The sequence below is a fragment of the Pseudanabaena sp. lw0831 genome (genome assembly GCF_016584665.1).
Lineage (GTDB): Bacteria > Cyanobacteriota > Cyanobacteriia > Pseudanabaenales > Pseudanabaenaceae > Pseudanabaena.
In genome coordinates, this window is record NZ_BBJB01000067.1 from 1 (window position 1) to 57,671 (window position 57,671).

At 43.4% G+C, this 57,671-nt stretch carries 50 protein-coding genes; 19 read left to right on the forward strand and 31 right to left on the reverse strand.

The genetic code is table 11. The features are described from left to right. Positions 1-90: 90 nt before the first annotated feature. Positions 91-324: a hypothetical protein gene (locus APA_RS13690; protein WP_236579579.1), complete on the forward strand. Its 234-nt coding sequence runs from the start codon at positions 91-93 to the stop codon at positions 322-324. A 146-nt stretch (positions 325-470) separates the two neighbouring features. Here the strand turns inward: APA_RS13690 and APA_RS13700 are convergent, their stop codons facing one another. Together APA_RS13700 and APA_RS13705 are read right to left on the reverse strand one after the other, a co-directional pair. Then, entirely contained in the window at positions 471-1,238 is a 768-nt protein-coding gene (locus APA_RS13700) for an amino acid ABC transporter ATP-binding protein (RefSeq protein WP_305076305.1), read from the reverse strand. A gap of 75 nt (positions 1,239-1,313) precedes the next feature. Then, positions 1,314-3,110 carry a DUF1565 domain-containing protein gene (locus APA_RS13705; RefSeq protein WP_201322828.1) on the reverse strand — a complete coding sequence of 599 codons (1,797 nt, stop codon included), beginning with the start codon at positions 3,108-3,110 and terminating at the stop codon, positions 1,314-1,316. A 230-nt stretch (positions 3,111-3,340) separates the two neighbouring features. Here APA_RS13705 and APA_RS13710 point away from each other — a divergent pair, with 230 nt between their 5' ends. Continuing rightward, positions 3,341-4,183, forward strand: a complete 843-nt coding sequence (locus APA_RS13710; protein WP_201322829.1) for an Rpn family recombination-promoting nuclease/putative transposase — start codon at positions 3,341-3,343, stop codon at positions 4,181-4,183. Positions 4,184-4,203: 20 nt separating this feature from the next. Here APA_RS13710 and rsmA read toward each other — a convergent pair whose 3' ends face one another. Further along, positions 4,204-5,031 carry a 16S rRNA (adenine(1518)-N(6)/adenine(1519)-N(6))-dimethyltransferase RsmA gene (gene rsmA / locus APA_RS13715; protein ID WP_201322830.1) on the reverse strand — a complete coding sequence of 276 codons (828 nt, stop codon included), beginning with the start codon at positions 5,029-5,031 and terminating at the stop codon, positions 4,204-4,206. 132 nt (positions 5,032-5,163) lie between these two features. Between rsmA and APA_RS13720 the strand changes: the two genes are divergently transcribed. Beyond that, positions 5,164-5,754, forward strand: a complete 591-nt coding sequence (locus tag APA_RS13720) for a GNAT family N-acetyltransferase (RefSeq protein WP_201322831.1) — start codon at positions 5,164-5,166, stop codon at positions 5,752-5,754. 33 nt (positions 5,755-5,787) lie between these two features. Here the strand turns inward: APA_RS13720 and glcD are convergent, their stop codons facing one another. The 3 genes from glcD to APA_RS13735 all read right to left on the reverse strand — a co-directional run bounded on the left by glcD (position 5,788) and on the right by APA_RS13735 (position 10,816). Next, a complete protein-coding gene (glcD, locus tag APA_RS13725; RefSeq protein WP_201322832.1) occupies positions 5,788-7,290 on the reverse strand; it encodes a glycolate oxidase subunit GlcD in 1,503 nt (500 codons plus the stop codon). Between the two features lie 136 nt (positions 7,291-7,426). Further along, positions 7,427-7,984 carry a Uma2 family endonuclease gene (locus tag APA_RS13730; RefSeq protein ID WP_201322833.1) on the reverse strand — a complete coding sequence of 186 codons (558 nt, stop codon included), beginning with the start codon at positions 7,982-7,984 and terminating at the stop codon, positions 7,427-7,429. Positions 7,985-8,059: 75 nt separating this feature from the next. Next, positions 8,060-10,816 carry a tetratricopeptide repeat protein gene (locus tag APA_RS13735; RefSeq protein ID WP_201322834.1) on the reverse strand — a complete coding sequence of 919 codons (2,757 nt, stop codon included), beginning with the start codon at positions 10,814-10,816 and terminating at the stop codon, positions 8,060-8,062. Positions 10,817-11,081: 265 nt separating this feature from the next. On the opposite strand from APA_RS13735, the gene APA_RS13740 reads away from it, so the two are divergent. Further along, positions 11,082-11,270 (forward strand): hypothetical protein, encoded by a 189-nt coding sequence (locus APA_RS13740; RefSeq protein WP_201322835.1) that lies wholly within the window; start codon positions 11,082-11,084, stop codon positions 11,268-11,270. 59 nt (positions 11,271-11,329) lie between these two features. Here the strand turns inward: APA_RS13740 and APA_RS13745 are convergent, their stop codons facing one another. The 3 genes from APA_RS13745 to APA_RS13755 all read right to left on the reverse strand — a co-directional run bounded on the left by APA_RS13745 (position 11,330) and on the right by APA_RS13755 (position 14,510). Further along, positions 11,330-12,139 carry a Uma2 family endonuclease gene (locus tag APA_RS13745; RefSeq protein WP_201322836.1) on the reverse strand — a complete coding sequence of 270 codons (810 nt, stop codon included), beginning with the start codon at positions 12,137-12,139 and terminating at the stop codon, positions 11,330-11,332. A gap of 177 nt (positions 12,140-12,316) precedes the next feature. Continuing rightward, positions 12,317-13,807 carry a CHAT domain-containing protein gene (locus APA_RS13750; RefSeq protein ID WP_201322837.1) on the reverse strand — a complete coding sequence of 497 codons (1,491 nt, stop codon included), beginning with the start codon at positions 13,805-13,807 and terminating at the stop codon, positions 12,317-12,319. Positions 13,808-13,821: 14 nt separating this feature from the next. Then, positions 13,822-14,510, reverse strand: a protein-coding gene (locus APA_RS13755) for an IS1 family transposase (protein WP_201322838.1) whose coding sequence is annotated in 2 segments (ribosomal slippage) — positions 13,822-14,175 and positions 14,178-14,510 — 687 coding nt in all. Because the reading frame shifts where the segments join, the coding sequence is not laid out codon by codon here. Positions 14,511-14,632: 122 nt separating this feature from the next. Here APA_RS13755 and APA_RS13760 point away from each other — a divergent pair. Then, a complete protein-coding gene (locus APA_RS13760; protein ID WP_201322839.1) occupies positions 14,633-14,941 on the forward strand; it encodes a hypothetical protein in 309 nt (102 codons plus the stop codon). Between the two features lie 69 nt (positions 14,942-15,010). Here APA_RS13760 and APA_RS13765 read toward each other — a convergent pair whose 3' ends face one another. Next, positions 15,011-16,606, reverse strand: coding sequence for a ShlB/FhaC/HecB family hemolysin secretion/activation protein (locus APA_RS13765; RefSeq protein ID WP_236579580.1), 1,596 nt, complete (start codon positions 16,604-16,606; stop codon positions 15,011-15,013). A 344-nt stretch (positions 16,607-16,950) separates the two neighbouring features. Here APA_RS13765 and APA_RS13770 point away from each other — a divergent pair, with 344 nt between their 5' ends. Together APA_RS13770 and APA_RS13775 are read left to right on the forward strand one after the other, a co-directional pair. Further along, positions 16,951-19,446, forward strand: coding sequence for a filamentous hemagglutinin N-terminal domain-containing protein (locus APA_RS13770; protein WP_201322841.1), 2,496 nt, complete (start codon positions 16,951-16,953; stop codon positions 19,444-19,446). 65 nt (positions 19,447-19,511) lie between these two features. Then, the gene (locus APA_RS13775; protein ID WP_201322842.1) at positions 19,512-21,932 is read left to right on the forward strand and encodes a CHAT domain-containing protein; all 2,421 of its coding nucleotides are present in this window, start codon (positions 19,512-19,514) and stop codon (positions 21,930-21,932) included. 109 nt (positions 21,933-22,041) lie between these two features. On the opposite strand, the gene petN is transcribed toward APA_RS13775, so the two are convergent. Next, a complete protein-coding gene (gene petN, locus APA_RS13780; protein ID WP_071590200.1) occupies positions 22,042-22,131 on the reverse strand; it encodes a cytochrome b6-f complex subunit PetN in 90 nt (29 codons plus the stop codon). 263 nt (positions 22,132-22,394) lie between these two features. Between petN and APA_RS13785 the strand changes: the two genes are divergently transcribed. The 3 genes from APA_RS13785 (at position 22,395) to APA_RS13795 (ending at position 27,921) form a co-directional block, all read left to right on the forward strand. Beyond that, positions 22,395-23,219 carry a DUF928 domain-containing protein gene (locus APA_RS13785; RefSeq protein ID WP_201322843.1) on the forward strand — a complete coding sequence of 275 codons (825 nt, stop codon included), beginning with the start codon at positions 22,395-22,397 and terminating at the stop codon, positions 23,217-23,219. Between the two features lie 61 nt (positions 23,220-23,280). Continuing rightward, positions 23,281-25,554 (forward strand): CHASE2 domain-containing protein, encoded by a 2,274-nt coding sequence (locus APA_RS13790; protein WP_201322844.1) that lies wholly within the window; start codon positions 23,281-23,283, stop codon positions 25,552-25,554. A 318-nt stretch (positions 25,555-25,872) separates the two neighbouring features. After that, positions 25,873-27,921 carry a thioredoxin domain-containing protein gene (locus APA_RS13795; RefSeq protein ID WP_201322845.1) on the forward strand — a complete coding sequence of 683 codons (2,049 nt, stop codon included), beginning with the start codon at positions 25,873-25,875 and terminating at the stop codon, positions 27,919-27,921. A 31-nt stretch (positions 27,922-27,952) separates the two neighbouring features. Here APA_RS13795 and APA_RS13800 read toward each other — a convergent pair whose 3' ends face one another. The 12 genes from APA_RS13800 to APA_RS13850 form a co-directional block, all read right to left on the reverse strand. Further along, the gene (locus APA_RS13800) at positions 27,953-29,350 is read right to left on the reverse strand and encodes a cation:proton antiporter (protein ID WP_201322846.1); all 1,398 of its coding nucleotides are present in this window, start codon (positions 29,348-29,350) and stop codon (positions 27,953-27,955) included. Between the two features lie 139 nt (positions 29,351-29,489). Next, the gene (locus tag APA_RS13805; RefSeq protein WP_236579581.1) at positions 29,490-30,413 is read right to left on the reverse strand and encodes an ABC transporter substrate-binding protein; all 924 of its coding nucleotides are present in this window, start codon (positions 30,411-30,413) and stop codon (positions 29,490-29,492) included. 108 nt (positions 30,414-30,521) lie between these two features. Next, positions 30,522-31,025, reverse strand: coding sequence for a hypothetical protein (locus APA_RS13810; RefSeq protein ID WP_236579582.1), 504 nt, complete (start codon positions 31,023-31,025; stop codon positions 30,522-30,524). Positions 31,026-31,326: 301 nt separating this feature from the next. Then, the gene (locus APA_RS13815) at positions 31,327-31,680 is read right to left on the reverse strand and encodes a VOC family protein (RefSeq protein ID WP_201322847.1); all 354 of its coding nucleotides are present in this window, start codon (positions 31,678-31,680) and stop codon (positions 31,327-31,329) included. Between the two features lie 93 nt (positions 31,681-31,773). Continuing rightward, on the reverse strand, positions 31,774-34,440 hold the full coding sequence (locus APA_RS13820; protein ID WP_201322848.1) for a TonB-dependent hemoglobin/transferrin/lactoferrin family receptor: 2,667 nt from the start codon (positions 34,438-34,440) through the stop codon (positions 31,774-31,776). Positions 34,441-34,499: 59 nt separating this feature from the next. After that, positions 34,500-35,348, reverse strand: a complete 849-nt coding sequence (locus APA_RS13825; protein ID WP_201322849.1) for an ABC transporter ATP-binding protein — start codon at positions 35,346-35,348, stop codon at positions 34,500-34,502. Positions 35,349-35,350: 2 nt separating this feature from the next. Next, positions 35,351-36,292, reverse strand: coding sequence for a FecCD family ABC transporter permease (locus tag APA_RS13830; RefSeq protein WP_374101361.1), 942 nt, complete (start codon positions 36,290-36,292; stop codon positions 35,351-35,353). Positions 36,293-36,523: 231 nt separating this feature from the next. Beyond that, complete coding sequence (locus APA_RS13835) at positions 36,524-36,895, reverse strand: VOC family protein (protein ID WP_201322851.1); 372 nt, start codon at positions 36,893-36,895, stop codon at positions 36,524-36,526. Further along, positions 36,888-37,397, reverse strand: a complete 510-nt coding sequence (fldA, locus tag APA_RS13840) for a flavodoxin FldA (protein WP_201322852.1) — start codon at positions 37,395-37,397, stop codon at positions 36,888-36,890. The genes APA_RS13835 and fldA overlap by 8 nt, the downstream gene beginning before the upstream one ends. A gap of 45 nt (positions 37,398-37,442) precedes the next feature. After that, a complete protein-coding gene (locus APA_RS13845) occupies positions 37,443-38,096 on the reverse strand; it encodes a Crp/Fnr family transcriptional regulator (RefSeq protein WP_201322853.1) in 654 nt (217 codons plus the stop codon). 11 nt (positions 38,097-38,107) lie between these two features. Beyond that, positions 38,108-38,239, reverse strand: coding sequence for a hypothetical protein (locus APA_RS25510; RefSeq protein ID WP_268961924.1), 132 nt, complete (start codon positions 38,237-38,239; stop codon positions 38,108-38,110). 51 nt (positions 38,240-38,290) lie between these two features. Continuing rightward, on the reverse strand, positions 38,291-39,322 hold the full coding sequence (locus APA_RS13850; protein WP_201322854.1) for a chlorophyll a/b binding light-harvesting protein: 1,032 nt from the start codon (positions 39,320-39,322) through the stop codon (positions 38,291-38,293). 416 nt (positions 39,323-39,738) lie between these two features. Between APA_RS13850 and APA_RS13855 the strand changes: the two genes are divergently transcribed. The 3 genes from APA_RS13855 (at position 39,739) to APA_RS13865 (ending at position 42,456) form a co-directional block, all read left to right on the forward strand. After that, entirely contained in the window at positions 39,739-40,392 is a 654-nt protein-coding gene (locus APA_RS13855) for a class I SAM-dependent methyltransferase (RefSeq protein WP_201322855.1), read from the forward strand. A 139-nt stretch (positions 40,393-40,531) separates the two neighbouring features. Then, complete coding sequence (gene thiO / locus APA_RS13860) at positions 40,532-41,539, forward strand: glycine oxidase ThiO (protein WP_201322856.1); 1,008 nt, start codon at positions 40,532-40,534, stop codon at positions 41,537-41,539. Between the two features lie 266 nt (positions 41,540-41,805). Continuing rightward, positions 41,806-42,456 carry a phosphoribosyltransferase gene (locus APA_RS13865; protein WP_201322857.1) on the forward strand — a complete coding sequence of 217 codons (651 nt, stop codon included), beginning with the start codon at positions 41,806-41,808 and terminating at the stop codon, positions 42,454-42,456. Positions 42,457-42,531: 75 nt separating this feature from the next. Here APA_RS13865 and APA_RS13870 read toward each other — a convergent pair whose 3' ends face one another. The 5 genes from APA_RS13870 to cobA form a co-directional block, all read right to left on the reverse strand. Then, the gene (locus tag APA_RS13870; RefSeq protein ID WP_201322858.1) at positions 42,532-42,690 is read right to left on the reverse strand and encodes a hypothetical protein; all 159 of its coding nucleotides are present in this window, start codon (positions 42,688-42,690) and stop codon (positions 42,532-42,534) included. Between the two features lie 82 nt (positions 42,691-42,772). Next, complete coding sequence (locus tag APA_RS25800; RefSeq protein ID WP_201322859.1) at positions 42,773-42,910, reverse strand: DMT family protein; 138 nt, start codon at positions 42,908-42,910, stop codon at positions 42,773-42,775. Positions 42,911-43,011: 101 nt separating this feature from the next. Further along, complete coding sequence (locus tag APA_RS13880; protein ID WP_201322860.1) at positions 43,012-45,096, reverse strand: M3 family metallopeptidase; 2,085 nt, start codon at positions 45,094-45,096, stop codon at positions 43,012-43,014. Positions 45,097-45,268: 172 nt separating this feature from the next. After that, on the reverse strand, positions 45,269-45,649 hold the full coding sequence (locus APA_RS13885) for a DUF86 domain-containing protein (RefSeq protein WP_201322861.1): 381 nt from the start codon (positions 45,647-45,649) through the stop codon (positions 45,269-45,271). Between the two features lie 53 nt (positions 45,650-45,702). Beyond that, positions 45,703-46,491: a uroporphyrinogen-III C-methyltransferase gene (cobA, locus tag APA_RS13890; RefSeq protein WP_201322862.1), complete on the reverse strand. Its 789-nt coding sequence runs from the start codon at positions 46,489-46,491 to the stop codon at positions 45,703-45,705. Positions 46,492-46,802: 311 nt separating this feature from the next. Here cobA and APA_RS13895 point away from each other — a divergent pair, with 311 nt between their 5' ends. The 5 genes from APA_RS13895 to APA_RS13915 all read left to right on the forward strand — a co-directional run bounded on the left by APA_RS13895 (position 46,803) and on the right by APA_RS13915 (position 51,115). Next, positions 46,803-48,005 (forward strand): pentapeptide repeat-containing protein, encoded by a 1,203-nt coding sequence (locus APA_RS13895; protein WP_201322863.1) that lies wholly within the window; start codon positions 46,803-46,805, stop codon positions 48,003-48,005. A gap of 115 nt (positions 48,006-48,120) precedes the next feature. Then, positions 48,121-49,017, forward strand: a complete 897-nt coding sequence (locus APA_RS13900) for a pentapeptide repeat-containing protein (RefSeq protein ID WP_201322864.1) — start codon at positions 48,121-48,123, stop codon at positions 49,015-49,017. A 121-nt stretch (positions 49,018-49,138) separates the two neighbouring features. After that, a complete protein-coding gene (gene pyrH / locus APA_RS13905) occupies positions 49,139-49,921 on the forward strand; it encodes a UMP kinase (RefSeq protein WP_201322865.1) in 783 nt (260 codons plus the stop codon). Next, the gene (gene frr, locus APA_RS13910; RefSeq protein ID WP_201322866.1) at positions 49,908-50,456 is read left to right on the forward strand and encodes a ribosome recycling factor; all 549 of its coding nucleotides are present in this window, start codon (positions 49,908-49,910) and stop codon (positions 50,454-50,456) included. Before pyrH ends, frr begins: the two co-directional genes overlap by 14 nt. Positions 50,457-50,539: 83 nt before the next feature. Continuing rightward, positions 50,540-51,115 carry a Uma2 family endonuclease gene (locus APA_RS13915; RefSeq protein ID WP_201322867.1) on the forward strand — a complete coding sequence of 192 codons (576 nt, stop codon included), beginning with the start codon at positions 50,540-50,542 and terminating at the stop codon, positions 51,113-51,115. 93 nt (positions 51,116-51,208) lie between these two features. Here APA_RS13915 and APA_RS13920 read toward each other — a convergent pair whose 3' ends face one another. Beyond that, on the reverse strand, positions 51,209-52,192 hold the full coding sequence (locus APA_RS13920; protein ID WP_201322868.1) for an apocytochrome f: 984 nt from the start codon (positions 52,190-52,192) through the stop codon (positions 51,209-51,211). Between the two features lie 86 nt (positions 52,193-52,278). Beyond that, positions 52,279-52,818 (reverse strand): cytochrome b6-f complex iron-sulfur subunit, encoded by a 540-nt coding sequence (gene petC / locus APA_RS13925; RefSeq protein WP_201322869.1) that lies wholly within the window; start codon positions 52,816-52,818, stop codon positions 52,279-52,281. A 243-nt stretch (positions 52,819-53,061) separates the two neighbouring features. Here petC and APA_RS13930 point away from each other — a divergent pair, with 243 nt between their 5' ends. Further along, a complete protein-coding gene (locus APA_RS13930) occupies positions 53,062-54,801 on the forward strand; it encodes a serine/threonine-protein kinase (protein WP_201322870.1) in 1,740 nt (579 codons plus the stop codon). Positions 54,802-54,834: 33 nt separating this feature from the next. On the opposite strand, the gene APA_RS13935 is transcribed toward APA_RS13930, so the two are convergent. Continuing rightward, positions 54,835-57,108, reverse strand: coding sequence for an Rne/Rng family ribonuclease (locus APA_RS13935; RefSeq protein WP_201322871.1), 2,274 nt, complete (start codon positions 57,106-57,108; stop codon positions 54,835-54,837). Positions 57,109-57,671: the final 563 nt, after the last annotated feature.

Genomic DNA, 57,671 nt, shown 5'->3' on the forward strand with positions numbered 1-57,671 from the left:
GTACAGATTTTGGGGCTTTATATTTAATTGTGCCTAGCTACTTAATGCAATTGTGTTGAGGGCACTTCGCGCCATCAACACAATTGCGAAATGTCATTCTACATAGCTTGTCATATGCCCATAACCAGCGATATCTCTTCAATCATCAACCTAACAATCCAGATTAGTGCTGCGGCTATTTGGCTAGGTCTAGTATTTCTAGCTTCAGAGATCTTGCGCTGCCTCAAGCAAGTTCTAGAATTAGTTCGCAAAGTTGTGCATATTGTCACTGGTAATGTCTTGCCGATCGCGTGGTGGCTGCAATCCCGACTTGGCTATGTGTGACCGCAGGCGTGACATTTAGTGCGATCGCATAGGCACAAGCCGCCTGTACTGCATGGTTTTGCGATCTTGCGGTAGTCACAAGAATGAATATGTAGAAAGTCTTTGCAGGTAAGAACAAATCTAAGATACTTTGATAAACTAGTCTTCTACAAAATCTGTGACAAAAATTTCTTAGTGCGTTCTTCTTTAGGATTTTGGAAAAACTCTTCAGGAGTTGCTTCCTCGACAATTACACCACCATCCATAAACACAATGCGATCTGCGACTTCACGGGCAAAGCCCACTTCGTGCGTTACGACTACCATCGTCATTCCTGAATCCGCAAGCGATCTCATCACATCCAATACTTCTCGCACCATCTCAGGATCGAGAGAAGAAGTCGGTTCATCAAAGAGCATGATTTTTGGTTGCATCGCCAAAGCTCTCGCGATCGCCACCCGTTGCTGCTGTCCACCTGATAGCTGTAATGGATACTTGTGAGCCTGTTGCGAAATGCCAACTCGCTCTAATAATTGCGTAGCAACTTCTGAAGCCTTAGTCTTTGACCATTTGCGAACCCATGACGGCGCGAGGGTAATATTTTGGAAAACCGTGAGATGCGGGAAAAGATTGAACTGCTGAAATACCATGCCCACTTCTCGGCGGATGGCATCGATATTGCGATGGTTCTCTGGCGATAGCTCAATGCCATCGACAAATATTTTGCCCTGCTGATATTCTTCTAAAGCATTAAAGGTTCGCGCAAATGTGGATTTGCCAGAGCCAGATGGCCCCATAATTACTACCACTTCACCACGGTTTACCGTCAAATTCACGCCCTTAAGAACATGAAAGCTGCCATACCACTTATGCACGTCTTGGGCGACAATCATCGGCTCAGTCATGGATGGATTTGAGGCTAATGTTTCTTGCATGATGATAGGGTGCTTGTGCTAATTACTGAGCCGAAAACCAAGAATGAAATGCTTCGCAAAGCGAATTATTTCATTCTATAGGCTATTTTGATGAATTACACGCGCATCTAGACCAATTGCCGATCGCACAATTGTTTTTAAGACTTCGGCGCGATCGCGATCGGGGTAGCCTTGCACGAGAATAATACTTCCAAATCGTGAAGGAATGAGTTTGCCACTGGGGACAATGCTGCGGACTCGATTGAGAGCTTCAACATCTGCCGATGGAATCACGACTAAATAAGGGGCTGTATCCCTTGATGGTCGGGGCACTAGTGCCGCAATTTTAGAATTGTAGGGGATTGGCGTTGGCTGGACTGGTGGAGGTGTAATGGTTGGTGGAATGGAGGTCGTTGGAGTAGTTGGAGTAGTTGGAGTAGTTGGAGTAACTGGAGTTGTTGTTGGATTGCTAGGGACAAATATCGATCTCGGTGGAGTGACAGGCTTGGGTGGTACGACGGGAACAGGATCGCGATCGATGAGAACTTCGCTGGGACTTTGCGCAAGATTTGTGTCTAAAGCCGCTAGTTTAGTCGTAGTCACTGGAGCAGTAGTCCGAGGAACTAAAGGAGTAATCGGTTTAACTAGTGTGACTGGCTGCGGTACATCGGGCAATGGCTCAATGAAGATACTACTGCTAGATGGAGCTAGAGCTGTTGGCGGCTTAACGGGAGAAGTAAAACTGGGTTGAGGTTTTGTAATTTCGATAGGATCAACATTGATTGCATTGGTAGGTGTCTTAGGCACAGATGGCAATGTTGTTGTAGCCACAGGTAATGGAGTGCTGGTGATTTGTGGTGCAGGAGCCGTTGGAGATTCTCCGACAAAAGCGATATCCCCTGCAATCTTTTGGGGATCGAGTTGATTGCCAACGGCAACTTGGGTAACCCCAGAATTGTTGTTAAGATCTTTACCTAGATTGTTACGGAAGATATTACCCCCAGCATTTATGGAAGTCCCTAAATCAGGAGTGGGATAGCCTTTGCGGTCTTTGAGAATCACAATTCCATTGCGTTGATTATCAGAAATCAAATTATTTCGCAAAGTCGGAGCCGACAGATTGGAAATTACAATTCCATCATTATTATTGAGAATATTATTGCCACTTATATTCACTCTCGATTTTTGCCCGATCGCTAGCCCAAATCCTGTACTTTCAAAAGTGTTGTTACGGATTTCGCCCGTGCTGCTCCCCACTGCCGATAGACCATTTGCGCCATTTTTCTTAAAGACATTTTCACTAACGATCGCATCAGCAGTTCCTGTCAAAAATAAACCTTCGCGATCGCTATTGATAAAAGTATTATTTGCGATCGCTACGCGCTTACCCGACTCAACCCAAACCGCAGTTCCTCTAGTATTGGGATTGGTAACGGTAACTCCTTCAATCCGCGCATCATTGTCAGCAAGCATCGTAATATTTTGGCTAGCAAAGCTGGTACTAATGAATTTGCCTCCACCCCGAATCACCGTATTCAAGCCTCTAGCTGTCGGTGCGCCACGTAGCGTCACACCTGCAGGAAGTTTAATCGGAAAAGATTCGCCTGTCTCAGCACTGTAGATTCCTTCCTGTAGTTGGATTACTGTTCCCGCCACAGGTTTAGTCGCCAGCGCTGCCGAGATCGATGGATAGGGATTATTTGGCGAACCATCACCGTTGGGGTTAGCACGCGGAGCAACATAAATCTGTGATGCTGTCTGTGGTAATTGGCTAATTTTCCATGTTTGCGCCTGCGTCGGCGACAGGGCAGGACGCGCAAACAGCGGCGGGGCGATCGCTAAAACCGTGATACTTGTGGCGATCGCGCTGAAGAGACTAGGTTTGCAACGCATACAGGAAATCCTCTTAAACCAACGGACAAAAATTCACACAATTGATTATGTGTTTGTGCCAATCAAAATACACGAAAATTCTGCCACTTGCAAAAAATCCTTTGACTTTGGAAATGATATAGCTGTAGCCAGAAAGGTTAGGACAAAGACAAAGCCCAAAAGGGAGTTGCGGCGCAAAGCGCCGCAACTCCCTTTTGGGCTTAGAATAACTAAAGCTATACAATTCCTTGATGTATGACAACACCTGTAAGTTTCTAGCTGAGAACTTTCCCGAAGACTTTGCCTGTTGGCTCTTGGGGAAATCTATTCCGCTAACTAAGCTCGAACCATCTGAACTCTCCGCTGAGCCGATTCGTGCCGATTCTGTCATATTTCTAGAGTCATCGGAAATAGTTGTGCATTTAGAGTTTCAGACCAAAACCGATGAGACAATGGCATATCGGATGGCTAACTATTGGTTGAGACTTTACGGCAAATATCCCACTAAATCAATTCATCAAACTGTTATCTACCTAAAGCGTACAAACTCTCCTCTTGCACACCAGACCAGCTTTAAATCTAAGCAACTAAACCACGAATTTAATGTCATTCGTCTCTGGGAACAACCCACTGATATCTTTCAGCAATACCTAGGACTATTGCCTCTCGCCGTCTTAACCAAAACAAGCGATCCAGAAAAAACTTTAAGGGATGTGGCTAGACAAATTGATAATATTGCCGATAAACGAGTACAAAGTAACGTAGCAGCGTCTACCGCTATAATATCGGGTATAGCCTTAGACAAAGCAATCATCCAAAGACTACTAAGGAGTGAAATCATGAAAGAATCAGTGATTTATCAGGATATTTTAATGGAAGGCGAGGCGAAAGGCGAGGCGAAAGGCAAAGCTGAAGGCAAAGCTGAAACCGCCCGTCAAATAGCCCTAAACATGTTGAGTTCCAGCATGTCTACAGATTTAGTTGCCCAATTTACAGGACTGACTCTGAAACAAGTCCAAAAACTGCAAAAGCTTTCCACAAAACAGCCCAAGATACCAAAGTCTTCAAAGCCAAAGCGATCGCCTAAATCCTAACTTTCAAGTTGGCGATGTTGCTATAGTTTCGACTTGATTATCGCTTCACTCAAAGCAACCCACTGAGCAACATCTAGATCCTCGGCTCTCACTTGTCCATTAATTCCCATTGATTCCAAAATGAGAACCAATTGATCGCGATCGATTTCCGAAATTAAATTGTTTCGCAACATCTTGCGCTTGGTCGCAAAACCTAGTGTGAGCAATCGATCTAAAAACTTAGGATCGCTAGCAGCGGTAACTGGTGGACGCGGGATGATGCGAACAACAGCCGAGTTAACCTTGGGCGGTGGATAGAAAGCCGTAGCTGGAACATCGCAAATAAACTGACATTCTGCAAGATATTGAATCTTGACGCTGAGACCATTGTAGGCTTTATGTCCAGCTTTTGCCGCAAGGCGATCGCCTATTTCTTTTTGAACAAGCAGCACAATTTGCTCAAATTGTTGAATTGGCTCCGAGAGATTTCCCAATAGACGTTTTAGGATTTCGCCAGTGATGTTGTAGGGAATATTAGCGATTACTTTATTTGTCTGAGCAGGAAGAGGAATATCGAGAATGCTTCCTTCGATCAATTGAAAATTTTTCTGATGCATCGTTTTACGAAGCTTTTCGCAAAGATCGCGATCGATTTCCACGGCTGTGAGCGACTCAACAAAGGGTAGAAGTAACCGAGTGAGATTACCAGTCCCTGGTCCAATTTCTAAAATGCGATCGCTTGGTTGCAATTGCCCTGCACGCAAAATTTTATTTAGCACATCATCACTTCGTAACCAATGTTGCCCAAATTGTTTGCGAGGGCGAATAGTTTTGCTAGGGACATAGATGGGATTGTCGGAATTGGTCATTGCGATCGCACAAGTAGATCCAAATTTGTAAGGTTGCACCCCAAAGGGGTGCAACCTTACAAATTTTGGTAATTTATTAGTGATAATAACTGAGATCGTCAAATTATTTTCGCTAAGTCGTTAGCGCTGAATGTGCCAAGCCCCTCTTCTTCGTTTACTATTCGCCAAGCTAGCTCTAGAGATGTCGGTTATGTATCCGATATCTTGACTGAGAGCTTTTATCGAAGTACCGATCGCCAAGTCAACTTTTTGCAACGTTGCTTTACGGATTTGGTCTATCCGATTTTGCGCTACGGGATCATGCTCGATCTCAGTGGTCGGTTTGGTGACAAAACACCTTGCTATGCCTGCCTTGTCGCCACCCATCCTGCCAATAAATTTCAAGCGATCGCCTCTCTTGAAATTTGTATGCGCTACGTGCCTGTCAAGCCATATCGTGAATTTTGGCTAGGACGCGAAATGCAACAATATCCCTATGTATTTAACTTGGCAGTACATCCCCAATGGCGGCGGCGTGGCGTGGCTAAACAACTTTTGTTAGCAGCAGAGCAAACGGTGAAACAATGGGGGTTTTCGCGACTCTATATGCATGTACTTGAAGACAACCACCCTGCCCGTCATCTGTACGATCGCATTGGCTACCGACAGCATAGCCAAGAAGGTATTGTCAATTATTGGTTAATGGGGCGACCAAAAAAATTGTTATTACAAAAAAAATTCTAGGTAAAGACCGCAAAAAGTAAATGCGATTGCACTCTAAAAACGATCTACTAATTTAAACTTCGCATCGCTATGAGTAGGCTTTGCTCCTTCGCCACAAGTGCGCGGAGTCGGTAAAATCTTGGTCGGATTCGCAATCCCTTGCGGATCGAAAACATCGCGAATCCATCGCATTGTCTCCAAGTCTGATTCGCTAAACATCTCAGGCATATAGCACTTCTTATCCGCACCAATGCCATGCTCACCTGAAATGCTGCCACCAACTCTTACACAGAGCTTGAGTATTTCACCACCTAATTCCTCTACAACTTCCAAAGCGCCAGCCTCAGCATTGTTATACAGAATCAAAGGATGCAAATTACCATCACCAGCATGGAAAACATTGGCGACATCGTAGCCATACTTTTCGCTCAGCTTCTCAATCTCTTGCAACACATAAGTCAGCTTAGTACGCGGAATCACTCCATCCTGCACATAGTAATCAGGACTAAGGCGACCCATCGCCGCAAAAGCTGCCTTCCGACCCTTCCAGAGTCTGAGGCGTTGCTCAGGATCAGTTGCTGTGGTCACATTTCGCGCGCCATTTTTATAGCAAATTTCTTCAACTCGCTTGGCACTTTCGGCAACTTCTATTTCTAACCCATCAATTTCAATTAATAGAATTGAAGCAGCATCACGAGGATAGCAATTCGTAGCCACGGTATCTTCGACAGCGTTGATGCTCATATTATCCATGATTTCCATCCCCGCAGGGATAATGCCAGCACCGATCACGTCAGAAACCGTCGATCCTGCGGCTTCTACTGTCGTGAAATCAGCTAATAGCACATGTATGGATTCCGCAGATTTAAGAATCTTCAGTGTAACTTCGGTAGCAATACCGAGAGTCCCCTCAGAGCCAACAAAAATCCCTGTGAGGTCATACCCTGGGCTTTCTGGGATTTTGCCGCCGATATCTTTGATCGAGCCATCAGGTAGAACGATCTTTGCACCAAGAACGTGATTGGTGGTCACTCCATATTTCAGGCAATGGACTCCGCCTGAGTTTTCCGCAACATTGCCACCAATAGAGCAGATGATCTGACTGGAAGGATCGGGAGCGTAGTAGAATCCTGCGCCGCTTACGGCTTGGGTGACCCAGTTATTGATTACCCCCGGTTGGACAACGACACGCTGATTATCAAAATCAACTTCCAAAATCTTTTTCATGCGCGCTGTGACGATCAGCACCGAGTCTGGCAATGGCAAAGCGCCGCCCGATAAACCTGTCCCCGAACCACGCGCCACAAAAGCGACTTTGTATTGATCGCATACTTTCACTACTGCCGATACTTCCTCAGTGGTAAGGGGCAGTACGACGAGAGATGGTTGCTGTTTGTAGCTAGTTAGTCCATCGCATTCATAGGCGATTAATTCTTCACGAGTCCTTACTACAAACCGATCGCCCACAATAGCGATAAAGTCATTAGCGATCGCTTGCCAATCAAATTGCTGTGTATGTGTTAAAGAAGTTTTTGGGACGGGGGCGATCGCGGTCATACTGCATTTACAAGGTAATAACTAGATCGATTTTATCGTAAGTAGCTAAACTTAAAACCCAGAAGTGTGAGTCGCCCGCGTAGCGGGCGACTCACACTTCTGGGTTTCTGAGTTGTCGTTTAGCTTTGCGATCGCCTTAAAAATTTAACCAGTCGAAAATTTGAGCCACTGTCAGCTTTAAATCGATGCCACTAAGAACAGGGACAATTTGAGAACCTTCTAAAATCTGAATGCGACGCTCAGGTAGAGCCACTAAAATATTTTCATCTTCGGGATCGAGTAGCCAACCCAACTCTGTACCATCGTCCACACAATGCAACAAATTGGCTAACACCTTGTTTTGTCTCTGATCGGGAGAAAGAATTTCGATCGCCCAATCGGGATAAATTTCAAAACGGTTTGCAACTCGTCCTGATGATTCGCGGGGAATTCTATCCCAACGAAATACTGAAACATCAGGAACTATCGAAGCTCCTCCAAAAGTACAGCGCAATTCTGTAAAAGCATAGGCAACCTTTGGGATTTCAGCAACTTGGTTGATATTTGTACATAACTTAATTTGTAAGCGACTATGTTTTCCCAGTGGCATAGGTTTTTGGATAATTTGTCCGTTCATAAACTCAGAGGCGGGCTTTGTCTCAGGAAGTTTGAGAAACGTCTCTAGGTTGCTAGGTTTTGTTGCGGCGATTACCATAGTTTTACCTTTGCTTCATAGTACATCTAACATAACATGGCTGCAATTTGGCGATCGCCTTTATAAGAGACTGTTTCATAGCCCATTCCCGATCGCAAAAAATGCCGACCAATAATAGGGATGAGATAATTGCGAAGCATTTGGCACTGTTCCCACGATTCTAACACCAGCGCGATCGCTACCTATCCCCTGCTTGTCACTATTAATCATCGCGATCTGCGCCCTTCGCAAAGCTTCTACAATGGAAACATCGCCTTTTTTTAGTTCGCCATAAAAGGATTCCATTAGGGCTTGTGTACCAGCATCATCGACTTTCCAGAGCGATGCGATCGCAACTCTTGCTCCTGCGGCTTGCATTTGGTAGCCCAATCCTAAGATCTCGACTCCTGATCCTAACTTGGCTCCTATTCCTGACTGACAGGCACTCAAAACTACTAAATCGACATTAGTTAATACCCATTTACGAATATCAGAGATTGTCGCTTTTTCGCCATCGCCAAAGAGAATGAAGGAATTTTTGGGGTCGCCAGTGGAGAGTTGTCCGTGAGTAGCGAGATGGAGAATGGTGTAAGAATTGGAGTTGCTGGTGGTTAGTTCTTTGGTGAAGGCAGTTTCGACAAGGGTGGTGGTACTTGGGAAGCGATCGGCGATTTTTTTGACTTCGATCAGGGTGGCAGGTAGTGCGGAAAGTCCCTGTTTATTGACGTTGCCAAATGCTCCTGCAAATATCTTGGGTGTGGAAATAGGCGGTTTATTAAACTTGGTCAGCGAGGCGGCGGTGATGTTGTTGACTCGATATTTCTCGACTAGCCATTGTTTTCCATCATAGAGGGCGGCGAGGGGAATATAGCGTAACTGTCCATCAGGCGCATAAATGATCGTATCGATTTTTAGTTCTGCTAGTTCTGCTTCAAAAGGTTTGATTAGCCATGTATGCAGTTGCTTGGCAGGTTGTTTGACATCTTCTGAGCCTGAGTCTCTAAGTCCCGCGAGAAACTCAACAATTTCTGCATTCAGTTTTTCGCGTTTGACGTTGATGGTGCGGCGGATTGGTGTGGTTTTGGCAGTAATTAAGATAAGTTCAAGGCGGTCTTCGAGGATCAGGGGATAGAGGAGAACGGCGTTGGGATGTTTGCTGAGAATGTCGGTGCGGAGATTTTGAAAGTTGTTGGTAATATCGACGTTTTGTAGTTTTTCCTTGAGGCGCAGTTCTTCGACTAGGATTTGGACAGGATCGCTATCGAGAAAGGCGATGAATTGATTTTGTTGTTCTTGTTCGGATTTGACGAGTTTATTCAGTCTTTCTTGTTCGGCGGCGGTGATGCTATTGGCGAGTTTGCGTTTTTGCAGTTCGTCGAGTTCGATCGCAAGGGCGATGAAGTTTTGTTCGGGTGGTTGATATTCTATACCTTTTGCGGTTTGGCTGTTACCGCGCACTGTTTTGAGATATTCGCTGAGTTCTTCGACTTTGAGCAAGTCGAGAACTTGCTGGGCTTCCAGAATGCGGTCTTGTTTGAGGAGGAGATCGGCGAGGTTGCGATAGGTCGATTCGACGCTGGTGAGGTAGGATTTTTGTACATCTTGACTTAGTTCTCTAATATCTTTGCGAATTGATTCACGCACGTTGACAGATTGTTTGTAGAAAATTATTGCTAGTTCTGGTTGTTTTTGGATGTTGAATAATAGTCCCAGTTGGCTGAGCGACGTTCCTGCGTTTGCACGATCTCCAATCTGCTTATTGATTTCTACTGATTGTTGATAAAAATTAAATGCTTTTTGATACTCTCCTAAGCTTTGATAAGCTTCTCCAAGATTAGACAGTACTGAAGCCTCGCCAGTGCGATCGCCAATCTGTTTTTTTACAGCCAAAGCTTGCTGTATGAACTCAAGACCCTTTTTTTGCTCAGATAAAGAGCCAAAGCGAAAATAAATTGAGCCGAGTGCATTTAGCGAAACTCCTTCTACATATAGATCATCAATTTGCCTAGCAATAGTCAAAGCCTGTTGGTAGAAATCAATAGCTTCTTTATACATTCCCATCCCATCGTAAGCAATTCCCAAGCATTTAAACGTATCTGCTTCGCCATTCCGATCGTTTATTTGTTTAAAGATTGTTAAAGATCTTTCATGAAGAGGAATTGCTTTCTGTGGTTGAGATAGAAAAACATAAACTAAGCCAAGACTGTTATTTGCAATTGCTTCTACATAGAGATCATTGATTTGTTTTGCAATAGTTAAAGCCTGCTGATGGAACTTGATCGCTTTTGTATATTGATCTAGAAAAAAGTAAGTATGTCCAAGACCAACGAGAGCTTTTCCTTCTCCACTAAGATCGTTGATTTTTTGGTTAATAATTAATGCTTGTTGAAAAGAGTCAATTGAATTTTTATATTGCCCTATTTTCCTGAAAACCTCACCTATCCCAATGAGTGTATTCCCTTGCATGTTAAGATTCTGAGATCTTTGAAAAATAGCCAAAACTTGCCGATAGATCTCAAGAGCTTTTTGGTATTGTCCTAATTTCCTAGAAGCTTCAGCTAAGTTGTAAAGAGTGTTTCCTTCGTTCTCATTATCTTTGATATAGCGATAAATTTGTAATGCTTGATCCCATGTTTGTAATGCTTCTTTATATTTACTAGATCTAGATAGTTGGTTGCCTTTTTCTAAAAGCTGATCAGCTTCTTCTTTGCGGTCTTGAGTCGTTTGTGCCTGAGCCGTCATCAAAGCCAGATCGGGCGGTAACACCATGCCCAAAATCTCGGTCAGACCCACAAACATCAACGCATAAAAACTAGAAGCCTCAACAATACCTTTGCGAGAATGTAGATTCATAGCCATATCTCCGATCTGCGTGCTTACGATCTTACATACATTTCACCCCACCGAGCATATGCAGTTTTCAAGGAAAAAGGTAAAAGGTAAAATCATCGTAGGGGCGAAGCATTCCCGCCACCATTTACGCATATTACTGCAATCTCCAAACGGTAATGCTTCTCCCAAACCACACAACGCATGGACCACTTATCTGTGCATAGCCGAGATGGTAAAGCATTTGCGTACAGAGATTTTTGTGAGGAGTTGAGACATTGTGTCGCAAATGCATTACCCCTACAAAATATTTGTGTTGATGGTGATAGAAATTTTGACCATCCCATCAAAAATCATCGTAGGAGCGAAGCATTACCGCCACCATTTATGCATTTCACTGCGATCGCAAAACGGTAATGCGATCGCCCAAACCTCACAACGCAGGGACAATTTATCTGCGATCGCGAAGAGGGTTTAGCATTTGCGTACAGAGATTTCTGGTGAGAAGTTTAGATATTGTGGCGCAAATGAAAAAAACTACAAACTGTCAGGATCTTCACCCAACTCCCTGAGTCGAGCCGCTAACCTTTCAGCCCTGAGCCTTTCTGAGTCAGCGCGTTGAGCCTCAGATTCAGCCCTGAGCCTTTCTGACTCAGCGCGTTGAGTCTCAGATTCAGCCCTGAACCTTTCAGATTCAGCCCTTTGAGCCTCAGCCTCTTCTGGTAATAACACCAATACTCCAGTGGAGTCATAAAAACGCAACCAAGTTAAAGTTTCTCGGTCAATCGTCCCCACCCAAGTACCTAACCATAAGCCTAATGATTCGCACCATAACCAACCTCGATCATCTGGCGCGATCGCCTGATAAGAATTATGGTGATGCCAACCCTGTAACGAATCAGGTTCAAAGGGATTATAAACAAAATAATCTTGAGTCTTAAACACGCGATCGTACAACTGTTTTTTTAGTCCTAAATCGACATTGGCAGTACTAGGAGACATCAGTTCGATAATCGTATCAGGATAGCGCCCTTCTTCTTCCCATACCACCCAACCAAGACGATCGCGCTGCCCATCGACATCCAATACCACAAAAAAATCTGGCCCTCGGAAGTCACGATTTTTGACTTGAGCGCTGCTGTAGTAGATGAACATATTGCCACCCGTATAAAAGTCAGTCGCCTCACCACGATATTGCTGGTATGAGCGAATCAGAACATTCATCGCCACACGATGTTGATTAGTTTCCAAAGGCTGTCCATCATCAAATATTAAGTCTGTGGGCGGCATGGGTGGAGTCCAGTCGTCCAGTTCGTTAGTCGTCTGTTGGAGAAGAGTATTAACCATATCCGAGAACCAACAAGAAGAATCTGTACCAATATTTTATACTATAGCAACGCAAGAGATAGCTAGGACAAATCAAAACCCAAAAGATGAGTGGCGGCGCGAAGCGCCGCCACTCATCTTTTGGGTTTTGATTTGTCCTAAGCAAAACTTACATTGCTATACAGCGTAAAGACTTTTCTACAAGCCATTACCGATCGCAAAAAATGCTGACCAGTATTTAGGATGATTGAACTTCGATGATTTGATTAGAGAAATTTGCGCTCTATTTAATGCCTCAGTGGGTGAGATATCACCTTTTTTGAGTTCTTTGTAAAAAACTTCCATTAGTGCTTGAGTGCCAGCATCATCGACAGACCAAAGAGAAGCGATCGCATTTTTTGCGCCTACCTTCTGAACTTGATAGCCAAATCCCAAAATCTCTACACCAGTGCCAAGTTTGCCCACACCAGTCTGACAAGCACTGAGTACGATCAGTTCCACATTGGGAATCTGCCAATCGGTAAGCTCACTTAGGCGGATTTTGTCGCCATTGCCAAAAATGATAAAAGAGTTGTCTGGCGCACCAGTATTAAACTCAGCATGGGTGGCAAAGTGCAGCACATTATGATTTTTGAATTTGTCTTCGGCGGCTTGGCGAGTGAAGGCATTCTCTAGCAGCGTCACTGAATTGGGAAAATAACTTGCGATCGCTTCCACTTCCTTGAGGGTCGCTGGTAAAGCTTGCTGTCCAAATTTTTTCTCACCAGTTTTACCCCCAAAGGCTCCTGCGAGGATGTTCGGCGACAGTTTAGGCTTAGGTGAGAAGTCGGAGAGCGTATAAGCAATGAGGTTGCTAACCCGATACTTTTCACTGAGCCATTGTTTGCCATCGTAGAGAGCGGCGAGAGGTATATAGCGCAGGATGCCATCGGGAGCATAGAGAATGGTTTTTGCTTGAGCTTGAACTAAGTCCGCTTCAATGGGTTTAATCAACAAGTTATAAAGAGCAGCAGCAGGTTCTCGATAATCTTCGGAGCCTTCATCAATGAGAGCAGATCTAAATTCTGTAACCAATTTTTCTAGGTTGTCTTTGGAAATGTTGACATTGCGACTAATGGGGAGGCTGTTGGGTGAGAAGAGGATGATTTCGAGGCGATCGCCTAAAATTAGCGGATAAATTAGAACTGTGCCTTGGGGAATCTTTTGGAGGTAGTCGGGAACCTTGTTGATTTCTGATTTGGGAAGTTGCTGGATCTGACTCGCAAGTTGACGATTGAGTTCTGGGGCTTTTTCGTTGCTAATCGCTAGTAGCTGTGAGTTAGTTGCTTTTTCTGGATCCAAAAGCTTAACTCCCTGTGCAGTGCGATCGCTACCTTTAATATTTTTGAGATAGTCTTCGAGTTCTTGGACTTTGAGTAAATCGAGAACCTGCAAGGCTTCCATAATTCGTTCTTGTTTGAGCAGTAAGCCAGCAAGGGTTTTATATGTGGACGCAACAGTTTCTAGATAGGAGGCTTGCTCTTCTTTACTTAGTCCTTTAATATCTTTGCGAATCGATTCGCGAATATTGATCGATTGTTTGTAATAGAGAATGGCAAGTTCAGTTTGATTGAGATTAGAAAAAGCATAGCCTAGATTATTATAGGATTTTGATTCACTATTGCGATCGCCATTTTGTTGGCGTTGCACAAATGAAAGATGAATCAAGAAAATGAAGGAATCGATTTGTACTTAAGATAGTGAATTAACAGACGAATTGAATACCTCAACATTTCTTCCGATTTTGAATAGCATAAAGTTTTTCTGTGCAATCTGGCTAAATAATGTCTCAGTCTAGTATTTTCACCCTCAACTCTAGTCATATAGGTTTTGCTGATAATTTGATCCTCCGAGTTGATAAACATTTTGTAGACACAGTAGCCATCAGTAACCCAGAAATAGCATTGCCACACCTTAATCAATGTCCACAAGTTTTCAAAGGTTTGGCTACTCCTATCTCCTAATACCCAAGCCAATATGCCTTGACTAAAATGATTCACCGCAGTCCATAGCCAAATCAAGTTTTTTTTGACCCAACAAAAGTCTGGAGTTCATCTAATTCACCAACTTCAGGAATAGTTTCAATGGGGGGATGTTCTGGTAATTGCTTTGCTGCCTCCTTAACCCAGTTGATGACTGAGTTGTGACTAACATCGGTACATCTCTCAATTTGTCTAAATCCCATGCCGTTGCAGTACATTTTTAGGCATATTCTTTTGACATCTTGCGAATATCCAATCACTGAGTAGTTATCAATGAACTGACGACCGCAATCAGCACAAATATGATTTTGTTTGTCTCCTCGTTTCCCATTTTTACGAATATGTGTTGAACCACACTTTGGACATTTCATTGTTTTTCATTGCTTAAACTCGTTATCTTTATATTTACTCATTCATCCTTCATTTGTGCAATGCCGATAAATGGTTGTATTTTCTCAAACATGCTAGAGAGTTGGAGATTGTGCCTGAGAGTATGAATCTAGTTCCAGAAATCAAGCAAGCGTTTGAATTTGCCAAGCAAGGTAATCTCACTCGTGAGGAGTTAGATGAGTTTGAACATCAAGCAATCTTCATTCATGATCAGCGAAATATAGCGATCAAGTCGCTGAAGCAAGGTTTGAAGCAAGGTTTGGAGCAAGGTTTGGAGCAAGGTTTGGAGCAGGGGCGAAGGGAGGCAAAGCTAGAAATGGCTAAGCAATTGCTAGCTTTGCTGGATGATGATGCTATTAGTCGTGCGACTGGGCTTAGCTTACAAGAAGTTGCTAACCTGAGAAGCCAGTAGGAAGTAGTAGCCCTGCACTCAAGTGCGATGCTCAGAGTTCATTGAGCTTTTGTCGGCACATCGCGTAGACTAGAACTGATAGCCCAAGCTGAAATAAAAGGCAGACTCTTGTAAATTAGAGCCGCGATCGCTAAGGTTGACAAAGGGAATTGCATAATCTAAGCGCACATTTAATTTTTCTAATGGCGTAAATAGCAATCCAAGTCCACCACCAGCCAAAAAGTTTTGACTAGGTAAAGTATTGGGATTATTGGGATGATTCCAAATTGCTCCAGCATCTAGAAATGGAATGACTTGCAGTAAGGCAGCATTTTGCTCATTGCGCAGTGCCACAAACCGATTTTCTAAGGAGAAGCGAATTCCATTATCACCAGTACGGGCATTTTGGCGAAATCCTCGCAAAGACTGACCACCGCCAATTGTAAATTGTTGCGAAGATAACAGCGGATCGGCAGATAGTTGCAGATCTAAAGCACCAATCAGTAATGAATCTGTCCCCAAGGACTGTACTCGTTGGATCTGTCCTAGCCAGCTAAAAAATGAGCCACTGGGTGTCGCCACGTTGGTGGAGCCAAATAAACCTGTACCGAGATTAAACTGCGATCGCAATGACCAAGCTCCAGCCAGATCGCGCAAGGTATAGTCCTGCCCAAACTTGATTACACTAGTGCGAGTTGTGCCATCTGGCTCTGGGCCAATCCCAAAGGGTGTAGCAAGATCGTTAAATGCAAATGTCTGTCCTTTTTGGTAGCTGTAGCCAAGGGATAGAGCAAATTCTTCTACACTTGATCTGATTAATGGCTGACGAAAATTTAGGTCAAAGAGATTACTATTGCCGCGAATATTTAGTACGTCAAATGGAGCTTGAGTGATTCGATAGTTGCTGGGAGAATATCGCAATGACAAGGTTCCATTCATGGGATTGAGTGGAATACTATAAGAAAGATCGTATTGATTAGAGCCTCCTGTCGTTGTTCCGTAATAGGAAGCAGCGATTGTGTCGCCATTGCCAGTGAGATTCCGAAAGAATATTCCGCCACCATAGCGTTCTGAACCGACTGCGGGAGGTGAGAAGTTATCGATACTGGCAAATCCACCAAACTGATTTGATTCTTTAAGTGTAACGACAAGAATACTGCTATCGGGCTGACTACCTGATTTTAAACTTGCTTCAATATCGCTAAATATGGGATCTGCGCGTAACAATCGCAACTGATCTTCAAGTTTGGCAGTATTAAGAGGAGTGCCAGATCCTAATTCCAAGCGCGATCGCACATAATCAGGATTAGTAGTTTTTAAGCCAACAATTTCAATTTTCTCGACTCGACCTTCAATAACTTTAATAGTGACTATGCCATTAGCAGATTTCTGTGCATCGACTACTGCTTGTGAAGTTATGTATCCGCGATCTGCATAGATTTGCGTAACTGATTGAGCTGCTTTTTCGATCTGCTCAGGAGTTACTTGTTGTCCTTCTAGGGTTTTAGAGATCGCGGCTATCTCAGCATTAGTTAAGATTGTGCTACCAATAATTTCAACTTTTTTGACTGCGATCGCTTGAGCAATTGGGGACGAAACTACAGGCGATGGAGTTGGTAAGGAAACGCCCGAATTAATCGTCTCTGCTGTTGCCATTCCTACGGAGCCAAGTAGAATATAGCTCACAGCTAAGAAATTTGAGCGATGATGACTAATTAGTTTGAATAAGCTCATGCTAATAATATCAATATTGGATAGCGACAGTTCATCAAAGAATAGCTTGAGATTGGAGATTTAGGGCATAATTTTTTACATCTTAGTATTCAATATACAAAAGTTAATACGATTTACAACATTTCTCAGATGTTTCAATGTTATAAAAGTTTTTGTCATGCACTCTCAGTTCTATAGTTTGAAAGGTTAAGATCTGGTGCAAGCATCCTCTCAATTAAAATAATTAAAAGCGGTTAAAATAGTTAAGAGCAGTTACAAATAATATTTATTTCAACTTATAACAAAGGAGAAGCTCAATGTCTGTAGTTGTCAAGAGTAATTTTACGCAAATTAGACGAGCAGCGATCGCATTGCTATTGATGCAACCCTTTGTTATGGGAAGTGCAGCATTTGCTCAGTCAATTGTGCCAACTCAAGGTGTCGGTAATCTAGGAACACAAGTAGCTCCCGATGTTACTAACGCGCAACAATTAAATATTACAGGTGGCACGCAAGCCGCCGCCAACCTCTATCACAGTTTTCAGCAATTTGGCTTAACTCAGGGAGAGATTGCCAACTTTATGTCCAACCCTAGCATTCAGAATATTCTGGCGCGGGTGTCTGGTGGTAATGCTTCTGTGATTAATGGACTAGTTCAGGTTACGGGTGGTAATTCTAATCTCTATTTATTAAATCCTGCGGGAATTATTTTCGGTGCTAATTCTAGTTTGAATGTTCCTGCGGCGTTTACGGCGACTACGGCGAGTGGAATTCAGGTCGGCAATGGTTGGTTTGGGATGAATACAGGGGTTGATGCTGTCAAGCAACTCACTGGAACTCCTCAAGCTTTTGGCTTTGCTAGTTCTACTTCGATGAACGCGAGTGAACAACCAGTTGCGGCGATCGCAAATGCGGGTAATCTCACAGTTAAAGAAGGTCAAAGCATTACTCTCGTGGGTGGCTTGGTAATTAATACTGGCACGATCACCACTCCATCAGGCAAAATCACGATCGCGGCTGTACCAAATGGGAAGTATGTCAAAATTACGCCTGCGGGAAGTCTACTAAGTTTACAACTACCGATCGCTGATCAAAATCAGTTAGCACAGTCAAATGTTCAGGCTAAGGATCTCCCAAATCTACTGACTGGCTCGGCAAACCTTCGCAATATGACGGGTTTAAATGTTGATGCTTCAGGTAATGTGCTTGTCGCTGGTACGGCAATTCCCAATACTGCGGGAACGGTGATCGCTTCAGGAAATATCGATGTGTCGAGCAATACGAACAAAGGTGGTGAGATTAATGTTTTAGGCTATCGCGTTGGTCTGGTTTCCGCAAATCTCAATGCATCGGGTGCGATCGGTGGCGGTACAGTTTTGATTGGTGGAGATTTACAAGGAAAAGGTATAGTTCCTAATGCTCAATATACTTTTGTGAGTAAAGACTCAATAATTCTTGCAGATGCGCTCCAAAATGGAACTGGTGGCAAAGTGATTGCTTGGGCAGATCTAGCAACCACATTTTTAGGAAGCATCTCTGCAAAAGGTGGTTCAGTTATTGGTAATGGAGGTTTTGTCGAAGTATCAGGCAAAGAGAATTTACTATTTCAAGGGAAAGTGAATACAACAGCCTTGAATGGGTTAGCTGGAACACTCTTACTTGATCCAGCTAACATTACTATTAGCAGTGCGGCAAGTAGTGGAGGCGTTGCTGCGCAACTTTTATTAGGAGCAAACCCAACAATCCCGTCTTCTTTTTTAGCTGGAACTGATATCAATATTCAAGATTCAGATCTTCGTGGTGTAGCAGGCAATGTTGTCCTGCAAGCAACTAACAACATCACCCTTGATAGCACTACAACTTTCAACAATACTCAAGCTACTTCTATCACTTTTCAAGCTGGAAATGACATTAATATCAATGTCCCCAATTTTGGTTTTGATTTTGGTGGCGGAAATACTCAGTCTTTGAGCTTTATTGCTGGTCGAGATATTAATGTCGATACTAGTTTAATCGACACTGATGGGTTTAGTTCTTCGTTTCTCTTTGATACAACAGCCAGTCCGACAATCACACTTACCGCCCAGAATCGCAATGTTAATATCACTGGAAATTTCTTGATTCGCAACAGCCCAGCGGAAGCAGGTGTCACCCTGAATTTGAATGCACCCAATGGTGCTGTGCTAGTTAACAATGGTTTCTTACGAGCTGGACAAGTTTCGATGACAACTGATAGCATCATTAGCATTACTGCGGGACAGTTTCGTGTAACTGGAACTCCTGTAAATGGCGCTCCCACTTTTAATGGAGCAGTCCAAAATACGAGGTACAGTATTTACACTTTTTCTGCAAATGCAAACTTAGCTTCTCAAGGGAATGTTTCCCTGCAATTTGGTAATGCAGCTCCTATTATTTCTGGTAATGGAGGTAATAATTTGATCAATATCCGCCTTCTCAATGACAGCAATTTTGTAGTTGGCAAAACTCCGACAACCAGTGGTGTCGATGGTCAAATTGGCATTGGCATTGCTAGTATTCCGCCTCAGGTGTTGACTCTACTATCAGATCAGTCATTTAGCTCTAATCCTTTGACTGCTAATACTTTGACTGCTAATGCCAATACTTTGAGTGTCGAAGCAATCGCAACGGCGCGAACGGCTGACTTGCAAGCAAATGCTGGTGAAATTAAGGACTGCGAACCTACTGGGACAAAGAAACCAATTTTGAATCTCACTGCATCTGTGCCTTCTGCAACGGTAACTCGCACTGCCCAAAATCCAAACCGCTCTAATCTGCCACCATGCAAAGAATAGTTTAAACAGTTTGTGAGATTGCGTCCCAAAGGGACGCAATCTCACAAACTATTTAGGATTGCTATATGAAAAATAAAATCTATCTAACCGCGATCGCTAGTGCGATTTTGCTGATAACGCCGATCGCAGTATTGGCAGCAGGGATTCAGAATCCTACGATCACATCTCCAGATGTGCGATCGCCCGCAGACGAGCTTGTCCAGACAGGCTTGCAACAATTTCGAGCGCAAAAATTTGATCTAGCGATCGCCAGTTGGCAGCAAGCGCTAAACCTCTATCAGCAGCAAAAAAATAGTAAAGGCGCAATAAATGTCCTTGAGACCTTAGCCGAAGCATCAAAAATGCTTGGTAAATATGAAAAAGCGATCGCTTACTCACAGCAATTATTAGCTTTAGCGCAAAGTCTCGGAGATCGCCGCACTGAAGCTAATGCTCTCGGAAATCTAGGTAACAACTATCGCATCGTCGGTAACTATGCCAAAGCTCTGGAAGTACAAAACCAAGGGTTAGTAATTAGAAAAGAACTAAACGATCAGCAAGGAGAAGGACAGGTTCTGGCTAGTCTTGGTAATATTCACTATGACCTTGGCAACTACAACATAGCCGCGAATTTTTTTCAACGTAGTCTTGAAATTGCCAAGGCGGTCGGGAATGGAAATGGAATTATTTTTTTACTCAATAGCTTAGGTGCGATCGCAGGTACACAAGAAGAATATCCTCAAGCAATTAAGTATTATCAGGAAAGTCTTGATGATGCGAGAAAAATCGGTTTTCGGGAAGCAGAAGGAAACGCGCTGAATAATATCGGCTCTAGCTACCATGTTCAGCGTAAATATAAAGAAGCGATCGCCTATTACTCACAAGCCTTAACTGTTGCTAAGGAACTTACAAATCCTCGGATGGAAGGAGCCGCAGTCGGGGGGATGGGATTAGCTTATGTATTTTTGGAAGAATACGACAAAGCTCTATCTTTGCAAGAGCAAAGCTGGCAATTAGCTAAAAAAATTGGTGATCGCCGCTTAGAAGCGATGACTTTGAGCAATTGGGGCTATACACTTTGGCGATCGCAAAAATATGCAGAAGCAGAGCAAAAGTTTCTTACCAGCTTGAACTTATTGGAGTCTCTGCGTTCTAACTTAAGTGATGGGGATAAGGTTTCGATTTTTGATACGCAGCTTCATGCTTTTAATTTGTTGCAACAGATTATGGTTGCTCAAGGCAAACCTGAAGAAGCTTTAGAGATTGCTGAACGTGGTCGCGCCCGTGCTTTTGCCGAGCTTCTCTCCCGTCGTGTCAGCTCAAGTTCTGCACCGAAAGCCGATCAGAAAAATGATTCCATTATTCCATCTTTAGCATCTGTCAGTATTGCTGATATTCGCCGTATTGCTAAGCAACAGAATGCGGTCATGGTGGAATATTCTCTGATTGCCGATCCTAGCTTTATCGGACAGGGAAAGCTTAAGGGTGAATTTATCAAGCTCTATATTTGGGTAGTACAGCCTTCGGGTGCGATCGCATTTCGCGAGGTCGATCTCAAGAAAATCAATCTTTCCATAATGGATCTGGTTGCCGATATTCGCAGCTTATTTAATGATGCGAATGGAATTGTTCGAGATCCTAAGGATGTATTAGATAAGTATGCGGATCTAAAGCAATTACATACAATCCTGATTCAGCCAATCCAAGACTTACTGCCTAAAGAGGCAAATACTAGAGTAATTTTCTTGCCCCAAGGATTACTTTTTCTAGTTCCATTTGCGGCTCTGATTAATCCCAAAAATGAATTCTTAATTGAGAAACATACAGTTCAAATTGCGCCTGCAATTCAAGTTCTCGATTTCACTCACCAACTCAGTCAACAACTACAAAAAGTTAATTTGCAGGAAGTTCTAATTGTTGGCAATCCCACTATGCCTAGTTTAGGAAATCCGCTGACCCAGTTACCAACTTTATTAGGAGCCGAAAAAGAGGCAAAAGCGATCGCATCTTTGATGAATACTACTTTTTTGACAGGTGACAATGCAACGAAAGTGGAAGTTGTTAATAAAATGAAATCTGCGCGTTTTGTCCATCTCGCTACCCATGGGTTATTAGAGGAATATCGCAAAGGCGATATCCCAGGTGCGATCGCCCTTGCGCCTAGCTCAACAGATGATGGATTTTTGACGGCTAGCGAAATAGTGACGATGCGACTGAATGCGGAGATGGTAGTACTAAGTGCTTGTAAAACTGGACAAGGCTTATTAACTGGTGATGGTGTGATTGGACTATCGCGATCGCTAATTACCGCAGGAGTACCTAGTGTTGTCGTGTCGTTATGGGCTGTGCCTGATGATCCGACAGCATTGCTAATGACCGAGTTTTATAAAAAACTTCAGACTGAACCAAACAAAGCGCAAGCCATCCGTCATGCCATGCTTGCCACCAAAGCTAAGTATCCCGATCCTCTCAATTGGGCAGCCTTTACATTAATCGGTGAGAATTAAAAAAGGGGCGCAAAGCGCCTCTCTTTTTAGAAGCGATATGTTAAAAGGTGTTGCAACACAACACCTTTTAACATATCGCTTCGAGTTTCAGCGCAAAGCGCTGTAGTTCTTATAGACCGTTACGACCCCAAACAACAAAAGCGATCGAAAGTGTAAACATGCCAAGTACACTAAACCAACCCAATGACAAGATATCCATAGTTTCGTAACAGTGTTAATAAATTTTTCTAACTACAATAATAATACGCTTTATCGCTAAAAACAATTTTATTGAAAGTCCCCCGACGGGGGACTTTCAATAAAATTGTTTTTAATCAAAAAGTTAAGTCGAATGTCTATAGCAACTTTTTGATACGAGATGCATTCTTAATTAGTATCTAACTATCTCATGGGTATTATTAGGTGATGAGTTAAACTGCACACCATACCCATAAAGATCACTTTTCTAGAGGCGATCGCATCATGTTTTTACCCAAATTTGCATCAAAAAAGATTTTAATAGCATCGGCTTGCTCTTGCTTAGCTGTTGTAAGTACAGTAGCTTTGCCATTGTCTTTGAGTCTTTTTACCCCCTCAGCTCAAGCCCAGTCACGAAGGGTGCGCTATGTCCCACCTAGCAATCTTGGTACTCCCATAGTCTCAACCCCAGGAATTCTACGTAGTTCTGGTTGTACTGAATTAGTTTGTCTAATTGGTCTAGTGCCAGATTTAGTAGCAGAAACAGCTCCAGTCCCTCAGACAATTGCAGAACGTCCAACATTTTATTTTTTGATCCCTGCAACTGACGGTCAAGGTTATTTTCGTCTCTATGAATCTGATAGCTTACTGAAGCAGGGGAAACGAATTTACCGCACATCCTTCAAGATCAAAAATAAGGCGGGTATTCTTGCGTTTAAAATGCCCGATAATGCTCCAAGCTTAAAGACCAATAAAAACTACATATGGGAGTTTGTGGTTGGCAATTTAACGGATACTGAACGAGTGAGCGGATCGATACGACGGGTTGTGCCAACTCAGAAGTTAACCGAGCAACTCAAACAAGTCATGCTGCCTATAGATCGCGCTGCTTTATTTGCTCAGGAAGGAATTTGGTTTGAAACTATGCAAACTTTAGCTGAAGCACAGCAAGGTACTCCTAAAAAGCCTGAGATTGTCAGTGAATGGAATGCTCTGCTGAAGTCTGCTAAATTGGATCGGGTTCTTCCATATTCGTTTTTGAATGGCGCAGTGGCGAGTGTGACAAGTTCTGAGCGCACTTCACCGCCTCAACAGAACTCTGGCTATTAGTCATGCTAAGAGTGGGAGGCGCTTCGCGCCTCCCACTCTGACTACAAATATTTACTTAAAAATGGCGATTAGATCTCGATTAAAAAACAGCTTATGGAAATGGCGCGGGATTGCGATCGCAGCGCCGACAATTTCTATATTGGTGATCGGCTTACGGCTAATTGGGGCGCTTGAATCGCTCGAATTAGCGATGCTCGATCAGTTTTTTCGATGGCGATCGCCTGAACCCGCAGATCAGCGGATTGTGATTATTGGTATTGATGAAGCCGATATCCGCCAATATCAATGGCCGATCGATGATGCTTTATTGACTAAGCTGTTAGATAAAGTCCGACAACAAAAACCTCGTGCGATCGGCTTAGATCTTGCCCGTGACAAGACAGATAATGCTGGCTATCCACAATTAGAGAAGCTATTTAAGACCACTCCTAATTTGATAGGAGCGTACAAAACATCTGATTTAGTTACATCAAATTTCTCGGTTTCAGACATTAAACCACCGCCTGCGCTTGCCCAACTCGATCAAATTGGTGCAGTCAATCTTGTCCATGATGGAGATGGTCGTCTTCGCCGAGGATTACTATCCTTGAGTTTACCTGACGGCAAAGTGGGGCTTAGTTTTGGCTTGCAGCTAGCCTTACTCTATCTTGATGGCGAAAAAAATGTTCCCATAGAGAAAATTGAACAGGCTCTAAATCCACCAAAGTTAAGAGCTAATGATGGTAATTATCATCAAATTGACGTGGGTGGACATCAATTTATAATTAACTATCGTCGATCGCTTCAAGGTTTTCAGACTGTGCGAATGGCAGATGTATTGGACGGGAAAATAGCGCCAGATTTATTCCGCGATCGCATCGTGATGATAGGTGTCACCGCCGTAAGTCTTCGTGATTGGTTCTTCACGCCTCTGGATGGTGGACTAGGCAGTACGCGAATTTTGACATCAGGAGTAGAAGTTCATGCTCAGATTGTGAGTCATATCCTGAGCAACACTCTTGACGGTAGATCCACTATCCAATCGTGGGAAGAGTATTGGGAATGGCTATGGATTTTTGGTTGGGCGCTAGCTGGCTCGACCTTGATTTGGCAATGGCGTAATGTTAACTCCAAGAATCAAAAAATTCAGTTACTAGTAATGCGATCGCAGAGCATATTGGTATTAGCGGGAAGTCTATTTGCATCTTGCTTTATCGCTTTAACCTATGGCTGGTGGATACCATTTGTCCCTGCGGCGATCGCCTTTTTGGGTAGCGGTATAATCGTCACTAGCTATCTAGCGATCACAGCGGCGCAAATCCGTACCTACTTTAGTCGCTATTTGACCGATGCGGTGGTCAAGAGTTTATTGGAAACTCCTGAAGGTCTAAAGCTAGGTGGAGATCGCCGCAAAGTCACAATCCTGATGTGTGACCTGCGCGGCTTTTCCACAATTTCCGAAAAGATGCCGCCCGAAAAAGTTGTGGAAATTCTCAATATTTTTCTTGGCACAATGACCGAGGCGATCGCGACTTATCAAGGCACGATTGATGAATTTATTGGCGATGCCATTTTGGTGCTATTTGGTGCGCCGATCTATCGTGAAGATGATGCGGCGAGGGCGGTGGCTAGTGCGATCGCCATGCAATTAGCCATGCGATCGGTGAATGAGAAACTCACTCAACAGCAACTGCCTGAAATCGCAATGGGAATCGGTATTAATACAGGTGAAGTCGTGGCTGGTAATATCGGTTCTCAATCTCGCGCTAAATATGCTGTAGTTGGTAATCATGTGAATCTCACAGCGCGGATTGAATCTTATACTGTGGGCGGACAGATTTTAATTTCGGAAGCCACTTATAAGGAAATCGAGGACATCGCCAAGACCAATGGCTCTATGGAAGTAGAGCCTAAAGGCGTATCACATCCAATTTCTATCTACGATATTTGTGGTCTCGGTGGAATATATAATTTAGAACTTCCATCTCTCAGTGATTCGTTGCAATTGTTAGCGACTCCGATTCCAATCACATATCGCATTTTAGAAGAAAAGCATCTAGGCACAGAAATATTTGAGAGCAAATTACGACAGCTATCTCCCTATGGGGCAGAGATATTATCCGATCAGGATGTGCCTGTGTTAACTAATCTCAAACTCCATCTCCAAATTTATGGTCAAGACCAACAGCTAGAGATTGAAGGTGAAATCTATGCCAAGGTTCTAAGGCATCAGCAACCTAGTCAAATGGTTTTAGAACAAGTATCGCGATCGCGACATACTAAACCAATTTATGTGCATTTTACCACTGTACCAAATAATCTCAAAGATTGGATTAGTCAGAAAACAACTGTGTAGCATAAGACATACAGTGCTTTGCGCTCAAGCTCAAATCAATAAATTTTTAATTTTTTAAAAGTGTTGCTTTTCAACACTTTTAAAAAATTTATTGTGGTTCGTTTGATCGAAAATTTCTGTAAACGGTAATCGCGACAATTGTGATGTCCATACAAACTATAGAAACTATAGTTTATTCGATCAAAAGTGAGTGGCGGTGCGAAGCACCGCCACTCACTTTTTGGGGTTTACGTTGTTTTGCGTGGAAATAATTGTGAAACAAAGAGTTAGACTGTTTACAGTACCTTTACCCATTTTCGCAAAGTCAAATTTTGCCCTATGCCCAATCGTCTCGCGCAATCGCAAAGTCTCTATCTCCGTAAACACGCTGATAACCCGATTGATTGGTATCCTTGGGGCGATGAAGCTTTAGAAAAAGCGAGAACTGAAAACAAGCCAATCTTTTTGTCAATTGGTTACTCTAGCTGCCATTGGTGTACGGTGATGGAGCATGAGGCTTTTTCGGACACCGTAATTGCAGACTACATGAACGATCGCTTTGTGGCGATTAAGGTTGATCGCGAGGAGCGTCCTGACCTTGATAGCATCTATATGCAAGCCGTGCAGATCATGGGGGAAAGTGGCGGCTGGCCCCTAAATTTGTTTCTAGCTCCCGATGATTTGGTCCCATTTTATGGCGGGACATACTTCCCTATCGAGCCACGCTATGGACGACCAGGATTTTTGCGAGTACTGCAATCGATTCTAGAAATCTATCACGATCGCAATCCAGATATCCAAGATTATAAAGAGCAAATAGTTCGTAATCTGCACCAAGTTAATAAACATACGCCCGTGCCGATTATTAGCGACGAAGTATTGGCAAATGGAATTGCTAAATGCGCTGAAGTTGTCACCAATCGCGATTATGGAACTTGTTTCCCAATGATTCCCTATGCCGACTTTTTGTTAAGGGCAAGTCGCTTTGAATCTCTAAATCCTGAATCTAGTGAAACTCTTCTCAAAGATAAAGTACAACAGCGTGGTTTGTCTTTGGCTCTTGGCGGCATCTTTGACCATGTGGCGGGAGGATGGCACCGCTACACAGTTGATCCCACTTGGACAGTGCCGCACTTTGAGAAGATGCTCTACGACAATGGTTTGATCATGGAGTATATGGCGAATCTCTGGATGTCGGGATTACAAGAACCTGCGATCGCTCGTAGTTGTGAGCTAACTGCCATATGGCTCCAACGCGAAATGCTTGCCGAAGAAGGATGCTTCTATGCTTCGCAAGATGCGGATAGTGAAGGAAGAGAAGGAAAGTTTTGGGTATGGAGCTACACGGAACTCAAAAAGAATTTTAGTGCGGCAGAACTTGACTTATTAGTTCAAGAATTTACGATTTCCGAAATTGGTAATTTTGAAGAAACTAATGTTTTGCAACGTAAAAAACGCGGTGAACTATCACCAGAAGTTGAAGCTTGTTTAACTAAATTATTTCGCATCCGTTATGGTGAATATTCACGCCCGACCGATGCGTTTCCTGTTGCTCGTAGCCAAGCGGATATTCGCGAAATTGATTGGGAAGGGCGCGTACCGCCTGTGACCGATACCAAGGCAATAACGGCTTGGAATGCTCTGACGATCTCAGGTTTGGCGAATGCCTATCGTGCTTTCCAAAAGCCCATTTATAAACAACTCGCGGTCAATGCGACTAAGTTCATTCTCGAAAACCAATGGATCGAAGGGCATTTACAAAGGATTAATTATGAAGGTCAAGCGGCAGTGGCGGCGCAATCAGAAGACTATGCGTTCTTAATTAAAGCTCTTCTCGATTTGCATCAAGCCATTCCTGAGGAGGCAAATTTTTATTTGCAACAAGCGATCGCCATCCAAGCTGAATTTGATCGTGATTTCTGGGATGCTTTATCGGGTGGCTATTTCAACACTACTAGCGAATCCAGCCAGCATTTGCTGTTGCGTGAGCGTAACTATCAAGACAATGCTACGCCTTCACCCAATGGAATCGCGATCGCGAATCTGGTCCGCATTGCTAGCCTGACGGAAAAATTAGAGTATCTTGATCGCGCAGAATTAGCTCTCAAACGCTTTGGTCATGTGATTACGAATAGTCCCGTGGCTTGTCCTAGCCTATTAGTTGCCTTTGACTGGTTCCGCAATCACACCCTTGTCCGTACTCTTCCTACTCAATATGAATGTCTCAACCGCCAATATCTGCCTGCGGTGATGTTACGCATTGATAAACATTTACCGAATCCTGATGCGATCGCGATCGTTTGTCAGGGGTTTGCTTGTCTGGAGCCTGCCATGAGTATAGAAATATGCGATCGGCAGCTATTGCGAAGTACAACTAGAGTTAAATAAAAAAGAAGCGACTCAATGAGTCGCTTCTTTTTTATGCTTGTTTGTTGAACAATTCTTCACTGGTTGGTGGCTCGTCAGTCGTGCCAAAGGCTATCCGCAGAAAAGGCGGTGCAAGAAATGTGGTCATAATCACCATGATGATGATTGCGACTTCTAGCGGCTTGTCGATCGCGCCACTAGCCGTGCCAATACCCGCAAATACAAGACCAACTTCACCACGAGGAATCATGCCCACACCGATCGCTAAGCGATTGATATTTGGGATACCAAATACGACCCAACCTGTGATTACTTTGCCTGCGATCGCTACTGCAAGCATAAATACAGCGATTAATAAGCCGCTACGATTTTCAGGAATCATCGGATTCAGTACCGTCAAATCGGCTCTAGCCCCAACGGTCACAAAGAAAACTGGGACTAATAAATCTGCAACAGGTTTAATCAATTCATCTAACTCTTTGCGAGCGTCAGTTTCATCAAGTACTAATCCTGCGGCGAATGCTCCTAAGATTGCTTCTAAATGGATCGCATTGCCGATAAATGCCATCACATAGGCAAAGATAAAAGCGGGAATGACAATATTGCCGCGAGTTTGGATCTTATCTACTAATGCAACGAAAGTTTTGTTAAAGAATCCACCTAAGAGAATTGAACCAAACAGGAAGGCGATCGCGCTAACTAATAGAATTGCGACGTTGGTAATATCAACTTCACCTGTTTTCGCCAAACTCGCTACCACAGCCAAAACGATGATTCCTAATACATCATCAATGACGGCTGCACCAACGATGATTTGTCCTTCCTTGGATTTGAGCTGACCAATTTCTGCCAAGACCTTAGAGGTAATACCGATACTGGTGGCGGTGAGAGCGGCTCCTGCAAAAATTGCAGGAATCGCGGCTACATGGAAAAAGTACATTAATCCGAGTGTACCAACCGCAAAGGGAGCAGTTACACCGATAAAGGCAACTACAAAAGCTTGGATGCCGACTTCTTTGAGTTGACGCAAGTCTGACTCTAATCCAATCTCAAAGAGAAGGACAATTACACCCAACTCAGCTATTACCGAAATCACTTCACTTTGGGTTGCAAATATGCTGTTAACGCCTTCGGGTGATAGGTTATTGAGCAACTGCAAGCCCGACATGATCAAAGAGTCCGATGCCGCAAAACCACCTTCTGGAAAAATGACTAAGCGCAATGCGGATACACCGATAATCACACCAGCAACTAATTCTCCTAAAACAGGCGGTAGGTCTAGTCGTTTAGCAATTTCACTACCGACTTTACTGGCGATGTAAATAATAATGAGGGTGAGCAATACCCCTGACAGAATAACTGGCGCATTTTCTGACTCAGCGGTAGCAAGTAGAGGTTGCGGTATCTGAAATCCAGATAGGTAATTGGCGATCGCATTGGTCGAAAACATCGGCTGGTTCTTAATATGGGGATATTCAAAGTTATAACGCAAAGCGCTATAACACAAACGTTATGAGCGAATAAAAACCAAAAAAGCAAATTGCTCGCTACGCGAGCAATTTGCTTTTTTGGTTTTTTGGTTTTTAATACTAAACTTTGGCGCTAACGATCGCTTGCAGTTGCGTACAAGCTTTAGCGATCGCATCAAGACTGCCAGGGTTAACTAAACCGTAGTAACCAAGTGTATAGACGCGATCTCCCTTGACAGCATCGAGCTTATTCCAGAAGGGGGCTTCCTTGAGCTTATTGATTGCACCATCCCCAAAATCAACCAAAATCAACACTTTGGGATTTGTCTCCAAGACTTTCTCTGCAGAAAGGGTGATATAGCCTTTTTGAGGGCTTTGACCCTGAAGTTCAGCCGCCGCATTTTCAATTTGGAACTTAGTCAGCAAATCTCCTGCCCAACTATTTTTATTCGGCGCAAGGATTGGTTGAGAACTTACTAAAACGAGCGTTGATTCTGGTTTAGTGGCTTTAGTCGAGATGAGAGTTTCATAGGACTTAATTAGGGCTGTGGGATCGGCTTGGATTTCGGTAGCGATCGCAGTGGTTAATTCCTCTAATGATTGCCAACTGGTAATGCTAGAGGTCATCGTCCGAATGCCTAGCTCCTTCAATTTGGCGAGAACCTGATCATGAAAACCCGTTGCGCCGATTACCAAATCAGGCTTGAGGGCAATGATTTTCTCTAAATTCGGCGGCGTTTGTCCTTCGCTAACTTGGGGCAGTTTAGACATTTCGGTATTCTCTCTCAGCAAGCGACTGCCTGGGATACCCACTAATTTAGTTTTATCTAAGCGATAGATAATGTCTGCTGAAAGTGAAGTCAAAGCGACTACCTTAGAAGTATTGGCTGGTTTAACTTCGGTAGCCTTAGCCTGTAAAGTATTTACAACGAGAGGAGATTGAGAAGGAACTGTGGGAGTACAGGAAACAGTAAATATAGCGACTATAAGGATAATCACCCAATTTCTTAGCGATCGCATGAATTGAAATACTTGATAAATCATCTTTGCTTAATATAAGGGTTATTACAGCGCTTTGCGCTTAAGTGCGAACCAATAATTTTTTAAAAGTGTTGCAAAGCAACACTTTTAAAAAATTATTGGTTCGTTTAATCAGCAATTGCTACAACTTAGGACATTTGAGATCGCTTGTTTTTGTTCTGCATCATAGCCCCACTTTTGAAAGAAATCGGCGTATTCGCCGTCGTTTGAGATGGCTGAGTTCAACATTTGGGCAGAAATTGTACGAACTTCAGGCAGATCGACTTTTTTAATTAACATCGCGGTGCGTTTAGCCACGAGTTCGGAATCATGGGCTTGTTCGGTTTTGCCATTGCGTTGATGAGTGAGTGCCATGGCAGTTGACATGGCAAGATTTTTCACCAGCAATTCCGCGATCGCAATGGGTTCAGCTTGCAAGGCTTGAATAATTGCAGGACTAGGGTTATCGGCTAATTCCCATGTACCCGTCAAAAAGCTTACAAAAAATCCTCTCGCTCCATTTGAGGTTTTAACAAGTGCTTCAACTTCTGATTTTAGTTGTGAGGCTTCTAAATCTTTTTGTACTCGTAAAGTCTCGGTGTAGGCGATCGCGGCTTCAAAGGTCATATTTTCCATAGGTTTATCACTTTCAATTTTCTCTATAAATTACCTAACTCACCTTACGCAGATAGAAAATCTGCCCTCATCCCCCAACCCCTTCTCCCAATGTGGGAGAAGGGGAGCAAGAGGCGGTTTTCAGTTTTTCTTTCCCCCTCTCCCAAAAAGGGAGAAGGGCTAGGGGTGAGGGTCTTTGAAAATTCTGCGTAACATGAGTTACTTAATTAAGTACCTCGGCATAATTAAAACCCCAGAGCTAAAAACTGTACCGCCCGCGCAGCGGGCGGTACAGTTTTTAGGATTTTATATTTAATTGTGCTTAGCTACTTATCGTTGGTTGCAATAAGCTGAGCAAATGTCCTTCGGGGCTGCGAACAGCGGCAACCTTCCCAAAGAAAGGTTCGCGAATGCGCCCTTCTAGCTTGCCACCGAGAGCTTCTAAAGTTGCGATCGCTTCTGGCAGATCATCGACATGAAAACTGAGGATAGGCGATCCACCAGTTTGAGGATCTGTTTCTACACCATGGATAATGAGCTTTGTGCCATTTGCATCAAGTTCTGCCATGTTGGGACTCAATTTAGTGATTTCCAAACCTAACCCTGAACTGTAGAACTGTGCGGCGGCAGGAACGTCTCTTACCATCAGCATGATATGTCGAAATTGTACGGTCATTTTGAGATTCTCCTAATTGATATAAAAAGTGGTGTTTGCGCCGTTTATTCCAATCCTCAAAATGGCATTGCCATTTTGAGGATTGGAATACTTTTAAAAAACAAAGGTCAATCCAGCCCTAAGACTAATTCCTGTTTGAGCAAATCTAGCAAGATCTGTTGGGGCAGGAGCCGTAATCAGAGGGCGCACATCGGAATAAAGGAAATATTGGCTATTAAATAGATTGAAAATTCCCATATTCAGAGTTAGCTGCGGAGTGATTTTGTAGAATCCAGTCAAGTCAACGACCGTATAGCCTTGCGGTGTGTAGGCATTGGCTGGTCGGTTGCTGGCAAGTCTGGGTTGACCTGCAAAAGTGGCGATCAGGTCGGCTCCCCAAATACTCTGAGGAGCACGATAGCGTAAGCCTGTCACCAACTTAATTGGATCGACGGTTTCCAAAGGTTGATTGGTAGTTTGATTTTCACCAACCGTTAGCCCTAGAGCTGCAATCAGGCTGAATCCGTCATTGGCAGGATCAAAGCGATACTCACTACCCAATTCAATCCCATAAGTACTTGCCTTCGCTACATTCTGAGTTTGGAATAGATTTACGTTGGGAATACCGTTAACTGTAGCAAATCCTACACTTGCAAAGGATTCAATGAAGTTACTATAACTGTTGTAAAAACCTGTGAGATTGAAGTTGAACTGAGGATAATTAGCTCTAACTCCAATCTCAAAAGTATCACTGGTTTCAGGTTTCAGGTTTGGATTCGACAGGGTTTGGTAACGGAAAGTGGGGCTGGTGAGGTTGGTGAAGCCAGAATTGATTTCACTATATAAGGGTGTGCGAAACCCCTTGGCATATCTCCCTGTCAATGTCCATTCGGGCGAGGTTTGCCAGACAAAACCAAGGCTGGGTGAAATTGCCGAGTCATTAAAGTCCGCTGCCGAAGCACTAGGGGAATTTCGCAGATAGATTTCGTCGATTTTAGTCTTGAGTTGATAGGAATCGAATCTTAGCCCTGCAATCAATGTGAAGGTGTCACTAAAATCAATTGCATTTTGGACATAGACACCTAAACGGAAGGTGTCAGAATCGGGAAAGTCCTTGACAGGAAAATTATCCGCGCCAACCACATTAGTAGTGAGAATATTTGCTCCTGTTGCATTAAAGCGGTTTTCAGTACCGTTACGAACGCGCTCATTACGAGTACTAGAAATGTCAATCCCATAGGTCAGAGTATTGAGGATCTCATCAATTTTAAAACGACTTTGAAATTCTAATTCGCCGCCAAGAAGGCGATCGCTAAAGGTATTGGTGAGATTACGAAGGCGACGGCGATCGACACCTGCACCAGTTCTTACAAAATCTTGAGTGCGAATTTCTTCAACATTGGAGTTTTGATAGTAGATCTGAGCTTTGGCGGCAGTCAAAAAGCTGGTGCTATTGGGATCGTTGAAATCATAGGAGATACTAAAGCGATCGCGGGAAACATTATTATCTAAAGCCTCGTCCTGCCCCCGAAATCCTGTTGGTGATTGCAATCCTGCCACAGTAATTGGCGCAACTTTAAAGTTATCGCGATTACGGAAGATTTCCGCAGCGAAACCAATTTTGCTAGTTGCATCGATGCGATAAACTAATTTACCGAGCCAGTTGTTACGAGCATTACTGCGGCTATCAACAAACTCGTTGCCTGTAGGAACCCTTACTTCGGCTCCATCTCGGCGAGTGTAACCGAGTAAGCCTTCAAAATTACCGTCACGGAATGCGATCGCAGCGGTATTTGTAAAACTGCGATCGCTAGTTTCCACATTAGTGGAGAGACTAGTTACCACTGATTGATCTGGACGCTTTTTGAGTAAATCTTCGGGATCTATAGTACGAAAGCTGACCACGCCGCCCAAAGCGTCACTTCCATAAAGAGCAGAGGCTGGTCCCCGAACTACTTCAACCCGTTGCAAGCTTTCAATATCGACGTAATCGCGCCCAAGGGAAGATGTTCCAAAAGAGAACTGGGTGGGAAGTCGAATCCCGTCATTGAGAATCAAAACACGGTTGCCGCCTAAACCGCGAATATTGATATCTTGCAATCCATAGCGGCGATTATTCCCAACCGAAATATTTGGCTCGTAACGGAAGACATCGCGCAAATCCTGAGATAGGTTTTGATCGATTTTGTCGGCATCAATTACCGCGATCGAACCAGGGGTTAGTCTTGTTGGTCTAGCAGTTCTTGTACCTGTGACCGTAATTTCTTCTTCAGGTTCATCATCGCGATTAAGGCTAAAAGGCTGTCCTTGAGTTTTCAACGAAACTTCTTGGGTGGGTGGCTTGCCATTACCAAACACATTGACCCGCAAGGTACTCACATCAAGTTGAGTAATGTTGATTTTGCTGATTTCAGCAGTTGGATTGGCGGTACTAAATTCCTGCATATCAGGGATCGCTAGTACCGCATTGGGAATATCAGCAACAAGATTATTGCCTTCAATCCGAAACTTGGAAGTGTCAATTTGTAGCGATCGCCCCTCTAAGGCTTCCAAAATAATCTCTAGCTTTGAATTACTAGAATTGATTTGAACCCTAGTAACTTGAACAGGAGATGCTTGGGCGATTTTTAGGTCAAGGGGCTTCAGCCCCTTGACTTTAGTAGGACGTTCTAAATTATGAGGAATATTTTCAGCGATCGCTAATTCTGCAAATAATAGCGATATGGAAATGCTAAGCAATAAAAATGCAGCATTCTTGAACAGAATGGGATGAAATTTCATATGATGTTGATGTCGATTTGATGTCGATAATTTGAGGGCAAGTTGGCGCTTGCCTTTTTTTAGAGTTCTGCTCCGCTAGCCGTAGGATCTCGACTCCTAACTAAAGTATGTGACGGTGACAGCAAGCAAATCTGTAACCCCACAGGGGTAATGATTGTCATTGCTTCCACATCAAAAACTTGACGTAGATTTTCAGGCGTGATCGCTTGATCGGGAGTACCGATCGCGACAATTTCTCCGTTCTTCAGCATGGCAATGCGATCGCTATAACGCACCGCCAAATTAATATCATGCAGCACCGTAATAATCGACAATTGACGCTCGTGATTGAGCGTTTTCAAAAGTTCCAATAGCTCTAACTGATGATGCAAATCCAAAAATGTAGTCGGTTCATCGAGCAATAGAACTTGTGGATCTTGAGCTAAGGTCAAAGCTAAAAAAGCCCTTTGCCTCTCACCACCCGAAAGCTGCTCTACAGGGCGATCGCTAAATTCAGTTAACTGGGTTTGCGCGATCGCAATGTCTACCTTTTCGCGATCTTCTAAACTCAGATCCCATTGCCACCAAGGTTGATGAGGAGTGCGTCCGAGGCTCACCAGTTGTCGCACAGTTAACCCCGCAGGAACAACTTGCTGCTGGGGCAAAATCGCCAACTGCCGCGCTACCGCCTGTGCAGATTGTTGATGAATCGCTTTGCCATCAAGTAGAACTGTGCCAGTTTGAGGCGTAAGGATACGGCTAAATAATCGTAATAAAGTTGATTTGCCTGAACCGTTCGCACCGACTAGGCTTAGCCATTCTCCTTTATGCAAAGATAGCGACACATCCTTGACGATCGCCTGTTTGCTATAGCCACCAAAGAGATGTTTTGATTCTAACAATGCATCAGAAAGATCATAATTATCCATTTCTAACCTCTCTTGCCGCGCCGATAGAGCAACCAAATAAATAGCGGCGAACCCAGCAACGCAGTAACTGCGCCCACAGGTAATTCCACCGTTCCTAATCGCGACAGTAAATCCGCAAGAGTCAGCACCCACGCACCACCGATCGCCGAACATGGCAAAATCCATCGATAATCAGAACCGACCAACAACCGCACACCATGCGGCACAACCAAGCCGACAAAGCCAATTAGCCCCGCCATACTGACGGCACTTGCTGCTAGTAAACTCGCCACTGCACCGATCGCTAAACGCGATCGCACAAGAGAAGTTCCTAAACCCGAAGCCATATCGTCGCCAAGATTGAGCAAATTGAGTGGGCGTGCCAACAAGCACCCAGCAATTAGCGCCATGCCCACATATGGCCCAACATTATTCACTTCAGCCCATCCGCGACCATTGAGACTGCCGATCAGCCAATTTAGCGCCGCCTGAATCCTGCCATCGTCAGCAAGTAATAGCAAAGTAGTTTGGATAGCCCCAAACATCGAGCTAATCGCCACACCCGCCAAAATCAAGCGCTCGACTGAAAGTCCACCGCCCAAGTAGCCAAGGGAATAAACGATTATTGCAGTTGCGATCGCACCTATCCATGCACCTACAGGAACCAAAGTCTGCACGACACCGAGGGTAATCATTGCGATCGCAACGAGTCCCGCACCTGCGGAAATGCCCAACACAAAAGGATCGGCAAGTCCATTTCGCAACATTCCTTGCAGCAATGCACCCGACATTCCTAGCGCCGCACCGACCACCATCGCCGCAATAATGCGCGGTAATCGCAGTTCCCAAATAATCGTTTGATTAATTGATTCGCCTTGATGCCAGAGCGCTTGCCAGAGATCATTCCAGCTAAGCGGGACGGCTCCTTGGCATAGAGAAATTGCCATCGTTAGCAGCAGTCCCATCGTTAATAAAACTAAAGTTGGAAGAAAGCGATCGCGTAAAAGCAAATGATTAAATTTAAATTTCTGAACTGTCATCAACCCAAATTAACCTGAATAACTCTAATCCTAACTTTTGCCAAGCAAGTTGTTGAAATTAAGCGTAGGATGGATTAGCGATAGCGTAACCCATCATTTTTACTATTGATGCGTTACGTTGCACTAACGCATCCTACATTAGACTCAATCTCTGTATTATGAATTCTCGGCAATCCTCCATAAAACACCTGACGGATCGATTACTACAAAGTCGCGCATTTTCCATTCCTGCTGTTTTGGGGGAATAACTCTCACATTATACCTTTCAGCAATTTCGCGGTTCTGGACTTCAGCCCACCAACTATCCACATCTTCAACCAACAGATGCATCATTAGGGTTTCGGCAAGTTCCTTTACATAAAAATTCTGTAAGAAAAAGCCTACACCTGTATTACCAACATTAAAGACAGCTAGTTCCGCATCTTCATAAAATATTTCAAATCCAAGGTCTAGATAAAATGACTTGGAGAGATTGAAATCTTTGGCAGGAACAAAGGCTCTCAAGTTTATAGCATTCAAGTTAGACACCAAACTCAGACCTCAACAGCGCTACCCACTTTTTCAATCTTTGCTCAGTCAACTCCGATTGATTAGTATCATCTAGAGCCAATCCGACAAATTTACCATTGCGTACTGCTTTGGATTGATCAAATTCATAGCCTTCCATTGACCAATAACCAACAGTCTTGCCACCACGCTCTGCAATCTTCTCTTCGAGAATACCGATCGCATCCAAGAAGTTATCTGAATAGCCAATCTGATCGCCACACCCGAAATAAGCAACTTTCTTACCAGAAAAATCGACATCATCAAGTTCAGGCAACAAACCTTCCCAGTCCGATTGCAGCTCACCAATATTCCACGTCGGACAACCGACAATCACACAATCATAGTCCGCAAAATCACTAGCATCAGCTTTTGCGACATCATGTAAATCCACAAGCCCAGAACCAAATGCTTTCTGAATTTCCTCAGCCGCACTCTCAGTATTTCCAGTCTGAGTGCCAAAAAACAAGCCAATCTTAGCCATAATTATATTCTTCCTTGTTTAGAATAATTAGTAAATGTTGAGAAATTAGATTAGTGATTCTTGCAAAGATGGAAATGATCTTTCGGGGAAATTTTGATGCAATGTCAAATAATGATTTTTCCAACTGAGTAAACCTTGTAGTCGCAATTGGTTAAGCGATCGCGTCATGGTTACTCTGGTCGAGCCAATCGTATCGGCAATATCTTGATGGGTAAGCTTGATACCGATAGTCATTCCGCGATCGCAAGGTTTCCCAAACTTTCTAGACAACCAAATGAGAAACTTCTTGAGTTTGACATCAATAGTGCGGCAATGAGCAATATTCAATAACTGTTGCGTTTGCTGACAATGGTCAATAATTGCGCTAGAAGCCTGTTCCCATAAAATCGATGGTAAGATTTCCACCTCAACATCATTCAAACATTGAATCTGATAAGGATCGAGAGTTGACATGAGACTACCGACAATATCGCCTTCATTCCATAGTCCCAAGATAATCTGGTTGCCCTCCTCATCCCAAGTCATCGTCCGCACAATTCCAGTTTTAATGCGCCACAACACATCACTGCGAAGTGGAATATACTCGTAACGCTTGAAGTAATAGCTTTTGAGTCCATGATTGAGAAGGTGTAAAACCCTTGGCGGTGCAAGCGGAATCGATAAATGGTTATCTGCTAATTTAACTAATGTAGAATTCATTGCTTGAACCTCTATGTATTTATCTTTGTATCAGAGCCATCAGCAGCCAAAAGTTTGTCAGATAAGTTAATGATGCGATCGTTAATAAACTGCCAAGAAACATCGCCATGATTTTGTTCTCTAATATTTTTTGAGAAAGCCATATTTCTACTAAGAGTTTGGCTTTGCCAAACTCTTAGTAGAAATATGGGCTGTTATTCCGCAGTCGCCATATTTAGGGCGCGACTAACACGACCAAAATCAAAGCCGATCGCCTTGAGCGCATGATACAAATGTCCTTGCAAGAAGAAGAACGCCAAGATGAAGTGAGCATTTGCTAGCCAGCAACGGGGAGTGTGCGCTCCGAAGGGCAATGTCACGGTATCAGCATAGAAAGGCATGACGCTTAGTTTCACTTGCAAAATCTCACCATAAAACTCCACAGGATAGGCAAGAGTATTCACTGCACAGAAATAAGAAGCAACAAAACCAGCCAGTGCAATACCGCCTAATGAATAAGAGAGAATTGCTTCACTAGAGAAGATCAAGACTTTCTTCGCCCAAGCCAAAGGTGGAACGACGATATGCCAAACCCCACCAGCCAAAAGCATAATCCCTACATATATATGACCGCCAACAAGATCTTCTAAGCTATTCACACTTGCAAAATGAGTTTGATAGCCATAGATCACCAATGGATCGAGAGTCGGTGCAGTCACAACCCTAACAGCATGAATAGTCGAGTCATAAAGCCCACCAAAGTACATCGCTTTTGCGGCAAGCAATAATGCTCCTGCTCCTAAGAACAGCAAATGATGCCCCAAGATAATTCCTAATTTGCGCGAGTCAGTCCATTCAAAATGGAAATTTTTGGCAAAGCCCTTTAGTTCTTTGAGACTGGCTGGGGTTTTGGTGAGGTGAAACAATGCTCCCGCCGCCAAAACTGCGGATGAGATCAGATGGAGTGAGCCAATCAGAAAACAGGAATAACTATCAATAATTGTGCCGCCTTCACCAACACCAATCCCTAAAGAAGCAAGATGCGGTAGCAAAATCAAGCCTTGGCTACCCATAGGCAGATCGGCTCTATACCATGAGATTTCATATAGGGTAAATGCACCAGCCCAAAAAGCGATTAATGCGGCTTGAGCAACATGAGCCACGATAAAAAGACCAGAAAGATCGGCAAAACGAGCATTCCCAGCCCACCAATCAGATTTCACATTAGGATTTTCAGAGATTTGCATAGCTACTTAGATCAACAGTAAGTTACCAAAAAATTCACGATTTCAATTGCAGCTAATAGGAATTAGTTGCAATAAATTTTCTTTGTTTATCCTACCAGAGAATTCTTTATTGAGAATTACTATCATTAAAAACTTAATAAAGCTTAACATTCCTAAAGAGGTATGGATAGGCAGTGCAAAGCACTGCCTATCCATACCTCTTTAGCGTTACCTAACTCATGTTATGTAGAAGTTAACTAAAGCCCTCACCCCTAGCCCCTCTCCCGCAGGAGAGAGGAACAAGAAAATAATATGGCTTTTCACCCATTCTCCTGCGGGAGAATGGGTGAGGGGTGAGGGCAGATCTTCGCTCTGCGTAAGATGAGTCACCTAAAATTTGAGTATGATTGGATCGGTATCTCTTGCTATAACTATCTATGCAACTTGCTTCAGAACAACGTACAAAACTTGATAACTCCGATGATGCGCTGTTCTATGACTATCCGCGCTTTGTCACCCATGTAGACGATCGCTTTATTAAGCAACTTACAGAGCTTTATCGTCAGCGCTTACAACCAAATACACGCATTCTCGATTTGATGAGTAGCTGGGTGTCACACCTGCCTGACGAAATGGAATTTGCCCATATAGAGGGGCATGGACTGAATGCTGAAGAGTTGGCTCGCAACCCGCGCTTAGATCATTATTTTGTCCAGAACCTGAATAAACAGCAATTATTACCATTTGCCGACCGCTCTTTTGACGCAGTTTTAAATACAGTCTCAGTGCAGTATTTGCAATATCCAGAAGCCGTATTTGCGGAAATTCATCGCGTTCTAAAAGTTGGTGGTCTTGCAATTATTAGCTTCTCAAATCGGATGTTTTCTCAGAAGGCAATTCAAGCATGGCGCGATGGTGAAGCAGGCGATCGCACTAAATTAGTATTCAAGTATTTTGCCTCGGTTCCACAAGGCTTCACCCGTCCTGAATTAGTAGCAAATGTGACCCCTAGTTCTCCTTTTTTAGCAATGTTAGGGATGGCAAGTAGCGATCCGTTTTATGCTGTAGTAGCAACTCGTTGTGAAATATAGCGCTCTGCGCTGTAGTAAAACCCAAATTTTTGTTAAAAGTATTGCTTCGCAATACTTTTAACAAAATCCAAAAATGTTGCGGTGGGCGTAGCCCACCGCAACATTTTTGGATCAATTATTCTGAATTGAGCGAAATAGAATGACTGATGTTTTAGTAATTGGTGGTGGCATTATCGGCTTATCAATAGCGATCGCCCTTTCTCAAAAAGGGGCAAATGTCACTATAGTTGAGAGGGATCTTTGTGGACATGGTGCAACATGGGCAGCGGCGGGAATGCTTGCACCTGAAGCAGAACGCCTAGAAGGTAATCTATTAGATTTTGGTATCCGTAGCCGTGAAATGTATCCGCAATGGATTGCGAACTTGATGCGCTTGTCTGGTCAAGACTGCGGTTATTGGTGTTGTGGGATGTTAGCGCCAGTTTTAGAAGAAAGCGATCGCCAAGTTATGTCTGGACATCCTAAATATATTAGTCGTGAGGAATCCTATAAACGTCAATCTGGTTTGGGTCAATCTATTTTAGGTTCTCTCTGGTTGCCTGAAGATGGACAAGTAAATAACCGCAAGCTTACGCAAGCTTTACTAACGACCGCGAGATCGCTTTCGATCAAGATTTTGGAAGGAACAACAGTTTATCAAATTGGACGCGATCGCAATCTGGTGTCGCATCTCGATACTAGTGCTGGTAAATTGCAAAGCGATCGCTATGTTCTCGCAACAGGTGCATGGACTCGCTCTCTGATGCCTTTGCCGATTAAGCCGATTAAAGGACAAATGCTTTCGGTATTTGATGGCGATCGCAAGTTACAAAAGGTAATTTATGCGCCAAGTTGCTATATCGTGCCGCGCCAAGATGGAACGATTGTAATCGGGGCAACGGTTGAGGACAATGGGTTCTCGCAGGGCAATACCGCCGCAGGGATCGCGCAGTTATTAAACAGAGCTATTTCTATATATCCTGCGATCGCGGATATGCCCATCACCGAAACATGGTGGGGATTCCGTCCCCATGCTCCCAATGAAGTTCCACTTCTTGGAGCAAGTGATTATGAAAATCTAGTTTTAGCGACTGGTCACTATCGCAATGGGATTCTCTTTGCACCGATTACGGCTAAGCTAATTACTGATTTTATGTTAGTGTCATGAATTATTCGCGCTCGCCCAAAGCAAAAAATCGATCTGATATTGCTGTTTCATTTCTGGGTTTTCTTGTCCTGATAAAAACCTATCACCTTTCTTTTATTGGCACTATATAGCAATGTAAGTTTTGCTTAGGACATAAAACCCAAAAGATGAGTGGCGGTGCTTCGCACCGCCACTCATCTTTTGGGTTTTGATTTGTCCTATCTATCTCTTGCATTGCTATATAATGAAAGAGGAGGAGTAATCATGAAAAGGAGGTGTAATTCTCCATGAAGATACTTAGTTTATTTGAAGATCGATATAGTGCAGGCTTGCAATTGGCAGAGATTATTGTCAAAGCAAGACCTACTAATCCGATAGTGTATGGGATTCCTCGCGGAGGGGTATTAGTTGCCGCCGCGATCGCTCAGCAACTTGGTTATCCTCTTGATATAGCGATCGCCAAAAAAATCGTGCTGCCCACTAATCCTGAAACAGCCTTAGGCGCTATAACTGCTGACGGATACATGTTGGATATGGGAAGTGAATATTGTACTACTAGCGAATGGTCACACGCTCTCCAATATGCACGCACTAAAGCGGAAGAACTGCATCGGGCATTTCAGCCATTTCGCCCACATTTAGAGATTGCCGACACAACTGCCATCCTTGTCGATGATGGTATTGCCACAGGAGCGACGATCTCTGCGATCGCCGCCGCTATGAGAACCATGCCCTACAAAGAAATTTGGCTCGCTGCACCTGTCGCACCTCTGAGAATGCCCAAGGCAATTACCTCTCGCATCGATCAAGTAATTGTTCTAGAGCGCCCTGAAATCTTTGTGAGCGTCAGCCACTTTTACAGACATTTTTCAGAAGTTACGACATCAGAATCTTTATCCTATTTTCAAGCAGCTAATCTCGAATTATCTGCTTCCTAGTCTTCTCTAATACCAAAACACAAAGTAAAAACGACAGATAATTGTCGCAAAGCGGAACCTAAAGACAATCCTAATCTACAGTATAAAAATATTATCTGTTGCCCGAACTAAGTGATTTGGTATAATCTGTATACTCCTGCCATTTTTTTGTCCTCTTTCTTCTTTTTCTCTTATATCATCTGTTGCCTCTTTTTTGTGTTTTGGTATTACTGGAAAAGTTTTCTGAGTTTTCATTTAAATTATTGGTAAATAAAATTAGGCTACTTGGGTTTGAGATTTTACTTGATAGCGATCGCAAACCATATTGCAATCATCATTAAAGCAACGGTAACCAAATAATTTCATTAGCCAAAATCACAAATAACAAAGATTGATCTTGAAAAAACTTGAGATACTCATACCAAGCAAGTTTTATGAATACCTTGGAAAAAATCAATAGAATGATTGTGAGCATGTATTTTCAAAAAATAGAGGCGCTTCATTGCAACGCCTCTAAATAGATATCTCAGACAGACATTAAATGAAGAGGTAATTTATCCATTGACTCTTCTTTTTTTATACCTTGGCCAAACCGCTATGACGCAGCAAAGGAACTGTACTTGGCTCACGTCCTCGGAAGGTTTTAAAGACTTCCATTGGATGTTTGCTACCACCAAGTGCAAGCACCGTATCGCGGTAGAGCCTACCTGTTGATGCGATCGCATCATCATTTTCGAGTCCTACTTCTTCAAAGGCAGCAAAGGCATCAGCGCTGAGGACTTCCGCCCACTTGTAGCTGTAGTAACCTGCAGCATATCCTCCTGAGAAGATATGACCGAAGGAACAGAGGAAGTTATCTTCTGGCAAAGGCGGAACTACCATTGTGGTTTCCGCAATGCGCGATCGCAATTGGATCGGAGTTTCCGAGCCGCCGCTTTGATAACGATGGTGCAGTTCAATATCCACAAGGCTGAAATGTAACTGACGCAACATACCTGAACCACTCATGTAGTTTTTGGAATCGATTAGCTTCTGGTAATAGGACTCAGGCAGGGTTTCACCAGTTTCATGGTGTTTCGCCATGCCAAACAAAGTAGCGCGATCGTAGCACCAGTTTTCCATAAACTGACTGGGCAACTCCACCGCATCCCATTCCACATTGTTAATACCTGAAGCACCTGAATAATCAACCTTAGTCAGCATATGCTGTAAACCATGTCCAAATTCATGGAAGAGAGTTTCTACTTCGCCAAAGGTCATTAGGCTAGGCTTACCATCAACGGGAGGGGATTGGTTACAAATTAGATAGGCAACAGGCAGACGGGTAATGGGCTTGCCATCTTCGATTACTTTAGCTCGTCCAATGCAATCATTCATCCATGCACCGCCACGCTTTTCGGCAGGACGACTATAGGGATCGAGATAGAAATAGGCGATCGCTTGATTTTGTTCGTTTTGAATTTCAAAGAAACGGACACTCTCATGCCAGATTGGAGCTTTGCCATCTGCCGCAACTACCGTCACACCAAACAAGCGCTTCACAAGGGCAAATAAACCTTCCAAAACTTGAGGAAGAGGGAAATAGGGACGCAATTCTTCTACAGTGAAGTTGAACTTAGTTTCGCGTTGACGTTCCGCCCAATAGGAGGTATCCCAATGCTTGAGTTCAATTGTTTCACCTTGCGCCTTGGCAAACTCTTTCAATTCTGCAAATTCTTCCACGGCAGCAGAATAACTGGACTGACGTAATTCTTCTAGTAATTTCTCAACTGCCTCAACATTGGGAGCCATTTTGCGAGCAAGACTGAGTTCCGCATAGGTCGGATATCCCAGCAGTTCTGCCTTTTGCTTACGCAATTCCAGAATGCGATCGATTAACGGAGAATTGTCGAACTCACCACTGGCTGCACGACTGACAAAGGCGCGATAGAGTTTCTCTCGCAGATCGCGGCGACGGCTATGCTGCATGAATGGAACATAGCTAGGATAGTCAAGGGTAATGCACCAAGGTCCATTTTCAGGTGTGGCTTTGTTATCACCGTCTAAACGAGCAGCTTGTGCAGCTTGGGCGAGAAGGCTAGGCGGTAAACCTGCAATCTCTTCGGCTAGAGTCAAAGTCATGCTAAAAGCTTTAGTGGCATCTAGCAAATGATTTGAGAAATTAGTAGAGAGTTCGGCAAGTTCCATTTGGATCGCGTTGAACTTCTCTTTTAATTCGCCTTCTAAACCAACACCCGATAACTCTGCATCTCGAATCGCAGCTTCGACAATACGTTTTTGGGCTGGGTCAAGGTTATCCCACTCCGATGATCCATAAATTGCTTTGTAGGCTTTATAAACTGGCTGGCTCTGGCTAAAGCGATTAAAAAATTCAATTACCTTAGGTTGCACTACCTTATGAGCTTCGCGCAATTCGGCACTATTTTTGACACTCAGTAAATGCTCGATCGCACCCCAACCCCACCCAATGCGCTCAGTCAAACGCTCTAGTGGCTCGACTAAACCAGTCCATGTAGGCTGAATATTGGCTTCCAGTTCGGTCAATCCCTTGCTAGTTTCTTCGAGCAATTGGGTAATTGCAGGAATTACCTGTTCGGGCTTGATGTCTGGAAATGGGGGTAAACCTTTACCAATTAGAAGAGGGTTAGTAACTTCACTCATATAGTAATTTTTAAGATTTGTAAATAATTACATTAATTATATATCAACGCAGAGTTGGCATTTAGGGCGCTTTGCACGCAAAACCGAATCAATAAAATTTAAAAAGTGTTGCTAAGCAACACTTTTTAAATTTTATTGATTCGGTCGATCGGAAAAATAATTAGATCTAGCTCTATAAAATTGCGATCGCCTTTTGCATTAGCTCTTTAATAAACGGCACATCTTGGTGAATCAACTCCCACAAAGTATTGAGATCCACTTCTAAATATCCAAACATCAAGCTATCACCAACACTCGTCAAACGTCGCCAATTAATTTGGGGATACTTATCCATAAAACTAATCGGCAACCGCTTCGCAGTTGCACCGATGAGACCGATCGCCCTTTCTACAGCAAAAATTGTTTTTTGATCGCAACTAAACTGCATAAAGTCCATCTCAGAGACAAATGACTCTGTGGCAGCGATCGCTTCTAAAATGTCCTGTATTTGAACTTCCAGTCGATGGTTATTATTCTCGATTTCGGCAGGAATACTCACTTTACTTATATTCATTAGCTTTTTTCCATATATTGAAAACTAGGGAGCCTTGTGAAGAGCCACCAGTATTAGACATCTCGAAAGTTTACAATATTACCAATGACTGCGATCGCAGGTGGGGCGAAGTTACTTTCTTGCACAAGCTTAACAATATTACCCAAACAGCCAGTTAATTCTGACTGATCGGCGCGTGTTCCTTGGCGAATTAAAGCTACAGGCGTGGATTCAGGTAGGCCAGCCGCGATGACTTTAGGGACAATTTCACCTAAATTATGTAATCCCATGTACACGACGATCGTCTCGGCAGCTTGGGAGATCGCCGTCCAATTGATCTGTGGTCGATATTTCCCAGCCGACTCATGCCCTGTCACAAAAATTACTGACGAACTAAAATCGCGATGGGTAAGCGGAATTCCTGCATAGGCAGGTGCCGCAATCCCTGACGTAATCCCTGGAACAACCTCAACCGCAATCCCAGCCGATCTCAAATCTGCCATCTCTTCACCACCACGCCCAAATATAAACGGATCGCCACCCTTCAAGCGCACCACGATCGCGTGTATTTGTGCCTTCTCGATCAATAACTGAGTAGTCTCCTCTTGCAATAGCGAATGATTGCCGCGCCGCTTACCTGCATGAATTTTTTCCGCGATCGGGTTAATCATGGCAAGGATTTCATCACTAACCAAAGCATCGTAAAGCACTACATCACAAGTTTCTAACAAGGATTTGCCCTTAAGTGTCATCAATCCTGCATCACCAGGCCCCGCTCCAACTAAATAAACCTTACCTAAAATCCGATCTAAGGCAGGCTGAATAACTTCTTGTAAATCAGTTTGTAAATCTGTGTTTGTCATTCGTTATCAAAACTCTAGTATCTAAGCCAAATATTGCAAGGCGATCGCATCTTCATTTTCCTAATGTATTCTATTTATAGAAGTTATAAAGCACGACGCAAAGCGTCTTAACTTTATAAGAATATTCTATTAGAAGTTATAAATTACGGTGCTAAGCGCCGCTACTTCCTAAAAATTGAGACGCAGCCATCTTGTCAAGCCAAATCAAGGAGAACTAAAGAACGCTTACATATTTAATTAATTCGATTTAAGAATATGTCTAAAAATCTTCTTGAGATGTAACGAGTACAACGAATCAAAATGAGGCAGGCGTGAATCTTACCGACTTTACCAAAGCAAATCTTACCAAATCAAGCCTAGAAGGAATCAACCTCAAGGGAGCAGATCTCAAGCGCGTTAATCTTAGTAACGCCAAGCTTGCAGATGCGGTGCTTTCCAAAGCGAACCTCACAGGTGCATTTCTTCATCGAGCCGATCTCAACCGAGCTAATCTAGTCGAAGCAAATTTAACTGAAGCAAATCTTACATCAGCTTTCTTAATCAAGGCGGATCTACAACGAGCCTGTCTCAATGAAGCTTATCTAGTTGCCGCCAATCTCAATTCAGCCAATTTAACTAGCGCGTCTTTGATAAACGCCGATCTTAGTCTTGCCACCCTCACAGGAGCTTGTCTCAATGGTGCAAATCTCAGTCGCGCTAAGCTGAATGGTGCATTTTTTATTGAGTCGAATTTACTGGGAGCCGATCTCAGTGATTCTGACTTCACAGGGGCTCTGATGATCAAGGCAAATCTCAGTGGTGCAAATCTTAGTCAAGCTTGTTTGATGAATGTTGATTTGACGGAAGCCAATCTCACAGGGGCAGAATTACACGGAGTCGATCTTTGTGGCGCAATCTTAAATGCAGCAAATCTCAATGCCGTCGATCTTGTCGAGGCAAATTTGAGTGGTGGTTCACTTAGTCGCGCTAACTTGAGCTGGGCAAATTTACTGGGTTCAAACTTAGAAAAAGCTAATTTAGTTGGTTCTGATCTGAGTTGGGCAAATTTGAACGAAGCCAACTTGACTGAAGCGGATTTGAGTTGGACAAATCTGACAGGCGCATTTTTGATGAAATCTAACCTCAGTGGCGCGAACCTAAACGGGGTTAATCTTTCTAATGCCAATCTTAGTGGCGCAAATTTGAGCGGTGCAAATTTGATGGGCGCGAATTTAAGTGGAGCTGATTTAAGTAATGTTGATCTACGTGGAGCATACTTAATCCGTACCAATTTACATAATGCAATTTTAAATGAAGCTAATTTGACTGGTGCAAATCTAGATGAAGCAGTATTAAACGGAGCTAGTTTAAATCGCGCCAATCTCAATCGTGCCAATCTTACTAGAGCCAGCTTAACAGGCGCAAACTTGAAAGGAGCTTTTATGTTGTGGACAAACTTAAGAGGGGCTTTTATGTTGTGGACAAATTTGGATGGAGCAAATATGACAGGCGCAATTTTGCCTACAGACAAATAAAAAGTTTTTAGACCCTCACCCCCCTCTCCCAAAGGGCGAGGGGAACCAGACCCTCACCCTTTGGGAGAGGGGCTAGGGGTGAGGGTTCCACGTAACAATATGGTGTGAAAGAGTAATGAAAGCTAGAGAACTAGTCGATCGCTATAATCAAGGCTTTCGAGATTTTAGTGATACCGATCTCAGTCGTGAAAATCTCAGCGGTATGGGTTTGACCGCGATCGATCTGGCTAATGCCAATCTAAGCGAAGCGAACCTATCCTGCTCCACTTTAAATGAAGCAAATTTATATGGTGCAAAGCTAAGTACAACCGTCCTATATCGCGCTAGCCTTAGTGACGTAAATCTCTGTGATGCGGATCTAAATGGTGCTAGTCTGATTAAGGCTGATTTGCATGGTGCTCGGTTGGAACGAGCAAATCTAAGAGATGCAGACTTAACAGGCGCAAATCTCAATGCGGTGAGTCTTGCCAACTCTGACTTGACGGGAGCCAATTTAAGTTGTGTGTCTCTAGTCGGAGCCAACCTAGAGGGAGCAAATCTCGCAGAAGCATTTTTGAAAGGAGCAAACTTAGATGGGGCAAAACTAAATGGAGCTAATCTTGAAGGCGCTAATCTAAGTGGGGCAAGTTTTAGTGAAGCCAATCTTAGTCATGCAAATTTCTCTGCATGTGATCTTTCATGTGCAAATTTGTATGCAGCCAATCTCAGTGATGCTTTATTGGCAAAAGCTGATCTAAGTGGGGCGAATCTAAGCAATGCCAATCTTAATGATGCAAACCTAAAAGATGCCGATCTCAATGGCGCATTTCTGGTTGATGCTCAGCTAGGTCGAGCCTGTCTAGATGGTGCAAATCTTAGTAAATCCAATTGCTATAAAGCTAATTTTAAAGGTGCATTTTTACTAAGAACAAATCTAAATGGTGCAAATTTGAATTGTACAGATTTCTCCAATGCTTCTCTGCAAACAGTCGATCAAGAGGCCGATCGCAATCCAGATTATGTGACTGATTAAAACCGTTAGTAAAAATTAAGCCATTTGCCGTAGAAACTGTAATGGTATGTAGGTACGTCTTGTCTAGAGAGAAAACAATAAAAAGCGATCGCGCTAGAAAATAATCAGTTAGGAATGAAACATGAATGCAACTACAGCAGAAATTGCCAAAGAAACTAAAAGCGCATCTACAATACCGAAATATAAACGCATTTTACTAAAGCTCAGTGGCGAAGCTCTCATGGGAGATCGCAGCTTTGGTATCGATCCTGAAGTTGTCCAAGATATTGCCCTACAAGTTGCCGAAATTGTCAAAGATGGGACTGAGGTAGCGATCGTTGTTGGTGGCGGTAATATTTTTCGCGGTATTAACGGTGCTGACAAAGGGATGGATCGTGCCACGGCTGATTACATTGGCATGATTGCCACGGTGATGAACGCGCTGACTTTGCAAGATGCTTTTGAGCATCTGGATGAACCGATTCAGACAAGAGTAATGTCAGCGATCGCTATGCAAGAGATCGCTGAACCATATATCCGCCGCCGGGCCATTCGCCACCTTGAAAACAATCGGGTGGTTATTTTTGGCGCAGGCTCAGGTAATCCTTATTTCACCACTGATACGACAGCAGCTTTACGTGGAGCTGAGATTAATGCTGAAGTGATCCTGAAAGCAACTAAAGTTGATGGCATTTATGACAGTGACCCGAAGAAAAATCCTGATGCAAAACGTTTTCAAACTGTTAGTTTCGACCATGCGCTGATCCATGATTTACGAGTAATGGATGCTACTGCCTTTGCGTTATGCAAAGAAAATGGTATTCCAATTATTGTGTTCGATCTCGGTGTTACAGGTAACATTCGTCGCGTCATCATGGGAGAATCGATTGGTACTTATGTTGGAGGCTCTTGTGAAATTAACTGATGTTGAGGCGCGAATGCAGAAAGCTGTAGAAGCGACCCAGCACAATTTTAATAGTGTGCGAACGGGGCGTGCTAATGCTTCGCTATTAGATCGAATTACGGTGGAATATTATGGTGCGGAGACGCATCTCAAGGCGTTGGCAAATATTTCTTCGCCTGATTCTACAACCTTGATGATTCAGCCTTTTGATCGCAGTAGTATGCGAGCAATTGAGAAGGCAATCTCTGAGTCGGACATTGGTCTAACCCCAAACAATGATGGCGTCAGTATTCGTCTAAATATTCCGCCATTAACGACCGATCGCCGTAAAGATTTGGTGAAAATGGTTTCTAAACTTGCTGAAGAAGGCAAAGTTGCGATTCGGAATGTGCGCCGTGATGCGATCGACTCATTGCGGAAGCTAGAAAAGGCAAAAGAAATTTCTGAAGATGATTCTAAAAGCCAACAAGAGCAAGTAGATAAGTTAACGGATAAGTTCGTTAAAAATATCGATAAGGTTACAGCCGAAAAAGAAAAAGAAATTTCCACAATCTAAAACAAAAAGCGGCGCGATGCGCCGCTTTTTGTTTGGCAGTAGCGATAAAATCAGATCACAGGCTCAAAATTTGCTAAGTATCTATGAACGCTTTAACCATCAGCCTAGATTCTGTAATTGATCTCACCGATGAGCAGTTCTATCAACTTTGCCGCAAAAATAGCGACCTTAGGTTTGAGCGCAACGTTCAAGGAGATATGACGATTATGGTTCCAGAAGGCGGTGAAACAGGAATGCGTAGTGCTGGAATTATCACAGATTTAGAAATTTGGAATCGCAAAACTAAGTTAGGCTTCACCTTTGGCTCTTCAACAGGCTTTAAACTCCCCAATGGTTGCGATCGCTCTCCTGATGCCTCATGGATTTTAAAAGAGCGTTGGGAAGCCTTAACGCCAGAACAACGTGCAAAATTCGCCCCAATTTGTCCAGATTTTGTGATTGAGTTGATGTCTCCGAGCGATAGTCTCAAAGTCACTCAAGCAAAGATGCAGGAATATCAAGATAACGGTGCAAGGATAGACTGGCTGATCAATCGCCAAGATCAAGAAGTAGAAATTTATCGGATTGGTCAACCCGTAGAAGTTTTAAAGTCTCCTAATTTTCTTTCAGGTGAAGATGTGTTGCCTGAATTTATTTTAAGTCTTGACGCAATTTGGTGAATTTATTTAAGAGAGAAAAAAGCAGCACCCAGAGGGTGCTGCTTTTTTCTTGATAAAACAAGCGGCTTAAGCCCCTTGTTTTATAATTAACTTTTAGAAGTTCATTTCCGCAGCTTGGACTTTTTCGACTTGCTTCTTCTTCAATACCAACAAAATTTGGGTAACGATTACAGAAGCAAAGAATGCTAGCAACCACTGAATGCGGCGAGGATCTTGAAGTACGATTTCACCATCATGCTGACCAAAACCACCGACATTAGGATTTGTAGTTAGCGGAGAACCAACCCCAACATCACTCCCAGGCTCTACAACAAGTTCAGCACCAGCAGGAACCTTCTCAACGGCAATACTACCATCGGTAGTTTGTATAGAGATTTCATAACCACCGTAGATACCTTCATCTTCATTTGGTACGATCGGGCTGATCTGAGTAACTAGACCAGAAACCGAAGAGTTATATTCGTTGTTATTGCTCTTTTCACCAGTAGGATAAACCTGCCCACGACCACGGTTACCACCAGCACTTACTGAATATTTCAAGAAGTGAATGTTCTTATCTTTAGCAGGATCGGGAGCAAGTACAGGGAAAACAATTTCCGAATAATCATCACCAGATACTGGCCCAACTAGGACGATATTTTCTTGAGTATCGCTATAGGGTTGGTAATAGGTGTCCTTGACTTTTTCCTTAAGTTCTTCAGACAAGCGATCTTCAGGAGCAATCTTGAAGCCTTCAGGTAATACTAAAACTGCACCAACATTCAAACCTGTTTTACTGCCATCAGCACTTACTTGTTGTTTGGTGTGGTCGTAAGGGAGTTTGATAACGGCTTCAAATACAGTGTCGGGAAGAACTGCTTGAGGTAGTTCTAATTCAATCCCTTTTTGGGCTAGGTGACAGTTAGCACAAACGATACGCCCAGTGGCTTCACGAGGATTTTTGTATGCTTCTTGTGCAAAATAAGGATAAGCGTGAGCAGATTCGGTATTTAATCCAAATAGTAAAGTTAAGCTTGTGAGGATACAAAGACTGACTCCCACAATCAAACGGTTGGCACGGAACAAAGCTTTTTTCATGTATAAGTTCAAATGTATTTCAAAGACTAATTTGGATCTGTTAAGGATAGACGGCGCTCCGCGCCGACTATCCTTAACCCTTTATTTTAAGACCACCAAGGCGCTTCGTTGGTGCGGAAGTCAGTTTCTGTCCAAGTGCTAAATTGCACAACATCGTCAGAGACAGTTGTATGGGCAAGAGCGAGAGATAGTGGCGCAGGACCACGTACAACTTTACCTTCAGCGTTGTACTGAGATCCATGGCAAGGACACATAAATTTGTTTTCGGCAACATTCCAAGGTACAACGCAACCAAGGTGAGTACAAACTGCGTTTAGTCCATAAGAAGCAATTTCTTTGTTGTCGGTAACGACAATATAAGTGGGGTCGCCTTTGAGTCCTTGGGCAAGTACGCGATCTCCTGCTTGATGACTAGCTAAGAAAGACGAAGCAACCACATCATTACCAAGAGCATCTTTAGCCGCAACACCACCACCAGTACCGCCACGTGAAGGTGGTACAAAATAGGCTAGGAAGGGTACAGCTGCACCAAGGGTGGTTACTGCCGCAGCCCCCCCTAAAATTAAGTTCATAAATTGGCGACGACCCATGCTGGGGACATCGGCGGATGCAGAAGCTTGACTCATAAATTTGACTAAGGATTTGATTGAGAAATATTACGTTTTATATATCGCTTCCTACCATGATATCGACAATCTTTGGACATCTCTCTAGTTGTTTTGCAACGAAATGTTAAGCTTCGTGATTTTAGAGAATATTGTTAAGCTTAACGTCAGTTCTGTTTAAGTTTTTTGGGTTAAGAGAGGTTACGCTAAGCGTAACCTCTCTCAAAACTAGTTATAAATTTTCAGAGACATGATTATGCCCGTATGAATGAAAAATCCACCTCACAGTTCTCTAAATATCGGATCTTGGGTTTAGTTGGCAGGGGGCAATTTGGCAAGGTTTTGTGTGCGCGGATGCGAGATACAGGTAAATTGGTCGCGCTTAAGGAACTAGAGCACAAGCGATTTCCCACTAGTAAGCTCTTACGCGAACTGCGTTTTTTGTTGACTTTACAGCATGAAAATATTGTTACTTGCACTGCACTTATGCATCACCAAAATTATCGCTATTTAGTGATGGACTACTGTGAGGGCGGGACATTAAGGGATCTAATGAACCACAGCAAGACATTATCAGTGCAGCAATGCTTAGATTTAATTAATGAGATTCTGCTGGGCTTAGAACATGCCCATGGGGAAAATATTATTCATTGCGATATCAAACCTGAAAATGTATTGCTAAAAATTACATCTAAGGGATGGCAAGCAAAAATTTCCGATTTTGGGATTGCTCGGCTCAGTCAAGAAATAGGAACTGATAGCAACAATACTGGTTCACCAGGATATATGGCTCCTGAACGTTTTTATGGTCAGTTTTCGGCAGGATCAGATCTTTATGCAGTTGGGATTATTTTGTATGAGCTTTTAGTTGGTAAGCGTCCTTTTTCAGGAATGCCCACTGAATTAATGAATGCTCATTTAAATCATCGGATCATTATTCCCGATCGCTTGCCCCAATCGCTTGCCAAGATTATTACAAAATCACTCGAAAAACTACCAAAGCGCCGATACACTTCAGCCCAAGAGATGCGGCAGGATTTAGCGGCACTTCGTACTGAAGATTTTAGCCAGATTAAAACGGGGCTTGATGCCGAGAGTTGTGCGACAGTTTTCTTTTCTCAAAAGTCCCAACATTTCGCTCAGAAACAAATAGATGCAAAAATTATTGGGCTAGTTGGCGCAGAAAAATCTCGTTTTTATAGCACTTCCAGTTTTCTTTTGCATTGGCATAGTTTGAGCCTTGATCAATCAGAACAAGTCGCTAAATCTGAATATGAGATTGAGGCGATCGCTTTTGCCCGTAAGACTTTATTTGTGATTACCAATCGAGCAATCTATCAGTTTGGTCAAGGCAAGCCAAAATCTTTACATCATTCAGTGCAACCTTTTAAATGGGCAATTTCTCCCAATGGCGACTGGTTTGCAATATCTACGGGTAAACAATTAGAAATCCGAAATTTAGTCTATAACCGAGCTATGCGCTTGGAGTTTGCCACTAGAGACTTAATCTGCATTATTGCCTTCGATCAACATCATTTGTTAGCGATCGCAAATAAGCCAGAAACTAATGAAAGTCGGGCAATCGTCATTTCTCGACGCTGTAATGTTATGTATCGATTAGCTTTGCCCGTAGAGATCGCTTCTGGGATTGCGACATTTACTCACAATCGCGTACTTTTGCTAGAAGCTGGTAATCATAAAAATATCTTTTTGCTCGATCTCACTCCTTATCGACTTATAAGGATTCCCCTAGGATACGAAGCCTTACTTATGGTGGCAACGCCTTGGGGATATGCGATTACGGCAAATTACAATGATGATCAGACAATTTTGATGTTGTTAGATTTGCGCGGTAATAATATTAATAACTTGATTATTGATGGTGAAGTGACAGCGATCGCGCCAGTTGATAGTAATTTATTAGCGATCGCTACTTCAGAAATATCTGGTTATATGCTATATGCCATCAATCTTAAAAAGCTAGAAATTGATCTTGTCTTTTAAACCCAAAAAAGGCGGCGCTCTGCGCCGCCTTTTTTAGATTTGTGAAGCGGAGGATCGCTTACGTCGTGAAGCTTCAGGAGATTGAATTGGCACAAATTCTTTGGAAGCTTCTGACGGCTCACCTCTTAGATCAGAATTCTCATCCGTATCTGTTGACTCAAGTGGCTGCGCCCGATTCACCCTCAAAATTACTCCGTTAGAAGTGCCATTAGCCTTGACAGGGCTAACGACTGGAATACTGGCGACCACTTCAGATGGCAACTCGGTAATTTCTGGCTCTGCAAATCTTTCCGCAAAGTCATCTTCTTGAGCTTCTGCCGAATTACTTGTTTCAGTGTTTGAATCAAATTCTGATTCTGCGCTTGATTCATGATTTGATTCGGCACTTGATCGCAGGTTACCCATGCTATTCGCAATCTTAGGAGCCTGACCTGGCAAAGCAACTGTCACAATTACGTTACGAGGATCTTTAACCTCGCGATCTAGCAGTACCAGAGGAGAAACGCCGATTAGTGAATAGACATCTTGCTCTTCTTCAGTCATCTCCACCACAATTAACTCTGGTGGCTCAATGACTTTGGTGCGAATTTCGCGCTTACTAGGACGCTCAGGTAAATTTTCAGCAGTAACTACAGGTACATCATCAGTTACTTCAACCAATTCTTCGCTCGGCTCAGCGATCGCCTTAGCTACAGGAATATTGCTAGCAATGCTAGGCAAAGACAATTTAGCTGGAACTGACCGATCAACTACAATTTCACGTTCAATGCGTGGCTCAAAACGTGGCTCAATCAGCGGTTCAATGCGCGGCTCAAAGCGCGATCGCACATCTACGGCAGGAGCAACTTTTTCTGGCTCACGAGACTCGCGTGAATCCTTGTTAAGCATCGCCCGTTTACCGCGTCTACGCAAATTCCCACGCTCTTGATAGCTCGGATGGTTTACCAAATTAGGTTCCAGCCCACCACCCAAATCAGAATCCCCATCTTCATACTCAGAGGTAAAATCAAGCTGATTAGATTGCTTCGATTCCCAAGTCCGTGATGTCGCATCAACAGGTTGTCCTGCTGCTTCCCCAGGTAAATGCATTAAATGTCCTAAGCCACCACAGGTAGAGCAAGGACGACCAAACAATTCATAGATGCTTTGACCTTGACGCTTACGTGTCAGCTCCACTAGCCCCAACTCCGTAAGCTGAGCAATTTGAGGACGAGATTTGTCCGATTTCAAAGATTTATTAAAATGTTCAAGGAGCTGTAATTGATCGCGGCGAGTGTCCATATCAATGAAGTCCACCACAATTACGCCAGCAATATTTCGTAGACGCACTTGACGAGCAATCTCTACAGCAGCTTCACAGTTTGTCCACAGCACCGTCTCGCGGGAGGTTTGGGACTTGGTAAATGAGCCAGAGTTAACATCAATTACGGTTAAGGCTTCAGTTGGCTCAATAATAATGTAGCCGCCACTGGGCAGATCGACTCTAGGCTTGAGTGCCTCACGAATGCCAGCATTAACACGAAAGTATTCTAAAATTGGTGTGCGTTCACGATGGTGATCCAACATCAAACCGCTAGGAATTTTGCCGTCACCCCAGCCCAGCAAATGTTGTTTAATGCGGCGTAGACCATCACTAGTATCGGTAACGATCCGATTAACTTCAGTGCTATACAGGTCTCGTAAAACCCGTTGGACAAAATCTCGTTCGCGATCGAGCAAAGTCGGCTGGCGCGTAGTGGCGACATCTTGCTGAATGCCTTCCCACTGGCGTTGCAAATTATCGAGATCTTCAATAATCTGCTCCTCAGGCATTCCGTCTGCCTCAGTGCGTACCAGAATACCCATACCCGCTGGTTTAACCAAAATGGCAAGGGCGCGCAGACGATTACGCTCCGCCTCACTGCGAATGCGGCGGGATAGGTTTACGCCACGACCAAAGGGCAATAGCACTACATAGCGACCTGGTAAGGAGATATTTCCAGTTAAGCGGGGACCTTTGTTACCCGTTGGCTCTTTCATTACCTGCACAAGCACACGCTGTTGCGGTACGACTAGATCGCTGATTGAACCAGACGATCGCCGCATTTTCAAAGGACCAAGGTCAGTGATGTGAATAAACCCATTGCGATCGCCGTCACCAATATTTACAAACGCCGCATCAATACTAGTTAAAACATTTTCGACAACGCCCAAGTAAACATCCCCAACTTGGTGAGTTCCTGCGGCAACAACAATTTCTTCAATTTGATCTTCGCTAAATACAGCAGCAATTCGATACTGCTCGGCAATAATTATTTGCTTTGGCATTCAATTTCCTCAGAATTTCTTCGATTCAAAAGAGCCAGCCTAAGAACTTAACTGAAAAAATTTTTTCTAAACTTCATATAAAAATATTAAAAAAAACATCTTTCAAACCCTTTATTTAAGTAAATCGGCATAATTAAAACTTAGAATCAAAACCTATGATGCCCGCTGCGCGAACGGCACAGGTTTTGTTTTTTTATATTTAATTGCGCCTACTTAAATAGACTCAAAGAGTCTTTATAGGGGCTTCACAACAGAACATACCAATAACGAAAACAAGAAAAAAATTTCGATTGCAACCTGTCTCTATCGTCAACCAACTACTTAGCTATGTACCGAAGCTAGTAATTAGTCGCTGTGCCTGCTCTGACATCACGATAACGAGACATATTGCTTTGTATGGAAAATTGGTGGGGTTTCGTTAAAAGAATTAAGTTATTTCTTAGACTGGCTTTTATTAGACTATCTAAAAGGTGCTTACACCATTTGCCTAAAGCATTCAGCCTGTAGGTAAAACAGCGTACTTGATGATTCAAGTTTATGATTATGGTTTGTAAGCTCGATCG

Bases quoted from the DNA above. Each gene is read 5' to 3' on its own strand.
- APA_RS25800 (WP_201322859.1), bottom strand. From the start codon at position 42,910: ATGCTCACAATCATTCTATTGATTTTTTCCAAGGTATTCATAAAACTT.
- APA_RS13795 (WP_201322845.1), top strand. From the start codon at position 25,873: ATGCCCAATCGTCTCGCGCAATCGCAAAGTCTCTATCTCCGTAAACAC.
- APA_RS13870 (WP_201322858.1), bottom strand. From the start codon at position 42,690: ATGAAAACTCAGAAAACTTTTCCAGTAATACCAAAACACAAAAAAGAG.
- APA_RS13775 (WP_201322842.1), top strand. From the start codon at position 19,512: ATGAAAAATAAAATCTATCTAACCGCGATCGCTAGTGCGATTTTGCTG.
- APA_RS13710 (WP_201322829.1), top strand. From the start codon at position 3,341: ATGTATGACAACACCTGTAAGTTTCTAGCTGAGAACTTTCCCGAAGAC.
- APA_RS13825 (WP_201322849.1), bottom strand. From the start codon at position 35,348: ATGGATAATTATGATCTTTCTGATGCATTGTTAGAATCAAAACATCTC.
- APA_RS13785 (WP_201322843.1), top strand. From the start codon at position 22,395: ATGTTTTTACCCAAATTTGCATCAAAAAAGATTTTAATAGCATCGGCT.
- thiO (WP_201322856.1), top strand. From the start codon at position 40,532: ATGACTGATGTTTTAGTAATTGGTGGTGGCATTATCGGCTTATCAATA.
- APA_RS13800 (WP_201322846.1), bottom strand. From the start codon at position 29,350: ATGTTTTCGACCAATGCGATCGCCAATTACCTATCTGGATTTCAGATA.
- APA_RS13855 (WP_201322855.1), top strand. From the start codon at position 39,739: ATGCAACTTGCTTCAGAACAACGTACAAAACTTGATAACTCCGATGAT.
- APA_RS13880 (WP_201322860.1), bottom strand. From the start codon at position 45,096: ATGAGTGAAGTTACTAACCCTCTTCTAATTGGTAAAGGTTTACCCCCA.
- APA_RS13745 (WP_201322836.1), bottom strand. From the start codon at position 12,139: ATGGTTAATACTCTTCTCCAACAGACGACTAACGAACTGGACGACTGG.
- fldA (WP_201322852.1), bottom strand. From the start codon at position 37,397: ATGGCTAAGATTGGCTTGTTTTTTGGCACTCAGACTGGAAATACTGAG.
- APA_RS13740 (WP_201322835.1), top strand. From the start codon at position 11,082: ATGCATTACCCCTACAAAATATTTGTGTTGATGGTGATAGAAATTTTG.
- APA_RS13810 (WP_236579582.1), bottom strand. From the start codon at position 31,025: ATGGAAAATATGACCTTTGAAGCCGCGATCGCCTACACCGAGACTTTA.
- APA_RS13805 (WP_236579581.1), bottom strand. From the start codon at position 30,413: ATGATTTATCAAGTATTTCAATTCATGCGATCGCTAAGAAATTGGGTG.
- APA_RS13735 (WP_201322834.1), bottom strand. From the start codon at position 10,816: ATGAATCTACATTCTCGCAAAGGTATTGTTGAGGCTTCTAGTTTTTAT.
- APA_RS13730 (WP_201322833.1), bottom strand. From the start codon at position 7,984: ATGGTAATCGCCGCAACAAAACCTAGCAACCTAGAGACGTTTCTCAAA.
- APA_RS13760 (WP_201322839.1), top strand. From the start codon at position 14,633: ATGAATCTAGTTCCAGAAATCAAGCAAGCGTTTGAATTTGCCAAGCAA.
- APA_RS13820 (WP_201322848.1), bottom strand. From the start codon at position 34,440: ATGAAATTTCATCCCATTCTGTTCAAGAATGCTGCATTTTTATTGCTT.
- APA_RS13850 (WP_201322854.1), bottom strand. From the start codon at position 39,322: ATGCAAATCTCTGAAAATCCTAATGTGAAATCTGATTGGTGGGCTGGG.
- APA_RS13830 (WP_374101361.1), bottom strand. From the start codon at position 36,292: ATGGGACTGCTGCTAACGATGGCAATTTCTCTATGCCAAGGAGCCGTC.
- APA_RS13815 (WP_201322847.1), bottom strand. From the start codon at position 31,680: ATGACCGTACAATTTCGACATATCATGCTGATGGTAAGAGACGTTCCT.
- APA_RS13690 (WP_236579579.1), top strand. From the start codon at position 91: ATGTCATTCTACATAGCTTGTCATATGCCCATAACCAGCGATATCTCT.
- petC (WP_201322869.1), bottom strand. From the start codon at position 52,818: ATGAGTCAAGCTTCTGCATCCGCCGATGTCCCCAGCATGGGTCGTCGC.
- APA_RS13920 (WP_201322868.1), bottom strand. From the start codon at position 52,192: ATGAAAAAAGCTTTGTTCCGTGCCAACCGTTTGATTGTGGGAGTCAGT.
- APA_RS13915 (WP_201322867.1), top strand. From the start codon at position 50,540: ATGAACGCTTTAACCATCAGCCTAGATTCTGTAATTGATCTCACCGAT.
- cobA (WP_201322862.1), bottom strand. From the start codon at position 46,491: ATGACAAACACAGATTTACAAACTGATTTACAAGAAGTTATTCAGCCT.
- APA_RS13790 (WP_201322844.1), top strand. From the start codon at position 23,281: ATGGCGATTAGATCTCGATTAAAAAACAGCTTATGGAAATGGCGCGGG.
- APA_RS13900 (WP_201322864.1), top strand. From the start codon at position 48,121: ATGAAAGCTAGAGAACTAGTCGATCGCTATAATCAAGGCTTTCGAGAT.
- APA_RS13770 (WP_201322841.1), top strand. From the start codon at position 16,951: ATGTCTGTAGTTGTCAAGAGTAATTTTACGCAAATTAGACGAGCAGCG.
- glcD (WP_201322832.1), bottom strand. From the start codon at position 7,290: ATGACCGCGATCGCCCCCGTCCCAAAAACTTCTTTAACACATACACAG.
- APA_RS13865 (WP_201322857.1), top strand. From the start codon at position 41,806: ATGAAGATACTTAGTTTATTTGAAGATCGATATAGTGCAGGCTTGCAA.
- APA_RS13845 (WP_201322853.1), bottom strand. From the start codon at position 38,096: ATGAATTCTACATTAGTTAAATTAGCAGATAACCATTTATCGATTCCG.
- APA_RS13700 (WP_305076305.1), bottom strand. From the start codon at position 1,238: ATGCAAGAAACATTAGCCTCAAATCCATCCATGACTGAGCCGATGATT.
- petN (WP_071590200.1), bottom strand. From the start codon at position 22,131: ATGGATATCTTGTCATTGGGTTGGTTTAGTGTACTTGGCATGTTTACA.
- APA_RS13930 (WP_201322870.1), top strand. From the start codon at position 53,062: ATGAATGAAAAATCCACCTCACAGTTCTCTAAATATCGGATCTTGGGT.
- APA_RS13705 (WP_201322828.1), bottom strand. From the start codon at position 3,110: ATGCGTTGCAAACCTAGTCTCTTCAGCGCGATCGCCACAAGTATCACG.
- APA_RS13885 (WP_201322861.1), bottom strand. From the start codon at position 45,649: ATGAATATAAGTAAAGTGAGTATTCCTGCCGAAATCGAGAATAATAAC.
- rsmA (WP_201322830.1), bottom strand. From the start codon at position 5,031: ATGACCAATTCCGACAATCCCATCTATGTCCCTAGCAAAACTATTCGC.
- pyrH (WP_201322865.1), top strand. From the start codon at position 49,139: ATGAATGCAACTACAGCAGAAATTGCCAAAGAAACTAAAAGCGCATCT.
- APA_RS25510 (WP_268961924.1), bottom strand. From the start codon at position 38,239: ATGGCTTTCTCAAAAAATATTAGAGAACAAAATCATGGCGATGTTTCT.
- APA_RS13935 (WP_201322871.1), bottom strand. From the start codon at position 57,108: ATGCCAAAGCAAATAATTATTGCCGAGCAGTATCGAATTGCTGCTGTA.